This is a genomic window from Planctomycetota bacterium, assembly GCA_039182125.1.
Taxonomy (GTDB): Bacteria; Planctomycetota; Phycisphaerae; order Tepidisphaerales; family Tepidisphaeraceae; genus JBCDCH01.
On record JBCDCH010000011.1, the window covers coordinates 1 to 57,671 of the forward strand.

General features: G+C 64.0%; 46 protein-coding genes (1 of these 46 running past the window's edge). 19 read left to right on the forward strand and 27 right to left on the reverse strand.

Annotated elements, in window-relative coordinates; all coding sequences use genetic code 11:
- Window positions 1-22: 22 nt before the first annotated feature.
- The 5 genes from AAGD32_04425 to AAGD32_04445 all read right to left on the reverse strand — a co-directional run bounded on the left by AAGD32_04425 (window position 23) and on the right by AAGD32_04445 (window position 6,094).
- Window positions 23-1,528, reverse strand: a complete 1,506-nt coding sequence (locus tag AAGD32_04425) for a hypothetical protein (GenBank protein MEM8873486.1) — start codon at window positions 1,526-1,528, stop codon at window positions 23-25.
- A 24-nt stretch (window positions 1,529-1,552) separates the two neighbouring features.
- Window positions 1,553-2,140 (reverse strand): DUF2238 domain-containing protein, encoded by a 588-nt coding sequence (locus AAGD32_04430; GenBank protein MEM8873487.1) that lies wholly within the window; start codon window positions 2,138-2,140, stop codon window positions 1,553-1,555.
- A 67-nt stretch (window positions 2,141-2,207) separates the two neighbouring features.
- Window positions 2,208-3,593, reverse strand: a complete 1,386-nt coding sequence (locus AAGD32_04435) for a glycerol kinase (protein MEM8873488.1) — start codon at window positions 3,591-3,593, stop codon at window positions 2,208-2,210.
- 54 nt (window positions 3,594-3,647) lie between these two features.
- Window positions 3,648-5,165: an NAD(P)(+) transhydrogenase (Si-specific) gene (locus AAGD32_04440; GenBank protein MEM8873489.1), complete on the reverse strand. Its 1,518-nt coding sequence runs from the start codon at window positions 5,163-5,165 to the stop codon at window positions 3,648-3,650.
- Window positions 5,166-5,200: 35 nt separating this feature from the next.
- Window positions 5,201-6,094 (reverse strand): nucleoside hydrolase, encoded by an 894-nt coding sequence (locus AAGD32_04445; protein ID MEM8873490.1) that lies wholly within the window; start codon window positions 6,092-6,094, stop codon window positions 5,201-5,203.
- Between the two features lie 80 nt (window positions 6,095-6,174).
- On the opposite strand from AAGD32_04445, the gene AAGD32_04450 reads away from it, so the two are divergent.
- Entirely contained in the window at window positions 6,175-9,189 is a 3,015-nt protein-coding gene (locus AAGD32_04450) for a glycoside hydrolase family 38 C-terminal domain-containing protein (GenBank protein ID MEM8873491.1), read from the forward strand.
- 1 nt (window position 9,190) lies between these two features.
- Here the strand turns inward: AAGD32_04450 and AAGD32_04455 are convergent, their stop codons facing one another.
- Genes AAGD32_04455 through AAGD32_04470 form a run of 4 tightly spaced genes read right to left on the reverse strand, consistent with a single transcriptional unit; the run spans window position 9,191 to window position 12,596 of the window.
- Window positions 9,191-10,441 (reverse strand): MlaD family protein, encoded by a 1,251-nt coding sequence (locus AAGD32_04455; GenBank protein MEM8873492.1) that lies wholly within the window; start codon window positions 10,439-10,441, stop codon window positions 9,191-9,193.
- A gap of 51 nt (window positions 10,442-10,492) precedes the next feature.
- Window positions 10,493-11,341 (reverse strand): ABC transporter ATP-binding protein, encoded by an 849-nt coding sequence (locus tag AAGD32_04460; protein ID MEM8873493.1) that lies wholly within the window; start codon window positions 11,339-11,341, stop codon window positions 10,493-10,495.
- The gene (locus AAGD32_04465; protein MEM8873494.1) at window positions 11,341-12,153 is read right to left on the reverse strand and encodes an ABC transporter permease; all 813 of its coding nucleotides are present in this window, start codon (window positions 12,151-12,153) and stop codon (window positions 11,341-11,343) included. Before AAGD32_04465 ends, AAGD32_04460 begins: the two co-directional genes overlap by 1 nt.
- Window positions 12,154-12,167: 14 nt before the next feature.
- On the reverse strand, window positions 12,168-12,596 hold the full coding sequence (locus AAGD32_04470; GenBank protein ID MEM8873495.1) for a thioesterase family protein: 429 nt from the start codon (window positions 12,594-12,596) through the stop codon (window positions 12,168-12,170).
- 117 nt (window positions 12,597-12,713) lie between these two features.
- On the opposite strand from AAGD32_04470, the gene rpsU reads away from it, so the two are divergent.
- The 4 genes from rpsU to AAGD32_04490 are packed head-to-tail and all read left to right on the forward strand — an operon-like array spanning window position 12,714 to window position 15,692.
- A complete protein-coding gene (gene rpsU / locus AAGD32_04475; GenBank protein ID MEM8873496.1) occupies window positions 12,714-12,875 on the forward strand; it encodes a 30S ribosomal protein S21 in 162 nt (53 codons plus the stop codon).
- A 26-nt stretch (window positions 12,876-12,901) separates the two neighbouring features.
- On the forward strand, window positions 12,902-13,828 hold the full coding sequence (locus AAGD32_04480; protein ID MEM8873497.1) for an ABC transporter ATP-binding protein: 927 nt from the start codon (window positions 12,902-12,904) through the stop codon (window positions 13,826-13,828).
- A gap of 5 nt (window positions 13,829-13,833) precedes the next feature.
- Window positions 13,834-14,469, forward strand: coding sequence for an isoprenylcysteine carboxylmethyltransferase family protein (locus AAGD32_04485; protein MEM8873498.1), 636 nt, complete (start codon window positions 13,834-13,836; stop codon window positions 14,467-14,469).
- An 11-nt stretch (window positions 14,470-14,480) separates the two neighbouring features.
- Entirely contained in the window at window positions 14,481-15,692 is a 1,212-nt protein-coding gene (locus AAGD32_04490; protein MEM8873499.1) for a hypothetical protein, read from the forward strand.
- A 1-nt stretch (window position 15,693) separates the two neighbouring features.
- On the opposite strand, the gene AAGD32_04495 is transcribed toward AAGD32_04490, so the two are convergent.
- Window positions 15,694-17,070: a sulfatase-like hydrolase/transferase gene (locus AAGD32_04495; GenBank protein ID MEM8873500.1), complete on the reverse strand. Its 1,377-nt coding sequence runs from the start codon at window positions 17,068-17,070 to the stop codon at window positions 15,694-15,696.
- A 9-nt stretch (window positions 17,071-17,079) separates the two neighbouring features.
- Window positions 17,080-20,034 carry a hypothetical protein gene (locus tag AAGD32_04500; GenBank protein MEM8873501.1) on the reverse strand — a complete coding sequence of 985 codons (2,955 nt, stop codon included), beginning with the start codon at window positions 20,032-20,034 and terminating at the stop codon, window positions 17,080-17,082.
- Between the two features lie 166 nt (window positions 20,035-20,200).
- On the opposite strand from AAGD32_04500, the gene sppA reads away from it, so the two are divergent.
- Window positions 20,201-22,066: a signal peptide peptidase SppA gene (gene sppA / locus AAGD32_04505; GenBank protein ID MEM8873502.1), complete on the forward strand. Its 1,866-nt coding sequence runs from the start codon at window positions 20,201-20,203 to the stop codon at window positions 22,064-22,066.
- Window positions 22,067-22,220: 154 nt separating this feature from the next.
- On the opposite strand, the gene uvrB is transcribed toward sppA, so the two are convergent.
- Genes uvrB through AAGD32_04520 form a run of 3 tightly spaced genes read right to left on the reverse strand, consistent with a single transcriptional unit; the run spans window position 22,221 to window position 26,064 of the window.
- Entirely contained in the window at window positions 22,221-24,296 is a 2,076-nt protein-coding gene (gene uvrB, locus AAGD32_04510; protein ID MEM8873503.1) for an excinuclease ABC subunit UvrB, read from the reverse strand.
- A 3-nt stretch (window positions 24,297-24,299) separates the two neighbouring features.
- On the reverse strand, window positions 24,300-24,641 hold the full coding sequence (locus tag AAGD32_04515; protein MEM8873504.1) for a helix-hairpin-helix domain-containing protein: 342 nt from the start codon (window positions 24,639-24,641) through the stop codon (window positions 24,300-24,302).
- Between the two features lie 4 nt (window positions 24,642-24,645).
- The gene (locus AAGD32_04520; protein MEM8873505.1) at window positions 24,646-26,064 is read right to left on the reverse strand and encodes an endo-1,4-beta-xylanase; all 1,419 of its coding nucleotides are present in this window, start codon (window positions 26,062-26,064) and stop codon (window positions 24,646-24,648) included.
- Window positions 26,065-26,234: 170 nt separating this feature from the next.
- On the opposite strand from AAGD32_04520, the gene AAGD32_04525 reads away from it, so the two are divergent.
- Window positions 26,235-27,035 (forward strand): hypothetical protein, encoded by an 801-nt coding sequence (locus tag AAGD32_04525; protein MEM8873506.1) that lies wholly within the window; start codon window positions 26,235-26,237, stop codon window positions 27,033-27,035.
- Window positions 27,036-27,117: 82 nt separating this feature from the next.
- On the forward strand, window positions 27,118-27,654 hold the full coding sequence (locus tag AAGD32_04530) for a hypothetical protein (protein ID MEM8873507.1): 537 nt from the start codon (window positions 27,118-27,120) through the stop codon (window positions 27,652-27,654).
- A gap of 25 nt (window positions 27,655-27,679) precedes the next feature.
- On the opposite strand, the gene AAGD32_04535 is transcribed toward AAGD32_04530, so the two are convergent.
- Window positions 27,680-28,663: an AEC family transporter gene (locus tag AAGD32_04535; protein ID MEM8873508.1), complete on the reverse strand. Its 984-nt coding sequence runs from the start codon at window positions 28,661-28,663 to the stop codon at window positions 27,680-27,682.
- A 6-nt stretch (window positions 28,664-28,669) separates the two neighbouring features.
- On the reverse strand, window positions 28,670-29,878 hold the full coding sequence (locus AAGD32_04540) for a PQQ-binding-like beta-propeller repeat protein (protein ID MEM8873509.1): 1,209 nt from the start codon (window positions 29,876-29,878) through the stop codon (window positions 28,670-28,672).
- A 242-nt stretch (window positions 29,879-30,120) separates the two neighbouring features.
- Here AAGD32_04540 and AAGD32_04545 point away from each other — a divergent pair, with 242 nt between their 5' ends.
- Together AAGD32_04545 and AAGD32_04550 are read left to right on the forward strand one after the other, a co-directional pair.
- Window positions 30,121-32,292, forward strand: coding sequence for a DUF5996 family protein (locus AAGD32_04545; GenBank protein ID MEM8873510.1), 2,172 nt, complete (start codon window positions 30,121-30,123; stop codon window positions 32,290-32,292).
- A 120-nt stretch (window positions 32,293-32,412) separates the two neighbouring features.
- A complete protein-coding gene (locus AAGD32_04550; GenBank protein ID MEM8873511.1) occupies window positions 32,413-32,838 on the forward strand; it encodes an NADH-quinone oxidoreductase subunit A in 426 nt (141 codons plus the stop codon).
- A gap of 178 nt (window positions 32,839-33,016) precedes the next feature.
- Here the strand turns inward: AAGD32_04550 and AAGD32_04555 are convergent, their stop codons facing one another.
- Window positions 33,017-33,613 (reverse strand): hypothetical protein, encoded by a 597-nt coding sequence (locus AAGD32_04555; protein MEM8873512.1) that lies wholly within the window; start codon window positions 33,611-33,613, stop codon window positions 33,017-33,019.
- Between the two features lie 391 nt (window positions 33,614-34,004).
- Between AAGD32_04555 and AAGD32_04560 the strand changes: the two genes are divergently transcribed.
- Window positions 34,005-37,250, forward strand: a complete 3,246-nt coding sequence (locus AAGD32_04560) for a calcium-binding protein (GenBank protein ID MEM8873513.1) — start codon at window positions 34,005-34,007, stop codon at window positions 37,248-37,250.
- A gap of 6 nt (window positions 37,251-37,256) precedes the next feature.
- On the opposite strand, the gene AAGD32_04565 is transcribed toward AAGD32_04560, so the two are convergent.
- Window positions 37,257-37,871, reverse strand: a complete 615-nt coding sequence (locus AAGD32_04565; GenBank protein MEM8873514.1) for a BglII/BstYI family type II restriction endonuclease — start codon at window positions 37,869-37,871, stop codon at window positions 37,257-37,259.
- Window positions 37,872-37,985: 114 nt separating this feature from the next.
- Here AAGD32_04565 and AAGD32_04570 point away from each other — a divergent pair, with 114 nt between their 5' ends.
- Window positions 37,986-38,867 (forward strand): MT-A70 family methyltransferase, encoded by an 882-nt coding sequence (locus AAGD32_04570; protein ID MEM8873515.1) that lies wholly within the window; start codon window positions 37,986-37,988, stop codon window positions 38,865-38,867.
- 1 nt (window position 38,868) lies between these two features.
- Here the strand turns inward: AAGD32_04570 and AAGD32_04575 are convergent, their stop codons facing one another.
- Complete coding sequence (locus AAGD32_04575; GenBank protein MEM8873516.1) at window positions 38,869-39,717, reverse strand: alpha/beta hydrolase; 849 nt, start codon at window positions 39,715-39,717, stop codon at window positions 38,869-38,871.
- Window positions 39,718-39,799: 82 nt separating this feature from the next.
- Here AAGD32_04575 and AAGD32_04580 point away from each other — a divergent pair, with 82 nt between their 5' ends.
- On the forward strand, window positions 39,800-41,881 hold the full coding sequence (locus AAGD32_04580; GenBank protein ID MEM8873517.1) for a glycosyltransferase family 39 protein: 2,082 nt from the start codon (window positions 39,800-39,802) through the stop codon (window positions 41,879-41,881).
- Here AAGD32_04580 and AAGD32_04585 read toward each other — a convergent pair.
- From AAGD32_04585 to AAGD32_04595, 3 genes are all read right to left on the reverse strand, one after another.
- Window positions 41,870-43,720, reverse strand: coding sequence for a hypothetical protein (locus tag AAGD32_04585; protein ID MEM8873518.1), 1,851 nt, complete (start codon window positions 43,718-43,720; stop codon window positions 41,870-41,872). The genes AAGD32_04580 and AAGD32_04585 overlap by 12 nt on opposite strands.
- Window positions 43,721-43,747: 27 nt before the next feature.
- Window positions 43,748-45,406, reverse strand: a complete 1,659-nt coding sequence (locus tag AAGD32_04590; protein ID MEM8873519.1) for a hypothetical protein — start codon at window positions 45,404-45,406, stop codon at window positions 43,748-43,750.
- A 192-nt stretch (window positions 45,407-45,598) separates the two neighbouring features.
- Entirely contained in the window at window positions 45,599-47,449 is a 1,851-nt protein-coding gene (locus AAGD32_04595) for a calcium-binding protein (protein MEM8873520.1), read from the reverse strand.
- Window positions 47,450-47,753: 304 nt separating this feature from the next.
- On the opposite strand from AAGD32_04595, the gene AAGD32_04600 reads away from it, so the two are divergent.
- Both AAGD32_04600 and AAGD32_04605 read left to right on the forward strand, forming a co-directional pair.
- On the forward strand, window positions 47,754-48,320 hold the full coding sequence (locus AAGD32_04600; protein MEM8873521.1) for an NADH-quinone oxidoreductase subunit B family protein: 567 nt from the start codon (window positions 47,754-47,756) through the stop codon (window positions 48,318-48,320).
- Window positions 48,321-48,342: 22 nt separating this feature from the next.
- A complete protein-coding gene (locus AAGD32_04605; protein MEM8873522.1) occupies window positions 48,343-48,966 on the forward strand; it encodes a Uma2 family endonuclease in 624 nt (207 codons plus the stop codon).
- On the opposite strand, the gene AAGD32_04610 is transcribed toward AAGD32_04605, so the two are convergent.
- Window positions 48,967-49,638 (reverse strand): hypothetical protein, encoded by a 672-nt coding sequence (locus AAGD32_04610; protein MEM8873523.1) that lies wholly within the window; start codon window positions 49,636-49,638, stop codon window positions 48,967-48,969.
- Between the two features lie 134 nt (window positions 49,639-49,772).
- Here AAGD32_04610 and AAGD32_04615 point away from each other — a divergent pair, with 134 nt between their 5' ends.
- Genes AAGD32_04615 through AAGD32_04625 form a run of 3 tightly spaced genes read left to right on the forward strand, consistent with a single transcriptional unit; the run spans window position 49,773 to window position 52,806 of the window.
- Entirely contained in the window at window positions 49,773-51,500 is a 1,728-nt protein-coding gene (locus AAGD32_04615; GenBank protein ID MEM8873524.1) for a M3 family oligoendopeptidase, read from the forward strand.
- Complete coding sequence (locus AAGD32_04620; protein ID MEM8873525.1) at window positions 51,497-52,150, forward strand: phosphoribosylanthranilate isomerase; 654 nt, start codon at window positions 51,497-51,499, stop codon at window positions 52,148-52,150. The genes AAGD32_04615 and AAGD32_04620 overlap by 4 nt, the downstream gene beginning before the upstream one ends.
- A 2-nt stretch (window positions 52,151-52,152) precedes the next feature.
- Complete coding sequence (locus AAGD32_04625) at window positions 52,153-52,806, forward strand: cytochrome c oxidase subunit 3 (protein MEM8873526.1); 654 nt, start codon at window positions 52,153-52,155, stop codon at window positions 52,804-52,806.
- 81 nt (window positions 52,807-52,887) lie between these two features.
- Here the strand turns inward: AAGD32_04625 and AAGD32_04630 are convergent, their stop codons facing one another.
- Entirely contained in the window at window positions 52,888-53,403 is a 516-nt protein-coding gene (locus tag AAGD32_04630; protein ID MEM8873527.1) for a hypothetical protein, read from the reverse strand.
- A 116-nt stretch (window positions 53,404-53,519) separates the two neighbouring features.
- Window positions 53,520-54,635 carry an Ldh family oxidoreductase gene (locus tag AAGD32_04635; GenBank protein ID MEM8873528.1) on the reverse strand — a complete coding sequence of 372 codons (1,116 nt, stop codon included), beginning with the start codon at window positions 54,633-54,635 and terminating at the stop codon, window positions 53,520-53,522.
- A 131-nt stretch (window positions 54,636-54,766) separates the two neighbouring features.
- Here AAGD32_04635 and AAGD32_04640 point away from each other — a divergent pair, with 131 nt between their 5' ends.
- Window positions 54,767-55,483, forward strand: a complete 717-nt coding sequence (locus AAGD32_04640) for a DUF1223 domain-containing protein (protein ID MEM8873529.1) — start codon at window positions 54,767-54,769, stop codon at window positions 55,481-55,483.
- Here the strand turns inward: AAGD32_04640 and pdeM are convergent.
- Together pdeM and AAGD32_04650 are read right to left on the reverse strand one after the other, a co-directional pair.
- Window positions 55,452-56,111: a ligase-associated DNA damage response endonuclease PdeM gene (gene pdeM / locus AAGD32_04645; protein ID MEM8873530.1), complete on the reverse strand. Its 660-nt coding sequence runs from the start codon at window positions 56,109-56,111 to the stop codon at window positions 55,452-55,454. The genes AAGD32_04640 and pdeM overlap by 32 nt on opposite strands.
- A 14-nt stretch (window positions 56,112-56,125) precedes the next feature.
- Window positions 56,126-57,671, reverse strand: the 3' portion of a protein-coding gene (locus AAGD32_04650; GenBank protein ID MEM8873531.1) for a ligase-associated DNA damage response DEXH box helicase. Its footprint extends 905 nt past the window's final position; the window shows 1,546 of its 2,451 coding nt (coding positions 906-2,451); its start codon lies beyond the right edge, outside the window — the gene reads right to left on this strand; its stop codon occupies window positions 56,126-56,128.

The window sequence follows — 57,671 nt, forward strand, 5'->3', positions numbered from 1 at the left end:
AGCCACCTGCATCAGTGGTCTGTCAGCCAGCATCTACCGCAGGCGGCACCTCATCGCCGCTAGATGCGGCTCCGCCGCCACCCTCCCTCACGGTCGGGCCTCGTGCGGCACGTCGCTTCAACCACGGCAACACCGCCGCGCTGATCGTCGTCTGCGACAATGCCGCGAGGATCGAGTCGAAGCTGCTGATCGCCGCCGCGAAGATGCCGGCGATGATGAGCCCCGTCAGCCCCACCGGTATCGCGTCAGAAAGGATGAACAGCGGGAAGATGCGGTCGTTCTTCTCCACATAGAGCTCCGCCGCCTCCGGCGGCAGCGGGCGGGTCCATGCATCGTTCGGCAGCGGGAATGGATCGATGACCACCTCGTCCGCCCCCAGTTCCCATGCCAAAACGGACTCGTGCAACCCGATGCGATTGCCGCTGCCGTCCGTGACAGAACGCAGACGTCCACCCATAAGCCCTGGCGCTTCGGGTGCATCTTCGAACGGCACTTGACTGGCGTTTAAGCGCCCATCCTCTGTCTGAACTACCAACGGCTGCTCCACCGCTACCGCCGGCTCGCCCTTGTAGTACACCCACAGCCCGATGCCGACGAGCAGCATCAGCAGCGTCACACCCTCCGCAACGTAGCTTGCGAGGATGGCTTTCTTCGCTTCGCGTTGGTTCTTGCAGGTGAGCAGGCGTTGGGCGAGGAGTTGGTCGGTGCCGTAGGCGCCGATGTTGCCGAAGAGCGTGCCGATGGCGGCGGTCCAGACGGTGTACTCCTTGACCGGATCGAGCTCGAGGCCGAGGTCGAAGAGCTTGAACTTCTCCCCCGCCGAGCCGACGCGGACGAACTCGCTGAACCCGCCGTCGAGGGAGGTGAGAATCGTCACCAACGCGATCAGCCCGCCGATGACGAAAACGGCAAAGAGAATCACGTCGGTCCAGATGACCGTCGCGATCCCGCCCATGATCGTCCAGAGCGTCGAGATGAAGCCGATGATGATCAGCGACGTCACCAGTGGCGGCAGCGTCGTGTAAGTCTCCACCCACGCGAGTTCGTCGGCGATGATGAGTTCGAGGATGATCGCCGTGAGGTAGACGCGTGACGCCTGGGCGAGGACGCCGCCGATGGAGAAGAGCGTGGTCATCACGCCGCGCACCCCGCCGCCGAGCTGGTTGCCCATGTAGTCGTACGGGCTGAAAATGCGTTCCTTGTAGTAAGCCGGGATCAGCACGACGGCGATGAAGATCCGCGCGAGCAACCCGGCGATGAGCCCGAGCTGCAGGTAGGTCATGTCCCCTCCGACGCCGAACGCCAGCGCCGGGACGCCGACGAACGTGACCGCCGAGATCGTCGTCGCGATCATCGACCCGGCAACGGCGTACCACGGCAGCTTGTTGCCGCCGAGGAAAAAGTCCTCCATGTCTTCCTGCTTGCCGCTGAGCAGATGGCCGATGAGCGTGGTGACGACGAAGTAGCCGACGACCACCGACCAGTCGATCCAGCCCATACCCACCGCGAGCGGAAGAGATAGTTCCATAAGACTCGCGAGATTGTGCCGGAACTAGGTCCGCCGATCAAAGCCGGCGATGGCCAGGCACGCGATCAGTGCCCCCGTTGCGTTGGCGACCAAGTCCCACATCGCGTTATTGAAGTCACCGACGTTGGTCTCCTCGACCAGCAACGTCGCCGTGAACTCGACGATCTCGTTGCAGGCACCGAAACCTTGAGCAGCGGTCCAAGTCAGCAGGAGCGTGCCGAACGTCGGACGCGTGATGCCGAGCGACTTGAGTCCACACCAGCAGGCCCACGCGGTCACGCCGAAGCCGTAGGCGTGGATGACGTTGTCGTACTTCAAGTAGCCGGGGATGAACCAGAAGTTGTACCAAACGCGCGGCTCCAGCGCCGGCAACCCCTCGGGCACATACAACAACCCGCCCGCCATATGCAGCGCCGCCCAGCCGACAAGCAGCCAGAGCAATGCCGACGGAAATCCGGTGCGTCGATGGGCGACATAGATCACGACCCCGAGCACGACCGTCACGGTGGCGTAGAACGCGAACTCTGCGTTTCGGTTCACCACCGCCACGACCAGCGAAGGGATCACGATGGTGGCGGTCACGAGCGCTTGCGGCAGCGGGAAGCGTTTCACGTTCGCTAACGTACAGACGCATCAGTCCCGCCGCCACGCGACGGGGTTGACGGGACGACACTTGCGTTCACGTTCGGCACTGAGCGATGGCGTGGCTCCATTCGCCACGACGCTCTTCGCGCTGCCCGCTGCCGATTTCCGGATCAAAGCGGCGGACGTCGCCGCCGTCGGTATCTTCCCAGCCGCCGACCGTCAAACCAGCGAGGCGGGCGGCACCGAGTGCGGTCGTTTCGAGGTACGCCGGGCGTTCGACGGGGACACCAAGCAGGTCGGCCTGGGTTTGCATGAGCAAGTCGTTCGCCGCCGCGCCGCCATCAACGCGCAACGTGGTGAGCCGTTGGCCGGTATCAGCGGCCATCGCTTCGAGAACGTCGGCGGTCTGGTGGGCGATCGCGTCGAGGGTGGCACGAGCGATGTGAGCGGCGGTCGAGCCGCGCGTGAGGCCGGCGATCGTGCCGCGAGCGTCGGCGTCCCAATGCGGCGCGCCCAGCCCGGCGAGCGCGGGAACGAAAGTCACCCCCCCGCTATCGGAAACACTTGCCGCAAGCGGCTCGACATCGGCGGCGTTCGCGATGATGCCGAGCCCGTCACGCAGCCATTGCACCGCGGCCCCGGTGGTGAACACGCTGCCCTCGAGGGCGAAACCGCCGTTGGCGGTGGCCGTGGCGAGAAGTTGATGCTCGCTACGCACCGGCGCGTCGCCGACGTGCTGGAGCAGGAAGCAGCCGGTGCCATAGGTGTTCTTCGCCATGCCCGATTCGGTGCAGTGTTGGCCGAAGAGCGCCGCCTGCTGATCGCCGATGACTGCGGCGACCGGCACGTCATAACCGAGCACGTTCGTCGTTCCGAACACGCCGCCGCTGGCCCGGACCTCCGGCAACATTCCGAGCGGCACACCGAGCATCTCGGCCATGTCTTCCGACCATCGCCCCGCCGCCAGATCCCACAGCAACGTCCGGCTCGCGTTGGTCACGTCGGTCGCATGCACGCCACACAAGTGCCAGAGCAGCCAGCTGTCGATCGTGCCGAACTTCGCGTCCGCCGGTGGCTTCACTTTGTCGAGCAGCCATCGCATCTTCGTCCCGCTGAAGTACGGGTCCGGCGGACAACCAGTGATGCGGCGAACCGTGTCGGCGTCGAGCGAGCGGCAGAAGTCGGCCGTGCGGCGGTCCTGCCAGACGATCGCGCGATGCAGCGGCTCGCCGGCTTTGTCCCAGAGCACCACCGTCTCACGCTGATTGGTGATACCGATCGCATCAATGCGGTGGCCGGCCGCGGCCTCACGCATGACGGCGATGCCGTGGTCGAGAATCTCGGTCGCGTCATGTTCGACGTGGCCGGGCTTGGGAAAGTGCTGGGGCAGTTCGCGTTGTGCTGCCGCGAGAGGCCGGCCGGTCGGGTCGAACACGATCGCGCGGGTGCTTGTCGTGCCTTGGTCGAGGGCAAGGAACATGCGTCAACCGTACCGCGCGATGCGTGCCCGCTGAAGTTGACACGCCCCGCGCGATCAAATCAATCGGAGTTTGTTCATACCGTTGAGGGCGGCGACTTTGTATGTCTCGGCGAGCGTCGGGTAGTTGAAGACGTTGTTGACGAAAAAGTCGACCTTGCCGCCCAAGGCCATTGCGGTCTGGCCGATGTGAATGAGCTCGGTCGCGCCGGTACCGATGGCGTGGACGCCGAGGATGCTCCGGTCGTCCTGATGGATGAGCAGTTTGAGCATGCCTTGTTCATCACCGAGGAGTTGACCGCGTGCGATCTCCTTGTAGTTGGCGATGCCGGCCTCGTAGGGGATGCCCGCCTCGGTGAGTTGTTCCTCGGTTTTGCCGACCATGGAGATCTCGGGGATCGCGTAGATGCCGAACGGGAAGAGCTCGGGGATCGAGTGGGCCTCGACATTGAACGCATGACACGCGGCGAGCCGACCCTGCTCCATGCTCGTCGAAGCCAACGCGGGGAAACCGATGACGTCGCCCATCGCGTAGATGTGCGGCACATCGGTCTGGAAGTGTTCGTTGACCTTGAGTCGCTCGCGGTCGGACGCTTCGAGGCCGGCCTTCTTCACGTTCATCGCCGTGACAGTGCCCTGGCGACCAATGGCGTAGAGCAGGCTTTGGGCGCGGAGTTTCTTACCGCTTTCGAGTTTCGCTTCGACGAGCGGCATGTCGGGGATGCCGTCGCCGTTGGTGTCGCCGGGCACGACGGGCTGACCGATGTCGTTGGCGTGGGCTTTGAACTCTTCGTTGGCCACTTTGGCCGACTTCTTGGCAGCGTCGGACTTCATCTTGTCCGGGTCGATCATGCTGATTTCCTTGACCTTTTCGCCAAGGCGCATGGTGATGCCGTTCTGCCGCATGTGATACTGCATGGCCTCGGTGATCTCCTCGTCGACGAAGCCGAGCACTTGTCGGCGACCCTCGACGAGCGTCACCTTCACGCCGAGCGTCGCCATCATGCACGCGTACTCGGTACCGATGACCCCGCCGCCGACGACAATCATCGACTTGGGCAGGCGATCGAGATGCAGCAGGCCATCGCTGGTGAAAACGCGATTGGCTTCGAACGGCACCGACTCGGGCATGGCGGGCTTGGTGCCGGTGGCGATGAAGAAGAAGTCGGCCTTGATCCGTTCGGTCTGCTCGGTGTTCTCGACCGTCACCTGATGTGAGTCGTCGAAGCGGGCGAAGCCTTCGATGAGTTCGACGCCGTTGCGGAGAAGATGGCTGCGGGCGACCTCGCGCTCGTGCATCATCACCTGCTGGCTCACGCCGATGAGATCGGAGAGCGTCACCTTCTTCTGCACGCCGAACGTCTGGCCGAAGAGCCCGCGCTTGCTCGCGCCGGTCAGGTGAAGCACGGCCTCGCGCAGGGCCTTGCTGGGAATGGTGCCGGTGTTGATCGCGGCACCGCCGACGACGCGCTCTTTCTCGATCGCGGCCACGCGCTTTCCAAGTTTCGCGGCCTGGATGGCAGCGCGTTGGCCCGCGGGCCCGGTTCCGATCACAACTGCATCAAACTGTCGCATGACCCGAGCGTAACGAAAACCGGGCCATTTCGCGTTCAGTTGCTTTGAAGTTCTTTTCGGCCGATCACGTCGAACACCGCGCGAAACACCGCGTCGCGATTGAAGGTCAATGCCTCGAGACACGGCGTCCCGCGCGCATCATCGCGCATCATGGGCGGCTTGACATCATTCCAAATCGGGCGATCGGTGGACCGATAGGTGCCGCCATTTTCGACGCCACCGAGCCAAACCAGCGGGGCCAGGTCCCACAAGACTTTGCTCTGCCAGTTGGCGTCGCCGACGTGATCATGGAAGCGATCAATGAGGAAGTCACAGAGCGGGTTGTTTCCGCCGACCTCGGACTTGAGTTCCATCGTCGTGGTCAACAAGTGGGACGACGCCCCGCCACACGGGAACCATGCGAGTTCGACCCCGCTCTCGAAGACAACCTTGCTTGCTTTGATGTCCTGCTGGTGGTTGAACTCCCAGTGTGTCTCATGGATCGACGAGTGGGCTCCCAGCCAGGCGACGGAGAGACGGTCCTTGAGCGTCGGATCAGCGAGCAGGGCCGACGCGACGTTGGTGATCGCACCGATGGCAACGACCCAGAGATGTCCGGATTTCGAGCGTTCGATGATCTGATCGACCGCGTCGGACTTGACCGGTGTTTGCATATCAGCGAGATACTGCGTCGACCCGCGGTATGCCGGGATGTCGGTCCGCTTGCACAGTTCCAACACGCGTCCGATCTCCTCGTAGGAAAGCTCCATCCCCCGCCCCGGCGTGTCGGCGAGTTCGTTGCTGAACGGTGCCGCCGTGACCGCCTCGAGGGTAAACCGATCGGTGTCGAGCGCGGCCCAGGACAAGGCGAATTGATCGTCGACCTCGTTGAACGTGTCAGTGTCGAGGATCATGCGGACAGGCGTCGTCGGTTGGTTGGGCGCGGACATATGGATGTTTATACCGGCAAGGCACAACGAAGCCAGCCGTCCGTTGTGAGGCGGATCGCGCCCGGTATGCTCGTACGTCCATGCTCCCACGCACGCCCTTCGACCAGTTCACCGCCCCGCGGCTTTCGGGCCTGCGCGACCGGATGCAGACACTCATTTGGCATCACGCCGGTGATGTCGATGCGATTGCACGAACCACGCCCACCGCCAAACACTGCAACCCTGATGACGCCATCGCACTCGACTACGAACCGGTCGGCGAACTTCCGATGACGTGGGACCGCAAGTTCGACCAGATGTGGTGGAAGGTTGGCATCCCCGGGCGCGCCCGTGACGGCCGGCACTGGATGAAATGGGACGACGACGCCGAATCGACGGTGTACATCGCCGGCGGCAATGGGCTCGTCGCACACGGCGCGTTCGACCCCGGCCACATCCGTTGCCCGATTCCCGAAGGCTGTGATGCGTTCTACATCGAGGGTTGCTGCTTGCGGACGGGCATCTGGGTGCCGGGCAACAACCACGGCCTCACCGGCAAGGGCAGCGTGTTCAGGGGTGCCTCGGTCTGGACACGCGACGACGATCACTTCCACGCGTTTCACGACCTGGCCGTGCTGATCGACACGGCCGCGATGTTGCACGAGCCGCCCGGCAAGACCGTGCGCGGCGGCAACTACCGGCCGGACATCCTCGACCCCGGCGGCTATCGCGCACCGGTCGAGCAAATCTCGCCGCTGTTCCGCCAGCTCATGCGCCGGCTCGACGGCGCCGCCGACGTGTACGAACGCGAAGGCGCTGCCGCGTTTCGTAAGGTCATGGCGGAGATCTACGCCGACTTCAAGGCCGAGTCATGGCAGATCGACGCCACCCTCACCGGGCACGCCCACATCGACCTCGTCTGGCTCTGGCCGGAGAACGTCGGCGAGTTCAAGGCCGTCCACACCTTCGCGAACATGCTCCGCATGATCGACACCTACCCGGAGTTCGTCTTCGGCTACACCCAGCCCGCGAGCTACCAGGCCGTCGAGCGCAAAGCGCCGGAGATCATCGAGCGGGTCAAGCAAGCCACCGCCGCCGGACGCTGGGAGCCGACCGGCGCGATGTGGGTCGAGAGTGACACGCAGCTGCCCTGCGGCGAGGCACTCGTCCGCGCCGTCGAGCTCGGGCAAAAGGGCCTGGCCAAGTACCGCGGCGGGTCGGAGTCACGCGTGCTCTGGATTCCTGACGTCTTCGGCTACTCGCCGTGCATGCCGCAGATCCTCGCCGGCTTCGGCGTGCCGTACTTCTACACGACCAAACTGCACTGGTCGTCGGGCACGCAGTTCCCGCACTCGTCGTTCAAGTGGGTCGGCCACGACGGCTCGGAAGTGCTCACGCACATCTCGTTCAACCCGTACAACAACCGCAGCACGCCCGAGGAGATGAAGTTCTTCGGCGAGACCCACCGCAACAGCGGCGTCCACCCGGACACGCTCGTCGCCACCGGCTTCGGCGACGGCGGCGGCGGCACCACCGAAGACATGTGCGAACGCGCCCGCCGGCTTGGCGATCTGGTCACGATCCCGAAAACCAAATGGGGCACGATCGAGGGCTTCTTCGATCGCATGGCCGAGGTGGCGGACGATCTGCCGAGTTGGTACGGCGAGATTTACCTCGAGTACCACCGCGGCGTGCAGACGACCCACGGAGACCTCAAGCACGCCTACCGCCGGGCCGAGCGAGGGCTGCAGGTTCACGAAGCGGTGCGCTGCGCGACAGGCGGCGGCGCGATCGACGACACGCCATGGGAGCGGGTGTGTTTCGCACAGTTCCACGATGCGTTGCCGGGAAGCAGCATCCATGAGGTGTACGCGGAGATGGTGCCGGAGCTGAAGAGCATCGCCGACGGCCACGAACAAGCCGGGGCGGACGAACTCGCGGGCGACGGTGAGGCATGCATCTTCAACCCACTACCGACGGAAGCACTCGCGAAGGTCGGCGACGACATCGTGAAACTGCCGCCGCTGACCGGCGTGACGATCGCATCAGCCGAGCGCGTCGGCGACGAGGTCACGGTTAATGGCATGACGATCCGCAATGGCCGAGTGTCGGCAACGCTGACCGAAGACGGTCGTGTGTCGGCGTTGTCGGTCGACGGCAAACCCGTCGCGATCGCCGAGCCGCTCGGACAGTTGCACTACTTCCGTGACCTCCCCGCCCGCTACCCCGCGTGGGACATCGACCGTGGCACGCTCAGCAACGCCATCAATGTCGAGAGCGCCGTCGAGATGAAGCCGACCGACAACGGTCTGGCGTTCACCCGCAAGGTCGGCGACGCGTCGAATGTCACCCTCACCTACGCACTCAGCCCCGGCGGCAGCGTCCTCGAAGTCACCGCCGACATCGACTGGCAGGACACCGACGCCCTGCTCAAGATCGCGTTCCCCACCGACTACCGCGGCCAGGACTCGCGTTACGGCGCGCCGTTCGGATCCGCCCCACGTGCCCAACAGCCCGGCGGCATCAAGGAGGACGCCCTCTTCGAAGTCCCCGGATCGCGCTGGGCCGTCGTCGCCGACGACGGCGAGCGCGACGGACTCATGCTCATCACCGAAAGCAAGTACGGGTTCGGCTGCCACCGCAGAACGCTGCACCTCTCGCTGCTCCGCTCGGCCTTCGTGACCAACGCCGACCACGACCGCTCCATCCGCGACCTGCCCGACGGCAAGGCGGGCACGCACAGCGACATCGGCCGACATTCCATTCGGTTCGCGATCGGGCACTACGATGCGAACGCCGATCGCGCCGATCAGCCGGCCGTGCTTTGCGATACGCTCTTTGCACGAGTGATCGAGTACACCGGCACGCCGGTGAACGCCGGACTGCTCGGCATCAAAGGCGGCCCGTCACTCGTCGCGACGTGGGCGCGTCCGACTGACGACGGGTTCATCCTGCGTCTCAACGAAACCCTCGGCCGACGCGGCAACGCGAAGCTCCGTCTCGCCGATGGCCTCGACACCGAGTACGTCGATCTCAAAGGCAAGACACTCGGACCGTGCGACGGAACGATCACGTTCAAGCCGTACGAACTGATCAGCGTCCGCCTGAGACGGTGAGTTACTCGGCGATCTTTTCGTACAGGTCGCGCTCGACTTGCCGGAAGTCGGCGAACTTGCTCTCGATCTCGGTGAGCAGCGCCTCGACACGCTCGGGATTGGCGTTCGGATCGGCGGCGGTGACACGTAGCTCCTCGGCGGCCGCGTTGAGATCGTTGGCACCCTCGGCGAACCGGCGGGCCGTATCGTAGAGATCAAGCTGCTCGGACTGTGTCTTGTCCGGACGGTAAAGCAACCGCCACGGGCTGCGACGAATTTCGCTGGTGGCCAGATCAAGTGTCGCCGTGGCATCACGGACATTGCTGACGATGTTGTTGATCCGGCCACGATTCTCGGCAAGCAGATCCTGCGCCGAGCCGGCTGCCCCTCTGGCATTGGCCGCGAAACCCTGCACCTCTTCGAGTAGCCTTTCCGCCTGTTTGACACGCAGCGTGGTGTCGTCGATGAGCACTTCGATCTTGTCGAAGGCAACGGGCAAACGCTCTCTCGCGGTTCCGGTGACCTCCGCAACGTTGCTCAGCGTCGACTTGAGATCGCGCGTTCCGCCGTCGCCCAGAACGTCGGCGGTTTCTTCCAGAACGTCGCCGCCCGCATCGGCAAAACGATCGACCTTGTCCAGCGTGGTTGGCAAACGCTCGTTGAGCGAATCGGCCAACTTCTCGGCACTGCCCGCGGCGTTGGCGACCGGCTCCGCGATCTCGCGGTCAATCCGCTGGGCAAGTGCGGTGAAGGTGTCGACCGAGTCGTTGATCTTGGGCACCGTGACTTGGCGGACATCGCGGACCGTGCCGGTCATCTCCGGGGCGAGTTCGTTGAGCGAGTTCAACAACTGCGTCAACGTGTTGGGCGTGCCATCGAGAAAGTCGTTCGGCCCGATCAGCTGCGTGGAATCACCCAGGCCGGCGACGTTGAGCCAGCTCACGCCGGTAACGGTGGCCTGGATGCCGACGTCCGCCCCCTCGCCCATCGGCACGTCCGCCGGCAGCGTGAACCGGGCCAGCACGACCGGCTTGTCGACCTCGTCGGTGGTGAATGTGATCGACCTCACCGTCCCGAGCCGAAGCCCGCCGACCCGCACATCGCTGCCCGGTTTGAGCCCGCCGACATCGTCGCTGATGTCGAAGACGACGGCGTACTCCTTGCTGTCGGTCATCAACCCCTGCGCCCCACGAACACCGACGACCACGCCGAACACGAGCAGCACGCTCACCAGGATAAACCCGCCGGCGATGAGGGAGTTTTTGTCGGACATGGCCTGGACGTTACCGGATTCGTTGGTCAATGGGGAAATGTCGGACGGGAATCAAACGCCTGCTCCTTCGAGCAGATCGCGTTCGTATTCGCCGCCGCGGCGGCGTTCGGTGAGCGGGCCCTCGGCGAGACCGTGTACGAACTGACGAACCAGCGGATCGGTGCTGTCGCGGAACTCGATCGGCCTGCCGGAGGTGATGAACTTGCCCTGATCCAGCAGCACCATGCGGTGGGCGATACGAAAAGCCGAGTCCATCTCGTGGGTGACGATGACGCTGGTCACGCCGAGGCGTTGGTTGAGGTCGATGATGAGTTCGTCGATCTCGGTGGATGTGACGGGGTCGAGCCCGGCCGAGGGTTCGTCGTAGAACAGGATGCGCGGATCAAGTGCGAGTGCCCGGGCGAGTCCGGCGCGCTTTTTCATCCCGCCTGAGATCTCGCTCGGCAGCAGGTGCCCCGCATGACGCATGTTCACCAACTCCAACTTGATCTTCACGATGATGTCGATGTTCTCTTCCGGCAGGTCGGTGTGCTCACGCAGCGGCAGTGCGACATTGTCGGCCACGCTCATCGAGTTGAACAACGCCCCTGACTGGAAGAGAACGCCGATGGTCTTCCGATAGTCGTCGCGGTCCGCCGACGACATCGAGCAGACGTCGTCGCCATGGACTTTGACCATGCCGTCGGTGGCGGCAATCGCGCCGGTCATGAGGCGCAGCAGCGTCGATTTGCCGCTACCGGAGCCGCCAAGAATCACCAGCGTTTCACCTTCATAAACGTCGAGATTCACGTCCTCGAGCACGACCTTGTCGCCGAACTTCTTACGGACGTGCTCGGCCCGGACGGCGATCCGATCCGTCGGGGGAAAGTCATCACGCAATGGCACTTCGGGCAGCGGCATCAGACTCCGAGGAAGAAGAAGGTGGCCGTGAACAACAGGTCCACGAAGATCAAAGCGACGATGGTGTAAACGACCGTAAGCGTGGTGTTGCGGCCCACCCCCATCGCCCCGCCGCGAACACTCAGTCCCATATAGCACGCAAGTCCGCTGATGATCGCGCCGAAGACCGCCGCCTTGACCAAACCCGTGCCGAAATCCAACAGCGTGATTGCCAGCAGTGTGTCGCCGATGTAGCGCTGGATCGAAAGCCCGAGAACGTACCGCCCGACCAACATGCCGCCGACGATGCCCATGACGTCCGCAACGACCGCGAGACATGTCGTCATCACCGTCGTCGCCACCACGCGCGGCAACACGAGGAATCGCACCGGGTCGATGGCGTGCGTCCGCATCGCCTCGATCTCCTCCGACACTTCCATCGTCCCAAGTTCGGCAGCAATTGCCGCCCCGGCATAGCCCGTCAAAACAATCGCCCCGACGAGCGGGCCGAGTTCGCGGGTCATTGCGATGCCGATGATGCGGGCGACTTCCTCGACGACGCCGAAGTCTTCGAGGATCGGCGCGATCTGTAGCGTGAGGATGGCCCCGATGCAGAACACGACCAGCGACACGATTCCGATGGCCTTGACGCCGACGCGGACCATCTGGGCCCAAAGATTGGACCAGCCGAGTTTGCGACCGCGCCCGGTGACGAGGCCGCGCTTGGCCGACTTGCCGGCCCCTGTGATCAGTAGCCCAACGCCCCCGATGGTGCTCAGGGTGCCGAGCGCCACCTCACCCACCCATCGGACCGGCTGCAGCAGCACACGCATGTCCACAAGGATGGTCATTCGCCGCCGCGCGACAAGTCACCTCGTGACAAGTCGTCAGGGATTTGCCGAACCGCCCCGTCCCGACCGACGCAGGCAATCGTGGTCGCGCCGGTGGCCAGCAACAGCCCGCCGCGCTTGATCTCGTATTCATGGTCGTAGCGGACGTGGGTTTGCTTGACGAGCCGGGTGATGACGGTGACCTCGTCGTCGTACCGGGCCGGCTGCCGATAGCGGAGCTCGGCTTTGGTCACGACGAAAAACACCCCCGCCCGCTCCAGATCGGCGTAGCTCTGGCCCAAATCCCGCAGCAACTCCACTCGGCCCATCTCGAAGTACTGCAGGTATCGGCTGTGATGCAGATAGCCCATCGCATCGACCTCGGGGTAACGAACGCGGAGGGTCAGGACGTTTTCGGCGAGGGGCTTGGGATCGGTGTCGGCCACGCATGGTTGTTAGCCGACCCGGTTGGCCTGTTCAAGGGGCGTGGCTATCATGTCGGCCCGCCGCGGGCCGCGCTGCCCGCGGCTTTCTCTGTTTTGCACCCGAGCCTGAAAACGCCCATGTTGAAGATCAAGAGCCGCGGCAGCGAGTCCGCCGAACAACTTCTCAAACGCTTCAAGAAGCTTTGCGAAAAGGAAGGTCTGACCAAGGACCTTAAGAAGCGTGCGTATTACGAGAAGCCCAGCGAGATCAACCGCCGCAAGGTTCGCAAGCGTCGCTGATTCCCGGACGCCGCGAAAGGTGCCGCATGACCGTCGCCGAAGACCCCGCCGATCCTGCCCCGACCTCGCCCCCAGCCGGCGAGGCCGTCGTGGATATTCGGGGGCTGTCGAAGGTCTACAAGGACTTCTGGGGGCGTGACAAAGTCCGCGCCCTGTCCGACCTCACCCTCGATATCAAGCCCGGCGAAGTCTTCGGCCTGCTCGGACCCAACGGCTCGGGCAAGTCGACCACGATCAAGCTCCTGCTCGGGCTGATCTTCCCGACCGCCGGCACCGCGACGATCTTCGGCAAGCCGATCGGTGACCCGGCGATCAACGAACGCGTCGGCTTCCTGCCGGAAGAGTCGTACCTCTACCGCTTCCTCAATGGCGAAGAGACGCTGCGGTTCTACGGCCGATTGTTCAAGCTCGATCGCAAGACGCTCAACAAGCGCATCCCGCAGTTGCTCGACGCGGTCGGCCTCGATGCCAAGGCCCGTAAGCGCAAGCTCCGCGAGTACTCCAAAGGAATGGCCCGCCGCATCGGTCTGGCCCAAGCGTTGATCAACGACCCGGAGTTGGTCGTGCTCGACGAGCCGACCACCGGCCTCGACCCGGTCGGCACGCGGGAGATGAAAGACCTCATCGCATCCCTCCGCGATCAGGGCAAGACCGTGATCCTCTGCAGCCACCTGCTCGCCGACGTGCAGGACGTGTGTGACCGGATCACGATTCTCTTCCGCGGCGAGATGCAGACGCTCGGTCAAGTCCGTGACCTGCTCCAGGTGAAAGACACCACGCTCCTCGAAACACACGGCCTCACCGCCGACCAGCAAGCCGAGCTCCGCCAGTTCGCCGACCGCCTCGGGGCCAACGCCTCGCTGACGCACCCGACCACGACACTCGAAGAACTGTTCGTGCGGATCGTCCGCGACAACACCAACGAGGGTGAATCCTCGGTCGGCAGCGGATAATCGCCATGACCTCCCTCGGACCGCTCGACATCCCGGCCGCCGTCACGTTCCTGATCGTCGGGTTCTACTGGTACCGCGTGGTCCGCATGGTTCGCAAACAGAAGAAGCAAACCGGTCGGGCCGGCAACTTCGTCCCGCGCGAGACGATCGGCCGCATCCTGCGTGTCATCTGGTATCCCACCGTCATCATCTGGATCGTCGCACCGGGCATGGCCATGTGGACGCGCTCCCTGCCGGGCCTGCAGCTGTTTTACGACCTGCCGATTCTGCGGTACCTCGCGGTGGTTGTGGCGGGTGTGGCGCTTTGGCTCACCATGATCTGCTGGCGGGAGATGGGCAAGAGTTGGCGGATGGGCATCGATCCTGACGAAAAGACCGAACTCGTCGTGCAAGGGGCGTTCGGCTACGTCCGACATCCCATCTACGCACTGCAAATGCTTCTCGCGATCGTCAGCTTCCTCGGGGTGCCGACCGTCGCCATGGCCGTGGTCGCGACCCTGCTGCTGGTATTCCTCTCATGGGAAGCGATCCGTGAAGAGCGTTACCTCGTCCGAACCCACGGCGACGCTTACGGAACGTACTACGCCAACGTCGGGCGGTTTGTGCCGCGCTCGGTCCGTCCGTACAAGCAGGGCTCGTAAACTCCGGCCGCTTGTTCGACCATCGCCCAAACCTCTTCGCCCGCGTCTTCAAATCCTGGAGCCGGGTACACCCCTACAACGCGGCCCAGGCCATGCGGCTCAGGCACGGTAACGCCGTCGAGCTCGCCGACCATTTCGAGCAAGCCATCGCTCCGCTCGGCAAGTGCCGACGCATCGAGGTGCTAAGCCCCGACACGAGCCTCGATCGGTATCTCACCGGCTGCATCAACCGTGGATTTGAAGACGACGATGTGTTGCCGATCCGTCCGTTCGTGCAGCCCGGGGGCGACAGGACGCACGCCTGGGCCGGGCTGACTTACGACCATTGGATGGCCGACAGCGTCGCGATCCGGCTCGTCATGCGGCGCTGGATCCAGGCCGCGACAGGCCGATCGCTCACCCCGATCCCGCGGTTCGAGCTGGTCCCTCCGCCGACAAAGCTCGGGTTCATGCGAAACCTGGCGCTGGTGACGCGGACGCTACGCTGCCGTCGATTGCCGAGGGAAGTACTCGGCAGCGACTCGTGCTATCTGCACTTCGATCTGGACAAGGGGCTGTGCGGCAAACTCCGCGCGGCGGCACGACGACATGGAGCGAAAGTCAACGACATCTTCCTCGCTGCCGCCGGGGTCGCTGCCGCTCGCCACATTCCGACCGAGCGGAGCGTCAAGCGCGTCGATGTGGGCGTCGGCTCGATTGTCGACACCCGCCGCTTCCTGCCCAAGTCCCAGCGCGAAGCGTTCGGGCTCATGCTCGGGTTCATTCGTGTGGTGCTCCGACCCCACCACCTCGGCCACCCCGCAGACGCGCTGGCCGCTGCCGCTTATCAATCTCGACTGGCGATGGAGAACCATGACCCGATCAGCGGGTCGGTCACGCTCCGGCTCGGCCTGCTCGCATCAAGGTACCTCGACGCCGAGGGGCTTCGTCGGTTTTACCGCAAACGCATGCCGCTACTCGCCGGGGTCAGCAACGTCCGGCTCGACGGCACGGCGCTCGGCGAGGAGCACCCCGACGTCCTGGAAAAGTACGTCCGCGTAAGCCCGCTCGGCCCGGCCACGCCGATCGTGTTCACGCCGACAACCCTTGGCGGCGAACTGTCGCTCGGAGTGACCTACCGCGTTGCCGCCATGGGTGCCAAGGGCGCGGAGCGGTGCATCGAGACGTTCGTGCAGACACTGGAAAAGCTCACCAAACTACCGCCGTCCGACGCAAAGCGTTGAGTCAGGCGTTCATCCACGGCGTATCGCGATCGAACCTCTCAACGATGTCACGCAACTCGAGCGCGACATCACCCTCGTCGGCCAGTTGATTCATCTGCAGCGGATCGGCGTCGAGATCGTGGAAACGGCTGACGGTGTCGCCGAGCTTCGGTTCGCTGTCCCAGCCGATGCCGTACAAGTGAGACATCGTCCGCACGCCGACGCCATCGGGCGTCGACTCGATCATGGCGTGTTGTGGGCCGACCGCCGCATCGCGGAGGGTGGACAGCAGCGACGTGCCGTGCATGTGACTTGGTGCCTCGACGCCGGCGGCTTCGAGAAAAGTCGGCCCAATGTCGACCAGCGATCCGATCGTGTCGGTGCAGTGCCGCGCTTGCACGCCCGGTCCGCGGATCGCCATCGGGATGCGGTAGCTTTCTTCGATCAGTTGGGCCTTGCCCCAAAGCCCGTGGCTCCCGAAGTTGTCACCGTGGTCGGCGGTAAACACCACGACCGTGTCGTCGGCCATCCCGCTTTCGTCGAGACTCGCCAGCACACGGCCGAGCACGTCATCCACCCACGTCGTCGCCCCGTAGTACAACGCAAGCAGGTGCTCGATCGTGAAGCCGTCTTCGAGCGTCTTGGCATGCGGAAGGTGAGCGAAGTAGTCGCGGTAGTCCCAAAGGTAAGTCGTAAATTTGTCATGGGCCGCAGCGTTGTCGAACGGCGTCGGCACGTTGCCCCGCATCACCGTGTCGGCCGCTTCGTACATCGTCAGGTACTTCTCGGGCATCTCCGCGAGCGGCATGTGCGGCGGGCTGATGTTGTAGTACATCATCCACGGCTGCGACTCTCCGGCGCGACGCTGGAAGAACTCGCCGACCCTCTCCGCCTCGAAGTCGACGCTGAACCCCGGCGCTGCGAACTCGGGACCGCCGTTGTGCGTGAAGAGCTGCGCGTCGTGGGCGTGGTGAGCGCGGGGAATGAGCCAGTCGTCGAAGCCGAGGTGGTGTGGCCAGGCGTCGACGTGCCACTTACCGATCGCGGCGGTGTGATAGCCGGTCGCTTTGAGTAGTTCCGGGTACGCCGGGTCGGGGAAGGCTTCCTTGTTTCGTGGAGCATACGGGTAGAAGCACCAACCCTCGTTACCGCGATGGTCGGTGAAGCTACAACCCCCGTTGCTGGTTTGGCCGTGGCAACGGCGGGCGTACTGACCGCTAAGAACGATGCTCCGCGCCGGAACGCAAACGGCGCAGTTGCTGACCGCCCTCTCGAACCGCGTACCCTGGGCGGCGAACCGATCGAAGTTCGGCGTTTTCACCACCGGATGTCCGTAAGCACCAACTTCCGACCAGCGGAGTTCGTCGCACATGATGTACAGCAGATTCGGTCGGCTCATACCGATGGTTTACCGGCGACCGGTGGCGTTCTGCAAATCGAGCGTGTCGATGCCGTAGCCGATGCCTTTCGGGAACAACGTAAACCGGAACCCGCCCTCGTCGTCGACCTCGTCGAAGAAAGCGCGAAAGCCGATGACCAAGCGGTCGAGGTTGCGATTGATCCCGATGTCGATCGTCCGGGACTCGCCCTCGGAAAAGTCGATGGTGATGCCGCCGTCGAGGGTGTACTTGTCGCCGAGCGCGTAGGTGCCGTAGATCGTGGAGATCGCGGTGTTGATCTCGCCGATGTAACGCACGCCGACGAAGTAGGAAAGGCGTTGCCCGCGCTGCGCGGCAAAACCGATCGCGCCGGTCGCAAGTGCCCCTTCCTCGATGTTGTGCGACGCGTCTGCGAGGATCACGGTCGTGTCGCTCACCCGCCAGAGCAGGTCGGCGTTGAACGTGTCGCGTGGGATCGAATTCTCCGGACGGGTCTCGAAGAACGCTCCGCGGAAACCGTCGGTCGTGAGGTTGGTGAGAACGCTGTCGACCTCGCGGTAGTCTTCTTCCTCGTCGAAGAAATCGACGCTCGTATTGAGCACGAGGAAGTCGACGTTCCGCTCGCGTCCCGGAGCGCCGCGTTTGGTCTGCCAACGCTGACGCACGCCGACGCTCAGGGCGTTGAGCGCCTGATAGTCGTCGGTCTCGGTGTCGTAGATCGGTGCGTCTTCGCGGTCCTCGCTCGCCAATGAGCCGAAGACATGCAGGTGCGGCTCGACGATGTGGCGGATGCGATTGATATCGAGAAACTCGCTGCGGGCGGTGTTGTCGGTTTTGACCAGCGACATCGACAACCGCACGCCCGCCGCACCCAGGAAGCGGAAGAGGTTGTCGTCGTTCGGGCTGTCGGAGTACGCGGTCAGTCGGCCGACGATGTACGGCACGAACTTCACCGGCCCCGCCGCGAGGGGCAGATCGAACTGCTGGCGGAAGTCGAGGCGGCCGGCGTAGTTGTCGTCGACGCCGGTGAAACCTTGCCCCGGCACGCCCGGGAAGCGCGGATCGATATCGGCATCCGGATCGCTTCGGCTAAAGCCCAGATCGGTCACGAGGTCAGCCTCGCTCGGCTCGAACTGCACGCCCCCGATCCGGTTCTCGCTGAAGAACGTCGCGCGGTCACCGATCGCATCCGCCGTGCGGAAATAGCCGACTTCCGGCGCGCGAATCACGTCGAAGTTCTCCTGAATCTGGCCGCTCGTTGTAACGAAGTCGGTCGTCGGCGTCTCGGCGAGCACGGTCAGGGCTTCGGTGCCACGCTGGCGCTTGGCGTAGAACGAAGCGTTGGTCGGCAGCCCGTCGCGCCAGGTCCGCTCGTACCACTCCTCGATGAACGTCTCGTCGCTGGAGACGCCGATCCGCAACTGCCCCTGCCAATCGGAGGCGAAGTAGTGCTGGTGCTCGAGCAGCGCGAGGCCACGGAAGCCGTCCTGTTCGATCTTGCCCCGGCTGCTACCGAGATCGTCGACGCCCTCGTCGAACACGCCGTAGGCGGTGATATCGCCCTCGAAGCTTGTCGGATCACCGGCGGTGTTGATGGAGCCGCCCTGGTAGGAGAAATCGAACCCGACCGCCGGCCCGCGCTCGGTGAAGTAGTCGAGCCTGTACGAGGCATCGACACCCGGCGGCGGATCACCTCCGAAGGTCTCGAACACGCCCCAACGTGTGAGAATGCCGAAGCCGAAGTTGTCGCTGCCTTCGAGCGCGATTTGCTCGAGTGGGCTGTTCCGCTCATCGACTGACCCGCCCGCGCGCGGCAGGTAGATGAACGGCTTGCCGAACGCCCGGACCGTGAGGTTGTCCGCACGGAAGCGGGTGCGGTCGCCGAGTTCCGGGTTGCCGGTGCTTTCGGTGCGGACGTAAATCTTGCTCGCGTTGATGCTGTAATCCGGCACGGCAAAGCGGCTGGTCGAAAGCTCGGCCCGCTCGGCCTCGAACTCGCCGTTGCTCAGTTGCCGCAACGTCTCGGCCCGCACCGTCACCGGCAAATTCAGCCGCGGCTCGATCGTTCGCAGGACCGCCTCGGTCAGCACCGCCTTGTCGGATTTGAAGTCGTAGAAAACGCGCTCGGCTTCGAGCGACTGCTCGGCCAACGTGCGATCAACGCGGCGATTGACGCGTGGCTGGACCGCCGCCGGGGTGAAGCGCACGCGAACATCGCCTTCGAGGTAGGCCGACTCGATCGCGTTGGCTGCTTCCTCGCCCTGAAGGTCGGCCATCTCCGTCAGGTCGGCCAGCGTCGTGTAGAGCACGGCCCGCTCGCCCTGGAGTTCGGTGATGTCCCCGTTGGGCGCGGTGCGGAGCATGAACACGCCATCGCTCAGGATCAGCGCGGTGCCGCCGTCCTCGGTCGGGCGGGTTTCGATCGACTCGGCGTTGAACGAGAAGCTTTCTCGCGCGACCGGGCGCGGCCTGGCCGGCCTACGGGGACCTTCCGCGACCGGCGGCGTCTCACCGGTCACCGCTTGACGCAGGTTCGCCGCGGCGGTGTAGATGACGCTCTGGTCGGCGTTGATCATCAGCCGATCTTCGGCGACGAGCCGCACGCCCTGCCGGACGTTCAAGCGGACCAACAATTGCCCGCCGCGGCGTGTGGCCTGCGGGGTCTTCGCGGCGGCATTGCCAAGCAAAGCGACCTGTGCGGTGACCGCCCCGTCCACCGTGTCGAGCCAAATCGTCGCCGCATCGGACGTGAGGACGGCGTCGCCCGCCGTGATGGTGACCGGGCCCTCCAGCAAAAGCACATCGCCGGAACCCTCGGGCCAGGTGTAGGCGGTGGTGCCTTCGACGCGCAGGTTGTCGGCGGTCGTCTGGACGACGGCGTCTGTTTCCTGGGCGGCGGTGAATGCAGGGGTGGCGGCCAGGACGGCGGCTGCGGCGAGCGACAACGGGAGCCGACGGAGCGATTTCAGGGGTGAGACTGCCACGAGTTGTTGATGATGCTTACGCGGCGGGTCGGCGTCAATTTCGCTGGCCCTCGGTCTTTCGCAACTTCACCGGAAAAAGCGCATACGCCCGGCAACGAGATTTCTTATCATCTGCCGATAACGCACCGCCCGCCGTTCGGGCCCATTCCACCTTGTAGGAGAATCGATGAAGTCCAGCCTCGCCGTTGCCGCCGTTGCCGCTCTGTCCTTTGCCACGTTGACCTTCGCCGAAGGGACCAAAGCCGACGCGGGCGACTTCCCGACGCCGGCCGAACTTGTCGCCAAGATGAAGGCTCAGAAGGAAGAGACCGCCAGCAAGCTGCAGGTCGCCTACTTCGACTTCACCGGGCCGATCGCCGAGGCGCCGTCCGGTCCGTCGCTCTTCGGCGGCGGTGCGACGACGATGCGCGATCTGACCGACCGTCTGCGTGCGGCCCGGTATGACGACGAGGTTGGCGCGGTTTTGATGACGTTCAAACCCGGTGCCGGGTTTGGTTTTTCGCAAGCCGAGGAGATCGTTGCCCAGATCAACGGCCTCAAGGAAGCCGGCAAGCGCGTTTTCGTCTACGCCGACAGCTACGACCCGAGCACGTACCTCGTCGCCAGTGCCGCGACGGACGTGTGCCTCATGGAAGGCGGCGAGGTGTTCCTGCCCGGCATCTCGGCCGAGTTGATGTTCTACCGGGGCATGTTCGACAAGTTCGGCATCAAGCCCAGCTACGTCCAGGTAGGTGAGTACAAGGGTGCCGACGAGTCGTACATGAACACCGAGCCCTCGCCGGAGATGACCGAGGAGATGAACAAGCTCGTCGACGCGATCTACGACCGCATGGTGACCAAGATCGCCGGCAACCGCTCGCTAAGCAAAGAGGACGTCCGCAAGACGATCGACAACGTCGTGCTCCTCGCGTCCAACGCCAAGGAAAAGGGCTACGTCGACCACCTCGTCGACGCCGACGGTATCCGTGACATCATCGCCGAGACGATGGAACGTGAGGGCCGCGACGACATCAATCTGATCGGCAACTACGCCCAGGAAGCGAAGGAAGAAGTCGACTTCTCCAACATCTTCGCGGTGCTTGCACAGATGAACAAGCAGGAGCCGGAAACCGACGCCGAGAAGGTCGCGCTGGTGTACGCCACCGGGACGATCGTTGATGGCGAGTCGAGCAACGGCGGCGGCTTGCCGATCCCGTTCATCGGCGGCGGCGGGCAAACCGTCGGCTCCGAAACCATCCGTCGGGCCATGCGCGAGATCGAACGCGACGACCTGATCAAGTCCGTCGTCATTCGCATCGACTCCCCCGGCGGCAGCGCGTTGGCGTCCGAAGCCATGTGGCAGTCGGTCCGCCGCGTCGCCGCGGAAAAGCCGGTCATCATCTCCGTCGGCGGCATGGCGGCTTCGGGCGGTTACTACCTGCTCGCAGCCGGTGACCACGTTTACGCCGACCCATCGGCCATCGTCGGCTCCATCGGCGTCGTCGGCGGCAAGCTCACCTGGGGCGGCATCTACGAGCAGCTTGGCCTCACCACCGCCAGCTTCAACCGCGGTGCCCACGCCGACCTGTTCAGCTCGACCGAACCGTGGGACGAGCGCGAGGAGGCGATGGTCCGCTCTTGGATGCAGCAGACTTACGACCAGTTCGAAAGCCGCGTGATGGCAGGGCGCGGCGATAAAATCGAAGACTTCGACGCGATCGCCAAGGGCCGTATCTTCCTCGCTGGCGACGCGATCGATCTCGGCATGGTCGATGAACTGGGCGGCCTCGAAGATGCCATCGCCCACGCCGCCGGTGCTGCCGGCTTCACCACGACCGACTACGAGATCAAGGTCGTCCCCCAGCCGAAGTTCAACCCCAACAGTCTCTTCGGCGGCCTCGTCCAGACCCCTGTCTCCGCCGAGACGCAAGTCATCTGGTCGATGCTCCCCGACAACGCGAAAGTGCTGATCACCCGCCAGTTGAAAATGACCATGCTCATGCAGGACCGCCCTGTCGTGCTGCTGAGCCCCTGGATCGTGAACATCGACTAAGCGATGATCTCGACGGCTGACTGCAGCAGCGGCGCACCCGCCGGCCCACTCGGATGTGGCGGCGGGTGCGTCGTTTTGCTGATCACGCTTTTGTGCATCGCGGCGTTCGGTGCGGTAGTGATTTCGCTGATGCGAGACATCGGTAGTTGATGACCTACTTCGCCCTGCCTCTTCCGCCACGTTTCTTTTTGGACTTCGGTTCCCAGATGCCGGGGGCGTGGTCGCTGGGTTTGCTGGCTTCGAGGCCGTCTTTGGTTTCGATGTCGGGCATGCCTTTGAGTTCGTTGACCTTGTCGCGCAACTGGGCGGCGCGTTCGAACTCCAGGTTCTGGGCGGCTTCGAGCATCTCTTTTTCCAGCAACGCGATCAGCTCGGTCTTGTCGTAGTTCTCGCTGTCCTGTTTGACGGCGTCGCGGACGGTGCGGCGGGCTTTGATCTCGCTTTCGATGCCGCGGCGGATTTCCTTTTTGATCGTCTTGGGCGTGATGCCGTGGGCTTCGTTGTAGGCGATCTGCTTTTCCCGGCGGCGTTCGGTTTCCTCGATGGCGTCCTTCATCGCCGGCGTGGTTTCGTCGGCGTAGAGGATGACCTTCGACCCGGCGTTGCGGGCGGCTCGGCCGATGGTTTGGATCAGGGACGTCTCGCTGCGGAGGAAGCCGGTCTTGTCCGCGTCGAGAATCGCGACCAGCGTCACCTCGGGCAGGTCCAACCCTTCGCGTAGCAAGTTGATCCCGACGAGCACGTCGAAGTCGCCCTTTCGCAGGTCGTTGAGAATCTCGACGCGTTCGATGGTGTCGATCTCGCTGTGGAGGTAACGGGTGTTGAGTTCGTTTTCCTGCAGGTATGCCGAGAGGTCTTCGGCAAGGCGTTTGGTCAGACAGGTCACGAGCACCCGACCACCGTCGGCGATGCGTTGTTTGACCTGCTCGAGCAGGTGCGGGACCTGGCCGGTGGCGGGGTGGATTTCGATGACCGGGTCGAGCAGGCCGGTCGGGCGGATGACCTGCTCAACGACCTCGCCGCCGGTGTATTCGAGCTCGGCCTTGCCGGGGGTGGCGGAGACGAACAGGGCCTGGTTGAGCAGTGACTCGAACTCGGGGAACTTGAGCGGCCGGTTGTCGAGCGCGCTGGGCAAGCGGAAGCCGTGTTCGACGAGCGTTTCCTTGCGCATCCGATCGCCGTTGTACATGGCGTGGATCTGCGGCAGCGTGACGTGCGACTCGTCGATCATGAGCAGCCAGTCGTCGGGGAAGTAGTCGATCAGGCACGCCGGCCGATCGCCGGGCTTTCGGCCGTCGAGGTGCAGCGAGTAGTTCTCGACACCGCTGCAGTAGCCGACCTCGACCATCATCTCCAGGTCGTACTTCGTCCGCGCAAGCAACCGCTGCGCTTCGAGCAGCTTGCCCTCGGAGCGGAGGGTCATGACGCGAGCGTCGAGCTCTTCCTTGATGTCGGCGACGGCCCGGGTCATCTGGTCCTCGGGCATGACGTAGTGGACGGCCGGGTAGATGAAAATCTGCTCCTCTTCCTTGATCAGTTCGCCGGTGAGCGGGTTCACCGCGTTGATCTCGGTGACCTCGTCGCCGAAGAACTCGATGCGGTACGCGAACTCCTCATAGCTGGGCCATAGCTCGACGACATCGCCGCGGACGCGGAAGGTGCCGCGCTTGAAGTCGATATCGCTGCGGGCGTATTGCAAGTCGAGCAGCTTGCGGAGCATCTCGTCACGGTCCGATTCGACATCGGTACGGATGGAGAGGACGGCCTTGCGGTAGGTGTCGGGCGAGCCGATGCCGAAGATGCAGGAGACCGACGCGACGATGACGACGTCCTGCCGCGTGGACAGGTTGGACGTGGCCGAAAGACGCAGGCGGTCCAAGTCGTCGTTTCGGCTCGAATCCTTCTCGATGTAGATGTCCCGCTGGGGGATGTACGCCTCGGGCTGGTAGTAGTCGTAGTAGCTGACGAAGTACCCCACCGCGTTGTTGGGAAAGAGCTGCTTCATCTCCTCGTAAAGCTGGGCGGCGAGGGTCTTGTTGTGGGAGATGAGCAGCGTCGGCTTGCCGAGGTTCTGGATGACGTGAGCCATCGTGAACGTCTTGCCAGTCCCCGTGGCGCCCATGAGCGTCTGGAACTTCTCGCCGCCACGCAAGGCGTTGGTGATTTTCTCGATCGCGGCGGGCTGATCGCCGGCCGGCTGGAACTCGCTGACGACCTGGAAGTTCGGCATCCGTTATTGTATGCCAAACTCCATGTACGGCTCGGTTTGTTCCACCAACGCCGGGCCCCACCCCGGAACGGCGAGCAGGTCGGCCGAGGTGCGAAACGGTTTTCGGTCGCCGCGATACTCGACGAGTGCCGCCGCTTTGCTCGGGCCGATGCCGGGCAATGCCGCTAGCTCACCGGCCGTCGCCGTGTTCGGATCGATCGGCGGCCCAAGCTCGCCAGCCCGCACACCCGCCGGCGGCAGCTCACCTGGTACATGCACCCCATCGCGCACCAACAGCACGGCGAAAACCGCGCAGAGAATCAGCCCAACGACGGCGAGGTACTTCTGATGGCGCGACGAGAGCAACCGCTCACCCCCCACGCAGGATCACCGTGCTCGGTTGCTCGGCTTCGCGATGTGAGCGTAGATTCTGCCGAAGATTCTGCAGCCGTTTGAACGCCGGCTTGGGCGTAAGCATGTCGTCCAGCAAACCGCCGCCGGCGACCTGCGCCCCGTCATCGCCGAGGTCACTCCAGGTGACGCTGTCAACGAACGGCTTGCTGAGCGCGATGTGGTAGAACGACTCGAGCCACTCGGCCTGCACGTCGCGATCGAAGCCGTGCCGCCAAGAGCCGTTGCTCACTTGCTTCCCAGGACAGCCGACGGCCGTGAGGTACAACGGCTTGCCCAACGCACCGTAACGGTCGAGCATCTGACTGAGCTGAAACAGATCGCGCACTTCGCCCTTCGCGCTGCCGAGGTCGATGTTCAAACCGAAGGCGTCGCACGCCACGCCGCTCTGGGACACCATTTCCGCATACAACAACGGCGGCGTCCCTTCACCGCTGGCTAGGTACAACCCGAAAGGCTCGGTCACCGTCACGAGCGTCCGCGCCGACGGCAAGAGTGTCTTGACCTGACCGACCAAAAGCCGCGTGAGTTCGACCAACTGCTCGAACCCGCCGTCGAAGGTGCCGGGCAGGTGCAGGCCGCCGACGACGTTCCAGGCGGAGATCTTGCCGCGATACCTGCCGACGATCTTGCTGACGTAGCGGAACGCCAGGTCACGCACGGTGTCGAAGTCGTCCTCGTAAAGCGCGAGCCAGTTCGGCAGGCACTTGTCCGAGATGTCGATCAACGGCCCGCCGATGATCGGCAGACGACGCTTGTGCAACTGCTCGACCAACTCGTCGGCATCCTCGGTCGCGAACTCGTCTTCGTCGGGCTGCAACTGGTTCCATGGCAACGGGAGCGAAACGAAGTCGAACTTGCCGGCGAGCGTCTCGCGGTACTTGGCGTTGCGCACCGAATGATCGCCGCGGACGCCAAGCAGGTTCTTCGGCATCGTCGCGAGTTGCACCCGCCGGCCCAGCAGCAGTTCGGCGTGTAGCGAGGCGATCGCCTCGGAGATGTCAACCGCGTCGGCCAGCGCCTGGTCGGCGACCTTGGCCGCCTCGCCCGGTTCGTCGAGCAGGCCCAGCGCGATCGCGAAGTCGGCCTTGAGCTTGTCGAGCCGCTCCTGCAGATTGCCCTCGGCGCGGGACAGGTCGAACATGGCCCAGTCTTCCTGCTTCTGCAGGATCCGCATGAGTCGATGGCGGACGACCTCGACGTTGAGCAGGTACGGCTCGGGACGCGGCTGGAGTCGGCAGGTTTCCAAGTGCAACGTCCCCATCACACCGGCGTCCCAGCGGACCGCGACGCCGGCCGCCTGGTCATCGACATCGACGCGCAACATCCCACCGGTGAAGCGCACCTCGCCGGGCATGGGCACGCTCTCGGGCCCCATGGCCACGGCGCCGCCAACGTCAAACGACTCGACCCGCTCCCCGTCCCGATAAATTTCAAATAGAACCGGCATCGCGCGAGCGCCAGCATAGCCGGGAGGCCTCGCCGTAGCGAGAACCGCCGGCTGACACCGACGCTGAAACCGGATCGGGACTCGGCTACGCTCGGCGTGTGGCCGATGAAACCGACATGTCGACCGATGCCCCGTCCGACACCGACGCCGACACCCGCGCCGCCGACGCCCCGCCACGTCGGCTGACGAGCAAGGCCAAACGCCGGGCGTGGGCCGAGAGCTCGGTCCGCCTTTGGCTGGTCCTTGCGGCGGTCCTGGTCATCATCGCCGGCATCTTCGTGGCCACCAGCGTCGGCGACTACCTCGACGAACGCGACCTGATCCTCAACGGCGAGAAGAAAATCGCCACCGTCGTCACCATCCAGGGCGATCGCGGCCGATACGACATGCCGCGTGAACTGGTTCTGCCCGCCGAGGTGCAATTCGAACGCGACGACGGCTCGCTCTACACCGAGCGGATCAATCTCATCAGCCGGCCCGGCGAAATCGTGAGCGTCGGAGACGCGATCGAAATCCGCATCCGCCTGCGGGCCACGCGCTACGAAACCACCGACCGGCTTGAACCCCCGCCGTTGTTGGAAAAGTTCCTGCCGCTGCCGATCCTGCTCGGCATGGCGGGCGTTTCGTTTGCCTTGGCGTCGGTCCGCCGGGGCGCGATCGTCGGCCTCGCGACCCATGGCGAACGCCGCACCGCGCGGGTCGTCGAGCAGAAGACCTCGCCCCTGGCCCCCGCGAGCAAGTTGCTGCGTTTTCATTACGCCGACGACGATGCACGGCGGGTTCATGGACTGCTCCACCCCAACCCTGCACCGGCCAAGGGCGAGAGCTTCGACGTGTATGCCCGCCCGGGTAAGCCCGGCAAGGCGGTCGCGGCCGATCTGTACCCGACCGAGATGTGACCCGAACATTTTCCGTTTATTCACCTTGACAGTATCGGACGCATGCCCGAACATCAACCGCACTCGAACGGAGATCGCGGCCATGATGACGGCGAAGCAGATTGAACGGTGGTGGCGAGCCCAGCGGTACGGAAAACTCCTGGCCGGTATCACGGCCGGGCGAACCGGGCCGGCGTACGACCGACTGACACGCAACCCCACGCCAACCGCCGCAGCCGCACTGGGGCTTGTCCGACTTTGCGAACTAGGACAACAGTTCGCACCGATCACAGGGCTGTTGGTGCGCGAGCTTGTCGAAAGCCAACGGGCCGACGGCGGCTGGGGCGATGATGTCGCAGTGACAGCGGCGGCCGTGCGCGGCCTGATGCTCACCGGCGGCGGAATCTCGGCCGAGCGAGGTGTGGAACACCTCCGTCGTGTGCAACGCGAGGACGGCCCTTTCCCCGACCCGGCAGTGCGGCGCATGCCGGCCCACGGAGAGGCGACCGCCGCGGTCGTGGGGCTGCTCGTGGATCTGCCGGTGGACATCGACCTCGACGCCGCCTTGGACTGGCTCGGTCGCGACGGGAAATCGGTGGACGCGTGGCGGGTTCGCCGGGCGATGCTGGCGTTGAACTAACGGCGTCCGTCCGCAGGTGGCGGGTTCACAACATGAACACGAGCCAAAGCGGTGTCGTCACGATCGAAAGGAGCACCGTCCCCAAAACCGCACGCACCGCCGTTGCCGTGTCAGCCCCGTACAGCCGACAAAGCACGATCGGAAACAACGCACAGGGCATCGACGCCTGGATCACGATCGCATCACGCACGGCGTCACGCTGACCCTCGGTGACATCCGTCAGGAGATACGCAGCCCCCACCATCATCACCGGCAACACGCCAAGCCGAATCGCCGAAGCCCCGACGATCGTCGGCAAGCCACGCCGGAAGTCCGCCTCGTCCCAGGCCTCCGCCACCGAGCCGCCGATGAGGAACAGAACGACCGGAATCGCCGCCCCGCCGATGAACGTGCCGGTGCTCAGAATCCAGTCGTTGATGCGTGGCGCGGTTTCGGCCAAACCATCGGCTGCGCCGGTGAGGTTCATGATCAGCACGAGCGCGACCGTGATGAGCGGTGCGTTGAGCAGCTTCTTCCACGAATCCCGCTGGAAGTGCCCGCTGGCGAGCATCACGCCGATGGACCAGAACGCGATCTCGACGCCGATGTTGTGAACGAAGATGGCCGGCACCGTGTCCGGATGCACGAGCCCGGCCGACCCGAGCGCGGTGGCGAGCGGGATGGGCAGGAAGCCGAAGTTGAACACGCCGACCACCAGCGCGAACGCCCGGCGTGATCGCGGCTGCGTCAGCCCGAGCCAAGGTGATGCGAGGTATGCCACGGCAAAACCCACCACGAGCGAGCCGAACCCGATGGCCGGCGCGACCGCAGCCGCGTCGGGCATGTTGCCGAGTAGTTTGGAGATGATGAACGCCGGGAACAGGACGTTGATCACCAGCCGCATCATCGGCACGTCGACGCTCGACGAGAAGAACCCGTAGCGTCGCAGCAGAAAGCCGCCGGCCATCGTGCCGTACACGGTGACCACCGCCGGCAACAGCGTAAGCAGTGTCGGCAGCTTCTCGCCCATGGAAGATTACAACTTCTGTCCGGTGCCGCCGGGTCTGAGGTTGGCTCGGGCCCGAACCACCTCGCCATCGCGGGTAACGGCATAAATCGTCGCGTCGTCAGTGTTCACTACCGCATCGACAAAGTCATTGCGGTCACTGGCAAACTTGACCGCCCCAGTGTTCTTGTCGAGCCCGAGCAAACGGCCATCGTTGCCAAGGGCGTAGACGTGTTTGTCGTCCTCGGAGATGAACAGCTTCGCCGCCGAAGCGGACCAGACCGGCTCACGCACGATCTGACCGGACGCCTTGTCAAGCGCGGCAAGCCCGAGACCGTTGACCGGCTGGTACACCATGTCGTCCGTGACGGCCGGCGGATGTTCCAGCGGCGAGCCGGCGTAGAACCGCCAACGCAACGAGCCGGAGTTTCGGTCGAGAACGTACAACTGCGTGTCGTCGCTGGCGACGTAGAGCCCGAAATCATCGGCGACCAAGTCGACGGTGTTACCGGCGAAGGTCTCGAAGTAGCTCTCGTTGAGCGCGGTGTTCCAGACCGCCGTCTGCTTGTCGACCGAGATGGCGTAGACACGGCCTCGGTCGCTGCCCTGTACCACGCTGGTCGGCACGAACACCACGCCATCGAACACGACCGGGCTGGCGAGCACTTGTCCGAACACGACGCGTCGCCAGTCGATGTTGCTGTACGGACGCAGCGGGTCGATCGCGCCGACCTGTCCGGCGACCCCGCTGGCGGCCACGCCGGCGTAGAGCATGCCGTTGGCTTCGGCAGCGGGCCCCGTCACGGCGAAGTTCAATGTCGCCGCCGAGAGCGACTGACCACCGGTCGTGATCAGATAGATGTTGGCCGCCGACGGGAATGCGATGAGATCGTCAGCGGGCGCCGTGGTGGCACTGCCGGTCCGCTCAATCAACACCGGCGGCTGCAGGGTTTCGCCCTCGTCCACGATCGGCCGGGCAAAGGTGAGCGTCCCGCCGCCAGCCGTGAGCGAGTAAGCCCGGTTGACCGAGTCGGTAAGCAGGACATGATCGCCGAGCAACTCGAGATGGACCGGTTGGGCACCATCGAGCCGCAGCGGCGCGGACCACTCCGCAACGAACGATCCGGCCGGCAAGACCTCGACCACGTCGGCCGACAGGTCGTCGTCGGACGAAGGGGCCACGCATCCGCCGAGGCTGATCCCGGCGACGACAACCCCCGCAGCGAGCAGGGATTTCAAGCCAGCGGCCCTTAGTTTGAACTGTGAATCGGCATGCGAGCGATCAGACAACGTCACCGGTGGACTCCTTCGTTATCCCAGTGGGGTGCGGGCACGGGCATCCGGACGCGGGTCCGATCCTCGATCATGCCCGCAGTCGGCGGGACGATCAGCGTAACCGGGCTGGCCGCAAGCGGCAAATGAGCAGCCTCCCCACCGCCAACCGCAACAAACACCCCCGACGACGATACCGTGCGTGACGCATGGCAGGCCACTGGTCCCCATCCTTCTCGCCTTCGATCTCCGCCGCCCTGCGTCGGCTGGCGATCCGGCGCACGTGGCCGATCCTTGCGTCGGCCGGCGGGCTCACGGGCCTGGGCATCCTCTCGATCGCCGCGGTCGATCCCGCCGCCGCCGGTAAGCAGGTCCAATTCCTCGTCCTCGCCGTCGCGGCACTCGGCGTTTTCCAACTCATCCACTACCGCTCACTGCTGCAATTGGCCTGGCCGATCTACGTTCTCGGGCTGCTGTTGGTCGCTTACACGGTGCTCGACAAGAAGGTGGACCTGCCCTGGGTCAACCCGGTCAAGGGTGCACGGAACTGGATTCAGGTTCCGATCATCGGCTCGCTCCAGCCGGCCGAGATCCTCAAGGTCGGCTTCATTATGGTGCTCGCGGGCTACCTGCGGTTTCGTGATGATCAGCGGACGCTCAAGGGGTTGCTCGTGCCGGGGTTGATCGGCCTGTTCCCGGTCGCGCTGATCCTGCAACAGCCGGACCTCGGGACGGCGTTGGTGTTCATCCCGACACTCGGCGCGATGCTGTACGTCGCCGGGGCAAAGGTGCAGCATTTCCTGCTGGTCGCGGCGGTGATGGGGGCGGTCCTGCCGGCGGCGTGGTTCAGCGGGATGGACCTGCCGGTTTTCCGCAACATGCCAGCCTTTGTGAAGGACTACCAACGTGACCGCGTGCTGGCGATGTTCAAGAGCGACGAGGAAACGCTCATGAACACCGGCTTTCAGCAGCAGTGGGCGCTGGCCGCCATCGGCACCGGCGGCGTCTTGGGCAAGGGCGTTCACGACGTGCCGGCCGGGCGGAAGGTGCCCGAAGCGCACAACGACATGATCTTCGCGCTCGTCGGCGAACAGTTCGGCCTGTGGGGCGCCGGGTTGGTGATCGGGTGCTATTTCGTGTTGGTCACGACGGGCTTTCTCGTCGCGATCGACAGCCAAGAGCCGTTCGGTCGCCTAGTCGCCGTCGGCATCGTCACGCAACTCGCGGCCCAGGCGGTGCTCAACATGATGGTCGCGCTCAAGATCATGCCGGTGACCGGGATCACGCTTCCGTTCGTCAGCGCCGGCGGCACGAGCCTGATCGCCAGCTACATGGCCGCGGGGATTTTGCTGAACGTCGGGCAGTACCGGCCGCGAAGTCTGGCGCGGGAGTCGTGTGAGTTCTGTCCCAAAGCCCACGCCGTCAGCCGTGGGCGTTCGGTCGCGGTCGATTACAGTCACGCCATGTCCTTACCTGCCCTCCCGTACACCGACTGGAAAGACACGAAACAAACGCTGCACCTTTACACGCAAATCGTCGGCAAGGTGCGGATGGCTTTGTGTCATCCGCAGAATCACTGGTGGCATGTGCCGTTGTATGTGACGCCGCGTGGACTGACGACGGGGCCGATGCCGTACGAGGGGCGGACGATCACAACGATGTTCGACTTCCGCGACGACGAACTCGTCACCGAGTGCAACATGAACGGTTCGCGAGTGATCGACTTGGGAATGCGAGGCGATGTCGCCGAACTGTACAAGTTCTACATGGAGTCGCTCTCCGAACTGGGCGTCGACGTGGACATCGTCGCCAAGCCGTACGAAGCGCCATGGGCCCCTGACCACTTCACCGAGTGCAGCGACTTCGCCAGCAACGATGGGCTCCACATCTCCCGCTGGCATCGCATCCTCTGCTGGGTCGAGCAGGAGTTCTGGAAGTTTCGCAGTGCCGACGGCATCGGTTTCCTCGGCAAAGTAACGCCGCCGCACTTGTTCTGGCACTCGTTCGACCTCGCCCTCACCCTCTTCTCTGGCCGGCCCAGCGGGAAGAAGCCGAGCGACTTCCGCAATCCGCAGGACGCCGAGGCGTACAGCCATGAGGTGATCTCCTACGGCTGGTGGCCCGGCGACGATGACGTGCCCGACCCGCACTTCTACGCCTACCTCGCCCCCATGCCCGACGGCTTCGCCGACACGAAACTCCCGCTCGGGGAGATCGGTGACAACGGCACCGCCCTGCTCCCCTACGAAACCGTCCGCACCGCCGACGACCCGTCCGCGACGCTGCAAAAGTTCCTCGCCGATTTCTACGACGCCGCCACGAAAGCCGCCAACTGGCCGGCGTTGAAACGCACCGGCCCGTTCCCGCCGGATCCGAAATGACGAAGCCCGAGCTCCCGAATAGCGGATGAAACCCGAAGGCCGAAGTTTATTCATTCGGATTTCGGGAACTCGTCATTCGGATTTCACCACAACGTGTTTCCCCGCTATCCTTCCGCCCGCATGCTCAACCCCACCGAAATGCCCACCGGTGCCGGCAACTGGTTGCCGATCGCGTTGCTGCTCGTCGTCGCGATCGGCTTCGCGGTATCCAACATCGCAGCCTCGCTCATCGTCGGCCCCAGCCGCGAGGGTGACGGTAAGTCCACCACCTACGAGTCCGGCATGCTCCCGGTTGGCAACACCCGGCAACGGTTCAACGTTCGCTTCTACCTCGTCGCGATCTTGTTCGTCGCGTTCGACGTCGAAGTCGTGGTCATGTACCCATGGGCGACGGCGTTTGCCCAGGCATTGCAGGCCGACAACGCCGGCGTCGCCGCCGCGAGCGGTCTGGGCTTGACCATGCTCATCGGCATCGCGATCTTCACCCTGCTACTACTCGTCGGCTACGCCTACGACATCGGCAAGGGCGTGTTCGAGTTCGAGTAAATGACATCGCGAGACATCGAAGCGAGGCCTTGACGTGATCGCCAAGCAACGTGACCCGCTCCCGGAAGCATCCGAGGCCGACAAGCGTCGTCAAGCCGGCGCGCGTGCCGAGGATCAGGCCGCGTTCTACATGCACCGGGCTTTCGCCGATGAGCCGAACATTCATGTTGTTCACGACCTACGGCTGGTCGATCCTGAGCAGCCCAACCCCGACGGGTCTCCCGGTGTTGCACAGATCGATCATCTCATCGTTCACCGACGTGCCGTTTTCATCATCGAGAGCAAAAGCGCCGTTGGCACGATGACCGTCACACATGACGGCAGTGGCGGTGATCTCTGGGATCGGTCCTACAAACGTCGCCGCCAAGGCCTTCAGTCGCCCATCCAACAGGCCCGGCAACAGGGCGAGTTTTTGCGTAACCTGCTGCAACGCAACCGGGAAATGCTGCTCGGCAAGATACCGATCGGCACCCGGACGCTTTCCAAGGTGCTTGCCGGAACCGACAATCGAGGCTTCAGCCACCTGCCAATCCATGTCATCGTGGCCGTTTCCGACCGTGGTGCGGTTCAGTTCAAGAACAACTGGAAACCGAAAGCCAAGCCATTCAACCCGCATGTGACCAAGGCCGATCAAGTGCCGCAAAAAGTGCTTGACGAACTCAAGCGACATGATGGCGGCCTGCTTCACAAGCGCGAACCGGAAGACCCGTATGGGCGTTGGTCGATGAAGCGGGAAGAAGCGGTCGATGTTGTGCGGTTTCTTTTGCGAATGCACACGCCTGCCGCCCGGCCACCGGAACCACCCCCACTCCCGGCACCTGAGCAGCAGCCGATCCCAACACCCGAACCAGCCCGACCATCCGCACCTGCTTCAAGCAGCCCCACCTGCCGCAAGTGCGGCGGGACCGAACTTCAGCCGAAACCTGGCAAACGCGGCCTTTCCCCTTACTGGAAGTGCGCCTGCGGCGGCAACACACCCATGTCGCACACCTGCGCCGCCTGCGGCCACGAGGGCAGCCACAAAGCGGGCGATGTCCCCATCCATCATGTTGACGGCGAGTTCGTGCGGAAGTGCAGCAAGTGCGGGCTCTCGGAAGTCGTCGCCGCACGGCAATCGTGAGATTTCGTGACCGCTGCCATGACCGGCCGACGCGACTGTGGGTGTCATGTGCATCCACACCCGCCCCGTCGTTGAATCCCTCGAGAATCGCCGATTGCTGTCCGTGAGTGCGTCCGGCGGCATCGTTTCCGTCACCGGCACCGGCAACGCCGACGCCATCTCGACCGAGACGTACACCCGCACGTCAGATGGACGGGACATCCTGCGGGTCTTCCTCAATGGCGACTTCTTCGACTATGTGCTGAGCGACGTCGATGGCGTGAGCGTCAACGCCGGCGGCGGCGATGACATCATCGACGCGACCGCTGACATCCCCCACACCCTCAGTGGCTCGGCCGGCCGGGACAACATCTTCGGCTCACCCAATAGGGACGTCATCGCCGGCGGCTCCGACGGCGACGCCCTCTACGGCCGTGGCGGCAACGACAACATCTCCGGCAACAGCGGCAACGACACGCTCTACCCGGGCCTCGGCGACGACGACGTCTTCGGCAACGGCGGCGCGGATTTCGTCGCCTACTCCGACCTGCCCGACCACCGCATCGTCACCGACCTCGCCGACGGTGACACCGAAATCTACGACAGCAACGGCAACACCCAACGCGCCACCGACACCCACGCCGAGGTCAGCGGCGTCATCGGCACGCCCAACAACGACGACATCTTCGGCGACGACTTCCGCAACACCCTCGCCGGCGGCGCGGGCAACGACGAACTGCGCGGCCGCGGCGGCGACGACCTGCTCCGCGGCGAGGCCGGCTCCGACGACGTCTTCGGCGACGACGGCGAAGACTACTTCGAGATCGGCAACAACGACGAAGGCTACGGCGGCGACGGCAACGACCGACTCCTCGCCATCCCCGGCACCGACCAGCGCATCAGCATGTTCGGCGGCAACGGTGACGACACCCTCACCGGTGGCGAGGGCAACGACAGCCTCAACGGCGGCGAAGGCGACGACCTCATCCGCGGTCTCACCGGACCCGACTCCATCCTCGGCCAGGGCGGCAACGACACCCTCCGCGGCGAAGGCGGACGCGACACCATCGACGGCGGATCCGGCGACGACCTGCTCGACGGCGGCGGCGACTACGACATCATCTCCGGCGGATCCGGGGAGGCCGACACCGCGTTCTACGGCGACTTCACCAGCCGTGTACGCGTCGAGATCGGCGGCGGCGGACAGGGCTTCGAGGACGGACTCAACAACGCCATCGAAGCCATCGTCGGCGGCAGCGGTAACGACTCGCTCTCCACCGGCGGCAACGCCGGCGTCACGCTGGTCGGCGGCGCGGGTGATGACTTCCTCGATGCCGACAGCGTCGTCGCCACCCTCATCGGCGACGACGGCGACGACCGGTTCAACGACGTTCAGGGCGGCACCGTCATCGGCGGCGCCGGCAGCGACGACTTCTCCGCCTCGCCCACGCTCACCACCATCGATGCCAACGACTTTCCCGATGTCGAGCGCTTCTTCGGCGGACGCCGCATCTCGCGCTTCATCGGCACCGACGGCCCCGACTTCTACTCCGGCTGGCTCGACTCGTCCGACTCCGGCGTCGCCCAATCCAACATCGACGGCTTCGGCGGCAACGACACGCTCTCCGGCTCCAGTGCCGCCGACACCATCAACGGCCACGAGGGCGACGACGACCTCTACGGCAACAACGGCGGCGACCTCATCCAAGGCATGGCCGGCAACGACACCCTCGACGGCGGCTCCGCCCACGTCGGTACTTCCGACACACCGCTGGGCACCGGTGATTTCGTCAACGGCGGCTCCGGCGACGATGAACTTCGCTGGAGCATCGGTGGAAATGACACCCTTGAGGGAAGCGACGGCGATGACTTCTTCGATCTCGTCAAGAACAACACCCGCGGCGGCGACTTCCAGGCCTACGGCGGCGCCGGCAACGACCGCTTCCTCTCCGAAGGCGGCGACCAGAACACCATGAACGGCGAAGCGGGCGACGACACGTTCGAGTGGACGGAAGGCGCGATACGACTCCGTGCATCGGGTGGTGACGACGATGACGTGTTCATCGCGCCAAACCGCTCGGCAGAGCTCGCGACCCAGCCGTTCGTTAGCTTCACCGATTCGCTCAGTGGCGGTGGCGGTCGCGATACGCTCGACTACTCGGCCGAAACCACCAGCCTCGCGGTCGGCACCGCGCTCACCACCGGCCAGATCGGCATCCAGCTGCCCACCAACCCGGGTGAAGTGCTCATCCTCGGCTCCGGCAAAGACCGCTTCTTCAACATCCGCGGCTTCAGCGACGTCTTCGGCGGGCCCGGCAACGACAACCTCAGCGCCGACACCGACCCCGTTCGCTTCTTCGGCATGGGCGGTGACGACTACCTCTTCTCCAACGGCGAGGACGACCTGCTCGAAGGCGGCTCCGGCAACGACACCATGCAGGGCAACGGCGGCGACACCACCATGGTCGGCGGGCGCGGTGACGACGAGATGCGCGCCTTCGACGGCGACGAACTCATCGGCGGCGGGGCCGGTTACGACATCGTCACCTACGAAAACTGGGTCAGCGGCATCGAGGCCAACCTCGACAACGAACGCAACGACGGGCCCTCCGGCTTCACCCTCATCGACTCCACCAACGAAGAACTCCGCGGCACCAACTTCAACGACACCCTCACCGGCAGCCAACGCCCCGACGTCCTACGCGGCCTCGGCGGCAACGACCAGCTTTTCGGCGTCGGCGGTGATGACAACCTCTACGGTGACGAGATCGGTGCGAACACCAACGGTTTCGACCTCGTCGACGGCGGCAGCGGCAACGACTTCCTGAGCGGCGGCCCGCGCGAAGACACCCTTCGCGGCCAGTCCGGCGACGACACCCTCCAGGGCGGCCAAGCCAGCGACCAACTCAACGGCGGCTCCGGCAGGGACACCGGCGACTGGTCCGACCGAAATGACGCCTTCTACGTCATCAATCTCTTCGATGGCGAAGCCTCTGCGGGAGGGGCCGACTCCGGCGACCGCGACACGATTCAGTTCGTCGAGAACGTCATCGGCACCGAAGAACCCGACACGATCACCGGCACCAGCGGCGACAACCACCTCATCGGCCTCGGCGGCAACGACCGCATCTTCGGTGCCGGCGGCAACGACGTCCTCGAAGGCGGAGCCGGCAACGACTACCTCCAGGGCGATCGCGGCAACGACACCTTCACCGGCGGCACCGGCATCGACGAAATCTTCGGCGGCAGCGACACCGACACCGCCGCCCGCGACGACGAAGATACGTTCAACGATGTCGAACGGTTTGTGTGAGCGAAATCAAACACATCGGCTGGTGATTGCCACTGCCAAAAGCGGACAACCTCCGCCATCGCCCCGTGTCATCCGAGGGATGAGCTTGGTCAAGTTTGTTGTCGTCGTAGTACCAAACTTCGTCGTCTTTGGGTTCTTGGATCGGGCCAGTTCACGCAAGTCATCCTGCGTCCTCGTCAGAATCACACCCACGTCGATAATGCCTGCATGATAAAGCGCCCGATATGCCCCAATGTCACGATCGAGATTCCCATCCTTGGCATTCCATTCGACATCGAGAGCGACGCGCCCTTTCACATTGTCGACCTTGTAACCTTCGTTAATGACTTCGGAAGCTGTCACGCGCACGTCCCGTTCTCCCGCTGGCCGATAGGGCATCAGTCGCAAAGCTGACTCGATACGGGTGTCGTGGCGACCTTCACGCCAACCCAACTCACGGAATCGTTCGTCAATCCGAGCAGCTAGATCGCTCTTATTACCACCAGCGCCGGTGATGTCCGCATTACTAAGTCGAAACCACTCAAGGACGGAAATGAGGTCTTGCAGTTCCGTTGCGTTCGTTGCGGCAATAATCGCGGAAGCATTTCGCGTTTCCCGGAATTCATAACGGTCTTTCACCACGGCCGGAAAATACACTCGAAGCTCTGGGTTAGGTCCATTGCCAGAGCATAAGGAGGGGTGTCACCTGCTAGCCAATTGATCGACGTAACACAAAAGTTACACTACGCTCTGCGCATGGACGTACTCGAAGCACTGGACCGCGAACGCGACCGGCAAGGGCTGACAAAGCAAGAACTAGCAGTCCGTGCGGGATTGCAAGCTCCAGCAGTTCGACGAGTTCTAACCGGACGTGCCAATCCGACGCTCTCGACGCTCTCGATATTGGCCGACGCGCTAGGTCTTGAGATATCTCTCCAACCCGGTTCATCGACGACTTGGCAGATCACCTCGAAACATGAAGTTCTGTCACCGGTGTGCAGTGACTTGCTTGGCCTCGGGCTGCCAGATATCAGCACGGTACTCGCCGACCCGCCGTGGCAGTTCCAAAATCGCACGGGTAAGGTCGCGCCGGAGCATAAACGCCTTTCGCGTTACGACACGATGTCGCTCGACGAGATTTGCGCGTTGCCGGTTTCGCAACTCGTCACGCCAAAAGCACACCTGTATCTCTGGGTTCCGAATGCCCTGATTAATGAGGGACTGCGTGTAATGGCATCATGGGGCTTTCAGTACAAGGCCAACCTCGTCTGGGCGAAACGGCGCAAGGACGGTGGCCCAGACGGTCGCGGCGTGGGATTTTATTTTCGCAACGTGACGGAGTTGGTGTTGTTTGGCGTCCGCGGTTCGCTACGGACACGGTCCGCCGGCCGACGGCAGGTCAACATGATTGAGACAAGAAAACGCGAGCACTCTCGTAAACCTGATGAACTGTACGACATCGTCGAGGCTTGCTCGCCAGGGCCTTATCTTGAACTTTTCTCGAGACACCCACGCCAAGGCTGGCATGTGTGGGGGCACGAATCGGATCACAACGTCAAGCCAAGAGGCAAACAGCACGCCGGCTATCGCGGCGGTGAGATCAATGCCCCGCTCTTTGCGGGGTCTGGCCGGCGATAGTCTATCGCACTTCACGTATTGCCCGTTCACTGACAAGCGCAATGATGATCGCCAGTTCCGGGTCCTCCGGGTCGGCCAGCGTTCGCATGACTTGGCCGTGGTCCTCGCTGGTGGTTTCGACGGTGCGTTTCTCGACGTTCGCTGGCAGTGCTTCGAAGAGCAGGCGGGTTTGGTCGGCGGAGCGTTGGCGGCCGTCAGCGAGGATGCTTAGCCAGTGGCCGGTGACGTTTTCGGCGACGTTGTGAGCGGGCGAGGCGTCACGCCAAACAGTTTCGTCTTCGCCGAAGGCGCGACGGAAGAGGCGTTGGCCTCGTCGGCCGACGGTGGCCAGGGTGTCGATCAGGTCGTAGCCGGCCCCGTCGAGCAGGACGATGCCAGCGAGGTCAGCCGGCGAGCGGTCATGGGCCGCAAGCCAGCGTTCGTCCGCACCAAGGCATGCGATCAGATGCGCCCCGGCGGAATGGCCCATGAGCGTAATGCGGTTCGGATCGATGCCGAGTGACTCGGCGTTGTCGAAGATCCAATCGACCGCCGCGGCGACGTCCTCGACGTTGACCGGCCATTTCACGTCGGGCACGAGCCGATAGCCGACGCTGATCACGTCGACGCCGGCGTCGGTGAAGTTGTCGGCAAAAATCCTCGCGACTTCCCGCCGCCCGAACTGCCAGCCGCCGCCATGGACAAATACGACCACCGGGCGCGGGTCATCGGACTCCGCGGTGTAGTGATCGAGATGCTGACGCGGCTCAGCGTCGTCGACGTAAGCATGGGTCACCGGCTCTTTCGCCCATGAGCTGGCCGCGAAGAGCAGGACGAACACGATCGCGAGCATCGGGATGGCGATTCTCATACCGGTGCAACGGACGAACCGGGTGAATTGTTGCGGGGGCCGGTTAGTTGCAACCTGACGCGTCGGCTCCCATGATTTGAACGTGCCGACTGCCCGATCCGCCTCCGCCATGCCGATCCCGCGACGCGAGTGGCTTGCATTGTTCGGGATCACGTTGCTGGCCGCAGGGCTGCGATTTTTCATGATCGACCAGCCGGCGATCTGGGGTGATGAGGCGGCGACCTGGTCACGCGTCTGCGGCACTTGGGACGAGCTGCTCGAACAGCTCGGCGAGGACGGCTTTGTCCCGATCCACTACGAAATCTACTGGCTCTTACACCAGTGGCTCGGCGAGCTCACGCCCTTCACGATGCGACTGGTCCCGGCGATCGCGGGGACGCTCACCGTGCCGGCGATCTGGTGGGTCGGTCGGCAGCTGCTCGGGCCACGCACCGGACTGCTGGCCGCCCTTCTGCTGGCGTGCTCGGCGTACATGCTCGTGTACAGCCGCGACGCGAAGATGTACGCACTGCTTTGGTTCTTCGTCACCGTGCACGTCGGTTGTCTGTTGGCGTGGGTGCGGACGCGGGATCGGCTTTGGTGGTGGGCGTGGGTGCTAGCCGGGTGTGCGATGCTCGGCACACATGCGCCGTCGATGTTCATCCTGCCGGTGGACGCGGTGATCATCGCCGCATCGTCTTGGCGGCGCGGCGACCGGTGGCCGAACCTCGCGCTCTTCGCCGGCGGCGTCGTTATCGGCGCGCTCATCATGTCGCTCGGCCCGATCAAGCACTATGGCATCGGCGACGAAAACGACTGGTACGAAGTGGAGGGTTTCAGCAAGTTCTTCGCCCAGCGCGAGGCGACCGAGAACCTCATCGGCATCTTCTGGGTCCGCGAATACAACCGCTTCCGCACCGGCGAGGACATGGTCCTGCTCAGCGCTTCGGCGTACATGACCGGCTGGGAGTGGCCAGCGCCGGAGCCGACTGACGAGGAGCTTGCGAGCTTCCGGCGACAAAACTGGGATCAAGGACAGCTGGCGATCCAATCGCACCGACGTCTGGCCGAGTGGCCCAACGATGCGCTGCGGTTTGCGACGACCGCTTTGCTCGTCGGGGCGGTTCTCGGTGCGTTGCCGTGGCCGCGAAGATGGACGGGCTTACGTAAACATCACCGCGGCGATTTCGGTCGGGGGCGTGTGGTGTTCTGGCTCGGGACGTGGATCGGCGTCCCTATCTTCGCCGCGTACTGCCTGAGCTTCGCCCGACGAGAGCCCGGCGGCACCGCGCGACTCGATCACATGATCGAGGTTGCACGCGACAACCTCGGCTCAACGCCCGGCCTGATCGCGCTCGTTGCCCTCGCGCTGTGCATCGTCGGCTGGGTCTGGCACAGCGGCAGCCGGCCCGCGACACGTGGGCTCCGCGCCGTCGGCTGGGTCGCCGGTGCGCTGGCGTTATGCGGCATGCTGATACTGACCAACTACATTATCGCCGAGCCCGAAGAGCATTCGGTCTGGATGGCACGCTACTTCGGCGTGGTCGCGCCGGGGTTTCTGCTGCTGCTAGCGTGGCTCTGGTTGCGGCTGCCTTCCAAGCCGCTGCGGGTCGGTGTGCTGGTCCTGTTCATCGCGACCAACCTCGGTCAGTTCACCGGGAGATTGCTCACCAGCGAGCCACCGACCGACCGACTCGCCACCGACGTCATCAAGTCCAAGGCCGACCCACGAACCCACGTCTTCCACGACCACGACGGCCGCATCGGCAATGGCGGCCCGGCCGGCGGTTGGGAAGGAAGCTGGTGGACGACCTTCCCGGTGTCCTACTACCTGCTGACCTTCGACCCCGACCCGCCGGAGCACGGCCCGCCCGACATCCGCGGCGGCCGCAGCGGCAACCTCATCGCCCGCGAGTACCGAGAAGCCTACACCCGCCGCAACGCCGCCCGTGAGCTGACCCAACGCGCTGACGAACTCGACCGCGTGATCTTCTGGACCAGCCGGCTAAAGCTCGTCGACGAACTGCCCGATGCCGGCACCGATGTGCGACGGATCCTCGCAAGGCGTGGATTCATGCGTGTCGAATCCGAGACGTTCGACATCATGGACCATTGGCGTTGGAGCTATTGGGCCATCGCCGAGCGCGAGGTGTGGGAGCGCCCGGACACCACGTCAGGCGAGTAGCTCTTCGACGCTGCTGTAGGTGTCGAGCACGTCGTCCTCGGCGCGGTCAAAGCCAGCGCCGCCGCGATTGTCGTCGGACTCGCCAAGACCGCCGAAGAGCGTGTCGTTGCCGCCGGCACCGTTGAGCGTGTCGTTGCCGGCTTGACCGAAGAGACGGTCGCCCTGGGCGTTGCCATTGAGGCTGTCGTTACCGTCGCCACCGAGGAGCTCGTCGTCGTCGTCGCCACCGAAGAGAAAATCGTTGCCATCGCCGCCGCGGAGTTGGTCCTCACCCCCGTTGCCGTACAGAAAATCGTCTCCGACGTCACCCTCCAGCACGTCGCGCACGTCACCACCGCGCAGGGTGTCGTTGCCGGCATCACCGTTGGCCGTTACCTGGCCGACACCCGCCGCGAGCAGCAGCTCGTCGTCGCCTGCACCTAGCTCCACACGAAAGATCGCGGTCGGTGGCGGGAAGGACTGAATCTCACCGTTGGCTCGGACGACATAGCGACCATCGCTCGCGCGAATGGAGACGCGCACGGCGTCAGCGTCTGCACTGCCGGTAACGACAGCGATGCTGCTGCTGCGATCGACCGTAACGCCGCCGCTGGGGCCGGTGCGACCGATGCCGGTCTGTATCAGCCCGATCAACGCATCGCCCCCGTCGGCCGGTGTCTCGTCGACGTGGACGACGCCGCTATCGCTCATGACGATCGGGCGTCCCTCGAACTCCGTGAAGCCGTTGAAGCCGTATGTGAGGTCGACCTCGCCGTTGGCGAGGTAGCGGGTCGATGCGAACGGCACCGGCTCGCCGTCACGCAGGCCGACCAGTGTCGTCTCGCCCGAGAAGTTCAACTCCCCGCCGATCGCGTAGACGAAGTCGGTCATGTCTTGTAGGAACTGCCCGGTCGGCAGCATGAAATCTTCGAACACCTCCGCAACCAGCACCGCCTCGAACGACGTGCCCGGGGACGTGACGTCGCTGTCGATCGCCTCGTCGGACACGATACCGATAAGCGCGCGGACGCCGTCGATAGTCTGTGCGAGGTCCAGCACACGCGAGCCGGTGACCGACAGGTCGACGAAGCTGTCGAAACTGCCGGCGACGGTGGGAATGCGGTCGGGAGCGAGGCGGTAGACGAAGGCATGTTCGATGCCGCCATCGAAAGTCGTGCCGCCGATGAACGCGGTGTCGTCAGTCTGGAACTCAAGGTAGTCGAGACGTCCGTCGGCGGTGATGATGGTCGTGGTGAGCGTGGCCGAACCTGCCTGCGTGACCTCGCCGAGGACGACGGTGTCGGAGGCGTCGATACCGCTGTAGCCGATGACGCCGTTGTCGGCGAAGTCGAGGTTGAACGCGGTCACGCCGGCGGGAATCGCGAATCGACCGTCGGTATCGAAGTCGCCGATGAGGTTGCCGTCGATGTCGAACAAGCGGATGAACTGGCTGCCGCTCTCGACGGTGAGCGTGGCGATGCGGCCGGTGGCTCCGTCGAACGTCGCGTCCTGCAGTTCGACGTCCAGCCCCAACGCGACGTCGAGGTCGAGCCCGCCGCCATTGCCGAAGTCGGTCACGAGCCGGCCGCCGATGTCCATGCGGACGAGCTTGTCGTCGTTGAACCGCAACAACGTATTGCCGAGACCCGTGTCAGGATCGGTAAACTCGCTGAAGTCGGCGGCGGTGTCGGCGATGATGTCGCCCGGACCGAATCCCGGGATCGCGCTCTCGCCACCAACGCCGAAGATGGTTTCGGCTTGGCCGGCGAACAGAAGTCGGCGAACCTCGAGAGGCTCGATCATCGAATCGGAAGTACGTCTCATCACCATGTCCTGAACCACGCGAACAACGAAGGGCATGCCACCCGATATCGGCCAAACCCTGGGTCAAAGCAGCACTTCGACCGAGAGATAAAGGTCGTCAAGATCGTCTTCGACAGCGCTATCGGTGCCGCCGGCACCGTTGAGGGTGTCGAAGCCACCATTGCCCAGAAGGGTGTCGTTCTGTGCGTTGCCGTTGAGGCTGTCGTTACCGGCCCCGCCTTCGAGATAATCACGGTCGTTGCCGCCGAAGAGGAAATCGTTACCCGCCCCTCCGAAAAGATTGTCGCGGCCAAGGATGCCGTAGACGAAGTCGTCGCCCGCGCCGCCCAGCAACACATCGTCCGCAATACCGCCACGAATCGTGTCATTCCCGTCGGCACCATCGGCGAAAAGCCCGAAGTCGTTGCTCGCGCCGAGCTCGATCAGATCATCGCCGCCCTTGCTGAGAACGTCGATGCTGCGTCCGCCGGAGGTGGGGAAGGAGCGGATTTCGCCGTTGGCACGGACGACGAACCGAGAGCCGTCCGGCTTGAGCGTGACGCGGATGGCATCGCCGTCGTCGGTGCCGTCGACGCGTAGCTTGCCGTCGGCGAAGCCCATCCAAACCGGCCCAGGGAGCGCCCGTGACGACCCGCCGGTAATGCGTTGCAGTGCGACATCGTTGTCGTCAGGCGCGAAGGTGAGCACGCCGCCTTCGTTTGCCGCGAGCGGTTGGCCGGCAAGTTCGACGTATCCGCCGTTGGCATAGCCGAGGTCGATCGCGCCGGTGTCGTCGAACCGAGCCGCCCCGAAGCCGAGCGCCTCGCCGACGCGTTCGCCGAAGAGCGTAACCCGCCCCCCGCTGTCGACGCTCGCACCGGGGTAGCCGGCGACCGGCCGCGTGACGAAGTCCGTCGCGTTCGCCAGTTCGACCGTGTCGTTGTCGAACGGGTCCGCGAAAAAGTACGACTCGCCGTTGGTGTAGACCACACGCGGGTCACCGTTGGCAAGTACCCCGCCGCCGGCGTAGGTCAGTTCGATGCCTTGGGCTTTGTTGATCGTCGCGAAGTTGGCGGCGGTGTTCGAACCGGTCGGGGAAACGACCACGACCGAGTAGACGAACGACGCGCCGATGTCGGCCTTGGTGACGATGAACAGGTTGCCGCCGTCACCGCCGAAAGCGTCGAGGACTTCGATGCCGTCGACGAAGGTGGTGACATTGAGCGTGCCGAACGCCCCGGCGATGTTGCCGTTGGCGTCGTACCGGGTGACCGTGACGGCGTCGAAGCCGGTGTCGGTGCGGATGCCGACGAGATATACGTTAGCCGAAACGTCGCCGACGATCCGCTCGGGCTCGACGCCGGCCGGGAAGCTCGCCAGCCCGTCGCCACCGCCGTACGCGGCGATCACGTCGCCCGATCCGTCGATCTGTCGCAGCCCGAAATCGGTGAACAGCGCAGCCCGATCAACGCCGACCAAGACGTCGACATCGTTGACGTTTTCCAAGGTCCGAAAGAACCCGTCACCCGAAAAGCCGGTGTCCGGCCGGCCGGCGATGTCGAGCCGGGTTAAGCCGTCGTCGGTCCGGATGAGCGTGCCCGCCGCACCGAGGTCGAGCACTTCACGTAGCTCCGTCGCATCGGAATCCGGCGTGGAGATCACCGTCTCGCCCCCGACGCCGAAAATCAGGTCCGGCTGACCGGCCGCAAGCAACCGACGCTGTTCCAAAGCTTCGCACGACATACCTGTAGAACGTCGCAGGCTGGGCGTAGGTTTCAACCCAATAAATTCACGGCCAACCGCGACGAATCGCCGAGGCGGAAAACGCGACATCAAGGAGTTGCCGAAGGCCCAACGCACCACGGGATCGGACGGAGATGATCCGCCCGATCCCGTGGGGTTACGTCGTCGAGTCAGGGGGTGACCAACCCGACGCTAGATCAGCACCTCGATCGAGCTGTAGATATCATCGTCGTCATCCTCGGCCCGGTCGGTGCCGCCACCGCCGCGGTTGTCGTCGGCGCCGGAGCCGCCAAAGAGGTCGTCGTTGCCGCCGGCCCCGTTGAGCGTGTCATTGCCGGCGTTGCCCTGGAGCTGGTCGCCTTGGGCGTTGCCGTTGAGCGAATCGTTACCGGAGCCGCCTTCGAGGAAGTCGCCGCCGTCGTTACCGAAGAGGAAGTCATCGCCGGCAGCACCGAAGACCGAGTCGACATCGCCGCCGCCAAAGACGAAGTCGTTGCCGGCCCCGCCGTTGAGGTTGTCGGCAGCGTCGCCACCCCGGAGCGTGTCGTTACCGTCACCACCATCGGCGATGATCTGGCCGACGCCCTCGCGGGTGATCAGTTCGTCGTCACCGTCGCCGAGGTTGACCACGAGATCAGCGTCGAAGGGAATGGACTGGGTGACGCCGTTGCCGCGAACAACCAATCGGCCGTCGGAGGCGCGAAGTGAGACGCGGACCGAGTCGTTGCCGCCCGAGCCGTTGATGGTGGTCTGGTCGCCGGAGCGTTCGAAGGTCACCGCGCCGCCCACGACCTGCCCGGCCCCGCCTTGAAGCAGGCCCAGGATCGTGTCGTCGCCGCCATCGGCAGGCGTGGCGTCGGCGTTGATAATCCGGTCATCCGGCAGGAAGTGCGGAGCGCCGAAGAACTCGGTGAAGCCGGCCGAACCGTATGAAAGGTCGTAGGTACCCGCCGAGGTATACCGGGCCGAGGCGAACGGCAGCGGCTCACCGGGACGCAAGCCAACGATGATGACCTCGCCGGCGTCATTGATCGACGCGCCCGTCACGAACACGAACTCGGTCGGATCCTGAAGCTCGATGGTGTTGGTCTGGAAGGCGTCCTCGATGAACAGGCGGTTGCCGGTGAAGTCGAAGTTGGCCGCTTCGGGACTGCTGAAGGAAAGCCCCTCGTCAAGGCCGCGAACGACGCGGACTTGGCCGGCGACGCTGTCGATCGCGAGGACGCGATCGTGGGCCCCGGCGGTTTCATAGCTGTCAAAGTCGGTCGCGGGGTTGAACGCACCGAACTGGGTGGTCTGGAACAAACGAGCGACCTCGAAGCCATCGCCGCCGACGTCGGTGAGACCGACGAACAGCACGGCCCGCTCGTCGGAGTAGGTCGCGGTCACACCAGTGCCAACGACGCCGGCGAAGCTGCGGCTGGAGGTGAACTGGGCGGTTTCGCGGCCGTCCTCGGTGAGGACACCGATGTTCAGCGTGCCCTGAACCTCGCCGCCGGACAGCGTGGTGGTGTTGGTAAAGCCAATGATGGCCATCGAGCCGTCGGGCAGCGGATCGTTGCGGTAGACGATTCGCTCGACGACCTCGAAGTCGGTCGAGAGGACGAAGAGACCGTTGCCCTCGTTGAAGGTCGTGTCGAGATTGCCGCCGGTGTCGATGGCGCGGACGACGAAGCGGTCTGTGCCGCTGATGTTCTCCGTGCCAACGAGCGCGATTTGTTCGTTCTCGGAGTTGTACGCGGCGTCGATGAGCGTGAAGCCCGGAATGGTGGCCGAGAGGTCGAGGATGCCGCCGGTGCCGAAGCCATCAACGAGTCGGCCGCCGATGTCGAAGCGAGCGAGCTGGCTGTCCTCAAGCCGGAGAATGATGTTCTGGAACCCGGTGCTGGGGTCGATGAAGCTGGGGCCGCCGGCAACGACTTCCACGACTTCCTCGGCCGCCCCTGCGGTCGGGATCGACGTCTCGCCGCCGACGCCAAATACGGTTTCAAACTGACCGGCAAAAAGCAGGCGACGAGCTTCGAGGGTTTCGATGGTTTTCATGGTTGGTTTAGGGGGATTGGGCCTGGGACAGGCCGGAGATACGGTGCCACACTTACGAATCATGCAACGTGAATGGCGTTCGGCCAATCGGGAACGGACAATTCCCTCGTCCGAGCCGCAAGTACGACGTCGCCCGGGTCGCATTTGTTCCACGAACGCAACAAACGACCAATCCGGGTGAACCGGTGGATCACTTTGGGCCAATACTGCGGGGGCTGTTACTCCCGGGGAACCGTTTCAAACTCCCACGCATTTACCGATCCGTCCTGCACAATCAGCCCGGCTTGGCGTATGATCTGACGAGATGCTCGACACCCAGAAACTTCCCGACAACGTCCTAACCACGCAGCTCAAGAAGGTCGTCAATTGGGCACGGCGTAGTTCGCTGTGGCCGATGCCGTTCGCGACGGCCTGCTGCGGGATCGAACTGATGGCGACCGCGTCATCGCGGTACGATGTGTCGCGGTTTGGGTGTGAAGCGATGCGGTTCTCGCCACGGCAGTCGGACCTGATGATCGTGGCCGGCCGGGTGACGATCAAGATGATGCCGGTGCTTCAGCACATCTACCAGCAGATGACCGAGCCTAAATGGGTCATCAGCATGGGTGCCTGCGCTTCGACCGGCGGCGTGTTCGACGCCTACGCCACCGTGCAGGGCATCGATCAGTTCATGCCCGTCGACGTCTACGTCCCCGGCTGCCCGCCGCGGCCCGAGACGCTTATCGAAGGCATCATGGCCATCCAGCGCAAGATCGACGAGGACGGTCTTCCGCCCGCCGGCCCGCGTCGGGCTCTGAACCTCGCCGTCCAACCCAGCTACGTCCCCGCCCCGCAGCCGGTCCCGCTGTCCATCGGCGGCTCGACGGTGTAGGCGTTTCCGGTAGGATCCTCACATGCCCGCAGTGCTCGAAAATACGGACGCAGTCGTCTGGAGAGATGCGTCGTGGGCGTTCTATGTGCAAACCCGTGACGAGGTGCCGGACGCCATTCAGGTGACGTTCGATCGGGGGAGGATGGAAGTGATGTCGCCGGTTTCGTACCGCCACGATGACGACCTACGTCTGCTGACCATGCTATTGGACTTGTTCCTCTTCGAGCATCGAGTGAAGTTTCGCAGTGTTGGCGGACTAACGCTGGCTTCGCCGTTGGCCGAACGTGCAGCCGAACCTGACAATGCGTACTACATCGCCAACACACCACCGCCGGGCGGGACGCGGAACATCGATCTTGCCGTCCACGATGCACCGGACCTGATCATCGAAGTCGATCTGAGCAGCCATACGGTGAGCAAGGAGCCGATCTACGCGGCATTCGGCGTGACCGAGCTTTGGCGCTGGGAAGACGACCTCCTCACGATCCGACAACTCAACGAACAGCGAACCGGCTACGCCGATTCAGCCGAGAGTATTCTTTTGCCGAAGCTGCCAATCACCCGACTCGGCGAGCACATTCTCGCCGGCCGAGATCAGGCAGACAACAACCTGATCCTCGCGTCCTGGCAGCAGGTCATCAGCTAGTTACTTTGACTTGGCCAAGGCTTTGCGAGCTTTGTCGCGAACTTTGCGTTTCTTCTTCTGTTCCTTGTACTGCGTTTTCGGCGTGACGTGGAACGTGATCTCGGCCTTGCCGACCCGTTTGTCGCGCTGGTCGCTCTTGAACCCCTGCTGGCGGACGTCGATGTCGAGCGTGATGTTGAACTCGGTGCCCTCGGCGACGAGTTGCTTGAGATTCTCACGCGGCGTCATGCGGTAGATCGCGGGGCCGAAACACGGGCGCATGAACTGGTAGTCGAGGTGCTTGCAGACGACGGTGTAGTCGCCGCCGGCCTCGCCGAAGACGTACATGCCGCCGGCGATCTCGGTGTTGGCCAGCAAGCTCGCCCCGGCCATCGCGTTGTACCAGTTCTTATTGAACTTCTTGAACGGCAGCACCGCACTGAACTCGTTCTCGCCCTCCTGTTTCATCCGCACCCCCGACCAGAACGCCAGCGGCAGGAACAGGAAGCTGAAGATGCGATGCCAGAAATGGTCGCGGCTGGAGAGCCGACTCAAGAACGCCTCGGCACGGTCCACCCACGACGTCTCGACAGGCTTTTGCACCGGGACCGGTCGTAGCAGCCGTGAGTCGGTCACCGAAAAATCTTCGGCCACGTCTTCGGTCGGCAGTGAATCGGCAACTTGGGTTGACATCGCTCAATCGATCATACGCGAACGGCAAGCTCGGGGTGCGAAACCCCTTCACATAACGACCGGCAGGCGAACATCGACCAGTGCCAACCATTCCAGGCGTGTGAAATGGGAACTCCAAGCCCTACCCTATCGACATGGAAGCTATCCCCTCCGCCGTCGCCGCACGTCGCCGTCAACGCACCTTCGTTCCCGCCGATTTCGATGCGTCGGATTGGGGACAGATCGAACCTCTCGGTCAGCAACTGCTCGACGCCAAACTCGGCACCGCCGATGAAGCGGAGGCGTGGGTCAACCGGCTCAGCGAGCTATATGCGGCCATCGACGAATACGGCAGTCGCAAGTACATCGAGAAGTCCTGCAACACCGAAGATGAGGCGATCAAGAAAGCCTTCCTGCACTTCGTCGAGAACATCGAGCCCAAACTCAAGCCGATGATGTTCGAAATGAAGAAGAAGTACCTCGCCGCCGACGCTCGGCCGACCGGCGAGCGCTACACGATCCTCGAACGCCAGTGGGCTGCTGACGTCGAACTGTTCCGCGAGGAAAACGTCGCGCTGCAAACCGAGGAAACCAAACTCGTCACGCAATATGACGAGATCTGCGGTCGGATGGCCGTCGAGTTCCGCGGCAAGACGTACACGATGCAGCAGATGGCCAAGTTCCAGGAGGAAACCGACCGTGACACGCGGGAGGAAGCCTGGGAAGCAACCGTCAATCGCCGCATGGAGGACCGCGAGGCGATCGAGGACATCTTCGACAAGCTGCTGCCGCTGCGTCAACAGATCGCCGAGAACGCCGGCTTCGATAACTACCGCGACTACACGTTCAAAGCGTTGCACCGCTTCGATTACACCCCCGACGACTGCCACCGTTACGCCAAGGCGATCGAGCAGAGCGTGGTGCCGGTGATCCATCAGCTCGACAAGGAGCGTGTGGAGAAGCTGGGCATCGATTCGCTGCGGCCGTGGGACGCGTCGGTTGATGTACTCGGGCGTGGGCCTTTGCGGCCGTTCAACGAGGACGACATCGACGGCTTTGTCGCGACCACCAAGGGCGTCTTCGAAAAGCTTGACCCGACGCTCGCCGAGGGCTTCGATCTACTACGCCAAGCGGGCAACCTCGACCTCGACAGCCGGCACGGCAAGCAGCCTGGCGGTTACCAGGCCAACCTCGAAGAGACCGGCATCCCGTTCATCTTCATGAACGCCGCCGGCACGCAACGGGATGTCGAGACGCTCCTCCACGAGGGCGGCCATGCGTTCCACACACTGCTGTCGCATGAAGAGCCGCTCGCGTTTCTGCGCCACGCACCGATGGAGTTCTGCGAGGTCGCGAGCATGAGCATGGAGCTGCTGGCCCTGCCGTACATGGACGACTTTTTTGAAGACAGCTCGGACGCCAACCGCGCCCGGCGACACCAACTCGAAGGCGTCGCCGTCCTTGCGTGGATCGCGACGATCGACCAGTTCCAGCATTGGCTCTACACCAACCCCGGCCACACACGTGAACAGCGCGCCGAAAAGTGGGTCGAGATCTTCGACAAGTTCGGTCATGGCACGGATTGGTCCGGCTACGAAGACGTCAAGCGCTCGCTCTGGCAGCGTCAGCTTCACCTGTTCCACGTGCCGTTCTACTACATCGAATACGGCATCGCGCAACTGGGCGCGCTTCAACTCTGGCTTCAATCCAAGCGTGACCCGAAAGCCGCACTGGCCAACTACAAGCGGGCACTCACGCTGGGCGGCACCAAGCCGCTACCGGACTTGTTCGCGGCGGCGGAGTTGAAGTTCGACTTCTCCGAAACCACCGTGGCCCCGCTCATGAAGGCGGTCAGCGACGATCTCGCCACGCTGCCGGCATGAAGCGGACACGCATCAAGTTCTGTGGCATGACCCGCCCGGACGACGTGAAGTTCGCCGCCGATCTTGGCGTCGACGCGATCGGCGTGATTCTCCACGCTCCCGGCAGCACGCGTGAGATCGAGTTGTCCCGCGCGGATGAGCTCTTCCGTTCGCTGCCGCCGTTCGTCGCGCGGGTCGGCGTGTTCGTCGATGCACCCGCCGACACGATCCTCGACGCGGCCGACCGGTTGTTCCTCGACTACGCCCAAGTCCATGGTGAGCCGAGTGCCGAACTCATCCATGACATCTGCGCGGTCAAGCTGCTGTTGTCGGTCCCCGTTGACGAGAACATCACGACCGCGCTGGAGAACTGCAAGATCTTTCCCGACAAATCCCAAATCGCCGTCGCGCTCGACAGCGGCAAGGTCGGCGGCACCGGAAAGGAAGCCGACTGGAACCGAATCGCGGATCTCGATCTGGATCAATGGGCGAGCGTGATGTTCGCAGGCGGGCTCGATCCGGACAACGTTGCCGACATCGTCACACGTTTCCGCCCCAACGCGGTCGACGTTTCCAGCGGGATCGAATCCGGAGTTCGAGGCTTCAAGGACATTGAAAAGATGCTTGCATTCGTGAAAGCCGTGCGCGCCGCCGACAGCGCTAACCTGTGAACATGTCCGCCGACAGTCCAACCACGCCGCTTGGATACGACCCATTCACACGCCCTGACCACCACGTCAGCCAAAAGACACAGAAGCTCGGAATGATCCTGTTCCTGGTGTCGCTGGGCGTGCTGTTCGCGTCGACGATGCTGGTCTACGTTCTCGTCCGGCTTGTTTTCGGTGCCGAGAAGCCCGAGATCGGCTACATGCGTGACGAACTCGCGAACTGGAAGCTGTTCCTATCGACGATCGTGGTCTTGGCGGCGAGCGCGACGATCCATTTCAGCGTCAAGGCGATCCAACGCGAGCGGCGTGAACCCTTCATGCGTTGGCTGCTCGTCACCGACCTGCTCGCCGTGGCGTTCGTTGCGATTCAGATCCCGGCGATGATCGCCATCCTGCAATACCACGGCGGCAGCACCAACACCGACGGCGAACTGATCGCATCACCAGATCGCTTCTTCGGCGTCACCATGTTCCTGATCCTGCTCCACGCACTGCACGTGGTCGGCGGGATCATTTATCTCCTGATCGTCACCGCCAAGGCAGCGAGCGGGAAGTACGACCACGAAAACTATCGCGGCGTCGCCCATGCGGCGCTTTACTGGCACTTCCTCGACGTAGTCTGGATCATCATGTTCGGCACACTCCTCATCCTCGGCTAGCAGGCCTGACGAATGCAACGTAAAACGACCCGGACGTTCGCACGTCCGGGTCGTTGGATTGCTGGAAGATTCGCTTGCAGCTTACTTGCCGCCGCCGAGCGCACCGCCGATGTCGCCGAGCTTGCCTGCGGCGTCGGCCGCTCCTTGGGCTTTGTCGAGCATGCTGGTCAGGCTCTCGAGCCTCGCGGCCATGGGTTCGGGCAGCTTGTCCTTGAGGGCGATGAGCTTGTCGAGGATTTCCTTCGCTCCGGCGAAGTTCTTCTCGGTGATCATCGTCTCGGCCTGGCCGAGCATCTCTTCGGCCTTGGCCGCGAGTTCCGGACCGGCCAGGCTTTCGAGGGCTTCACCGGCCTTCTCCTTCATGGCGTCGACCGCACCATCGGTGATCTCCTCACCACGAGCAGCGGCCTCGTCCTTGATGCTGTCCAACATGCTGCTGCCCTCGGCCGCGGCTTCATCGGCGGCTTCGTCGACCGCGTCGGTCACGTCGTCCGTCGTGGACGACTCTTCACAACCGACGCCGACAAAAGCCACACCGCTCACGGCGGCGGCCAACATCAACGACTTCAACACGTTTTGCAGTTCTTCACGATTCATGGTTGGTTCTCCAAATGGTTCGGTTTCATCAGTCAGGCTTCACGCCTAAGGATATCTGATGCTAACGGGACACCTGATGCATGTCACGGTTGGAACTTGTTGCGATCGAGCCAAGCTCAATCGAACGCAATCCCTGTCTGCTTGCTGATATCCCGCAGTTCTTCGACAACGGGCAGGATCAGCGGCACGCCGTTCATCTTGCGATCGGCCTCAGCGGCTCGCTCGGGATCACCGGGCAGCAGGACCGCATCTTGTCCCGGCGTGGGCGGGGTGGCGGTCATCGTGGCGCGGTAGTCGTCGAGTTGTTTCTTGAACTCGTCGGGGTCGATGAAGCCGTCGAGCCGCATGGCACCGAAGAAGTGACCGATGCCCTTGCCGACGGACTTGCTCGGGATCTCCTGCCGCAACGCGAACGGCGGTGCCCACGGCCCCCAGTTCGCACCGCTGAGCACGCAAGTAAAAACGTCCACCGCAACCGCGAGCGCCCAGCCCTTGTGCCCGCCGTGCTCTCTGCGGCTACCCAACGGGAGCAGTGCCCCGCCGTCGACCATGTCGTTCGGGTTCGGCGACTCGGCACCCTCCTTGTTCTGGAGCCAGCCCATCGGCACCTCTTCGCCACGCCGCCGGGCCATCTCGATCTTGCCGTATGCCGCCGCGCATGTCGCAAGGTCAACGACGACGTCCGTCGAGCCGTTCGCGCCGCCGCCGGGGAAGCCGATCGCGATCGGATTGGTGCCGGTCATGCGGTCCTTGCCCCAGAGCGGCGCGACAAGCTTGGTGGTGTTGGTCATCGACCAACCGATGAGGTCACGCTTGAGCGCTTCGAGAACATAGTACCCCGCGATGCCGTAGTGGTTGGTGTTGCAGACGCTCACCCAGCCGCTACCGACGTCATCCGCCTTGTCCATGGCGATGCGGTTGGCCTTGGGTCCCACGACCAAGCCGAGGCCGTTGTCGCCATCGACCGTCGCGCACGTCTTGTTCTCACGGACGATCGTCAGCTTCGGCGTCGGGTTGATCCGGCCGAGTTGGAGCATGTCGAAGTAGGTGTGCAGCCGCGCGACACCGTGTGTTTCGATACCGCGCAAGTCCGAAGCGGCCAGCACATCCGCCGCGAGGTGGGCATCTTCGTCGGAGATGCCGAAGTGCTTGAAAGTTTGCACGGAGAAGTCGTGGAGCTTCTCGATCGGAAACGTGATCGTCTCGCTGCTGGGGGCGGTGTCGATGTTCATGGGCACGAGAGTGTAACGAATGGGGCCGACATTCGATGGCCCGCACGGCATATGCCGGAAACGCCCGAAGATTTGTAGAAAGAAGCTTCGCGCCGGTCCGACTTCTTCACACACTCTCACGAGGTACCCCCATGAAACTCACCATCCTGATCGTGCTCGTCGGTTCACTCGCCCTGCTGGCTTTCGGGGCAACCGGCGAGAAATCCGACACGCGGCGCCCCGTCATCGTCGAACTGTTCACGTCCGAGGGTTGCAGCAGTTGCCCGCCGGCCGAGGCCGTGCTCAACGATCTGCACCAAGGCCAACCTATCGACGGCGTGGACGTCATCGCGATCGCTTGGCATGTCACCTATTGGGATGATCTCGGCTGGGTCGACCCGCTCGGCGACAGACGTTTCACCAAGCGCCAGCGTGAGTACGCTCGGACGTTCGGACGGGGCAACGTGTACACGCCGCAGATGATCGTCGGCGGGACCGAGGAGTTCGTCGGCAGCAACCGGTCTCGCGCCGCATCGTCGATCGCGTCGGCGGCCGAGGTCGATCCGATCCACGTCACCATCACGTCGAACGACCACGACGTCCTCTGCGGCACGGTCGAAGGTGTCGAAGGACCGATCACGCTCGTCGTCGTCGAGGACGGCCTGACATCCAAGGTCCAGCGTGGCGAAAACCGTGGCAAAACGCTGACCCATGACGGCGTTGCGCGGACGTTCGATCGCGTTGAAGCCGGAGCGTTCGAGATCGCCGTGCCATCGGACGTGAATCTCGCCAACGCCCGACTCGTCGCGTTTGCCCAGTCCGACTCGCTCGGCCCGATCACCGCCGTTGGCGTTGCAGGCCTGGAGTAGTCGGCACCTCACACACACGCCCGGCGGCAACGGCAAACAGCCGACGACCCGGGCGGGGTTCCATCACGCAACCGCCGGTGAAACTGCCGAACGCCGGCAGAACGAGCACGTCCTCATCCACGCACACACACGGTACCCGGACATGGCTGCCGTCGTAATCGGGCAAGCGCACGGCCGGATGCAGATGACCGCAAAGTGTCGGCGTATCGGGCGCTTCGGGCGGATGGTGGGCGAAGTTCAGCCCGGCTTCGGCGAATTCGCCACGCACATCGAAGCCCAGCGAGTCCGGTGGCCGACCCGCATGGCGGTCGTGGTTGCCGAGGACGAGCGACACGTCGAGGTCCGTGTGTCGGTCACGCCACGCCGTCAATGCCACATGCACCGCTTCGCTCTGACTCGCCTTGGCGTGAAAGAAATCGCCGAGAATGATCAGGCGTTTGGCATCGCCGAGCGCCTCGTCGAGTCGTTGCAAGTCCGCGGCGGTGTTGCCATCGGGGATCGGCATGCCGGCCGCGCGAAACACGTCCGCCTTCCCGAAGTGGGGGTCGGCGATCAACGTCGCATCCCCCCACCGCAACGCTCGCTGTGGCAAGGCGGTGAACTCGTGTTGGGCGAACGTGAATCGCATCCGTGCGACCGATCCTAGCCGGCCGCGCGTTCGAGTTGGCGCATCATCCGCTCGATCCGGTCGGCGGCTGCTTCGACGCGGATCGTTTGGCTGCTGATCCGCTGGGCCCAGATCGGAAACGCCATCGGCGTCAGTCGCCCCGGCTCGGTCAGGATCAACTTCTGGTTCCGCAAGTCGGCCAACGCCGCGGCGAGCCGGTCGATCTCGAGCTGGCGTTCGAGCACCTCACGTCGCGCCTGCTCGAGCAACAGGTTTTGCGGATCGAACTCGATGAAAACGTCGAAGAACAACTGCGCGGAGGCTTGCAACTGCCGCGTGGACTTCGGCGCGCCCGGCGAGGTGGCCAGCACCAACCCCGCCACGCGTGAGATGTCACGGAACTGCCGCTTGGTCAGCTCGCCGGCATTGAGACACGCCAGCAGATCGTCGAGCAACCCGTCGGCCGAGAGCAGCGATCGCCACGTCGGTTCATCAAGCTTCAACGGCCCGGACGCGAGCAGTTCAATACCGTAATCGGTGAACGATGCGGTGATGCTCACGTCGAAGCGTCGACCGATGCGATGAGCGATCACACTGCCGAGGCCTTCGTGAACGAGCCGACCAAGCAGCGGATAAAGAAAGTGATGATCGCCTTCGCGGGTGTGGATCGATTCGATGAGCAGTTCACCGTTGCCCGGCAGATGGCTCCACGCGTGCTGCACGTTCAGCAGCGGCGCGATTGTTCGCATCTCCAGGTCCGCATGATCGCCTTCGCGGGCCGACTCGAGTCGATCACGCACGGCGTCGGCCAGCAACGTACTCAGCGGGAAACGCCCGCCCGCCCAGCTCGGCACGCTGCCGCGCTTGCTCTTGGCCGGCCGAACCGTCGCGGCCATGTCACGCATGCTCACGAACTCCAACGGGCGCCCGGCGAACGTGAACGTGTCACCCGGCTTGAGCTTGCCGATGAACGCTTCCTCGATCGTGCCCAGCCGCTTGCCGTTGCGCAACTGCAGTGCGACGACACCGTCGGACGTGATGGTGCCAATCCCGAGGCGGTGCAAGCGGGCAAGCTTGTCGTCGCCGATGACATAGCGGCCATCTGGCCGGCGGACGACCTTGCGGAACTGCGGGTAAGCGTCGAGCGTCGGACCGCCGCGTTCGACGAAGTCGAGTACCCACTGCCATTCCTCGTCGGTCAATTCGGCGAATGCCGCGGCGGTGCGCACTTCGGACAGCAGTTCATCCGCGTCGAACCCACCTCCCGCCGCCACGGTCACGACATGCTGGGCCAGTACGTCCAACGGCTTGCGCAGCGGCAACCGTGGCTCGACCGACTTCCGCTCCACGCCCTCCCGCGCGGCGGAAAACTCGACCAACTCGAACGCATGCGTTGGCACACAGATCACCGTGCTGGTGAGCCCCGGCGTATGGCCACTGCGCCCGGCACGCTGGATCAACCTGGCGATGCCTTTCGGGCTGCCGATCTGGACGACGCGATCGACCGCCGGGTAGTCGACGCCGAGATCGAGGCTGCTGGTGCAGACGACCGCGCGCAGTCGCCCCTCGCGCAAGAGACCT

What these genes read in the sequence shown, in the direction of transcription:
- AAGD32_04610 (MEM8873523.1), bottom strand. Translation starts at nt 49,638, where the DNA reads ATGTCAACCCAAGTTGCCGATTCACTGCCGACCGAAGACGTGGCCGAA.
- AAGD32_04465 (MEM8873494.1), bottom strand. Translation starts at nt 12,153, where the DNA reads ATGCGTGTGCTGCTGCAGCCGGTCCGATGGGTGGGTGAGGTGGCGCTC.
- AAGD32_04445 (MEM8873490.1), bottom strand. Translation starts at nt 6,094, where the DNA reads ATGTCCGCGCCCAACCAACCGACGACGCCTGTCCGCATGATCCTCGAC.
- AAGD32_04600 (MEM8873521.1), top strand. Translation starts at nt 47,754, where the DNA reads ATGCTCGACACCCAGAAACTTCCCGACAACGTCCTAACCACGCAGCTC.
- AAGD32_04495 (MEM8873500.1), bottom strand. Translation starts at nt 17,070, where the DNA reads ATGAGCCGACCGAATCTGCTGTACATCATGTGCGACGAACTCCGCTGG.
- AAGD32_04450 (MEM8873491.1), top strand. Translation starts at nt 6,175, where the DNA reads ATGCTCCCACGCACGCCCTTCGACCAGTTCACCGCCCCGCGGCTTTCG.
- AAGD32_04550 (MEM8873511.1), top strand. Translation starts at nt 32,413, where the DNA reads ATGCTCAACCCCACCGAAATGCCCACCGGTGCCGGCAACTGGTTGCCG.
- AAGD32_04590 (MEM8873519.1), bottom strand. Translation starts at nt 45,406, where the DNA reads ATGTCGTGCGAAGCTTTGGAACAGCGTCGGTTGCTTGCGGCCGGTCAG.
- AAGD32_04605 (MEM8873522.1), top strand. Translation starts at nt 48,343, where the DNA reads ATGCCCGCAGTGCTCGAAAATACGGACGCAGTCGTCTGGAGAGATGCG.
- AAGD32_04440 (MEM8873489.1), bottom strand. Translation starts at nt 5,165, where the DNA reads ATGCGACAGTTTGATGCAGTTGTGATCGGAACCGGGCCCGCGGGCCAA.
- AAGD32_04530 (MEM8873507.1), top strand. Translation starts at nt 27,118, where the DNA reads ATGATGACGGCGAAGCAGATTGAACGGTGGTGGCGAGCCCAGCGGTAC.
- AAGD32_04635 (MEM8873528.1), bottom strand. Translation starts at nt 54,635, where the DNA reads ATGAACATCGACACCGCCCCCAGCAGCGAGACGATCACGTTTCCGATC.
- AAGD32_04535 (MEM8873508.1), bottom strand. Translation starts at nt 28,663, where the DNA reads ATGGGCGAGAAGCTGCCGACACTGCTTACGCTGTTGCCGGCGGTGGTC.
- sppA (MEM8873502.1), top strand. Translation starts at nt 20,201, where the DNA reads ATGAAGTCCAGCCTCGCCGTTGCCGCCGTTGCCGCTCTGTCCTTTGCC.
- AAGD32_04460 (MEM8873493.1), bottom strand. Translation starts at nt 11,341, where the DNA reads ATGCCGCTGCCCGAAGTGCCATTGCGTGATGACTTTCCCCCGACGGAT.
- uvrB (MEM8873503.1), bottom strand. Translation starts at nt 24,296, where the DNA reads ATGCCGAACTTCCAGGTCGTCAGCGAGTTCCAGCCGGCCGGCGATCAG.
- AAGD32_04435 (MEM8873488.1), bottom strand. Translation starts at nt 3,593, where the DNA reads ATGTTCCTTGCCCTCGACCAAGGCACGACAAGCACCCGCGCGATCGTG.
- AAGD32_04425 (MEM8873486.1), bottom strand. Translation starts at nt 1,528, where the DNA reads ATGGAACTATCTCTTCCGCTCGCGGTGGGTATGGGCTGGATCGACTGG.
- AAGD32_04545 (MEM8873510.1), top strand. Translation starts at nt 30,121, where the DNA reads ATGGCAGGCCACTGGTCCCCATCCTTCTCGCCTTCGATCTCCGCCGCC.
- rpsU (MEM8873496.1), top strand. Translation starts at nt 12,714, where the DNA reads ATGTTGAAGATCAAGAGCCGCGGCAGCGAGTCCGCCGAACAACTTCTC.
- AAGD32_04640 (MEM8873529.1), top strand. Translation starts at nt 54,767, where the DNA reads ATGAAACTCACCATCCTGATCGTGCTCGTCGGTTCACTCGCCCTGCTG.
- AAGD32_04630 (MEM8873527.1), bottom strand. Translation starts at nt 53,403, where the DNA reads ATGAATCGTGAAGAACTGCAAAACGTGTTGAAGTCGTTGATGTTGGCC.
- AAGD32_04480 (MEM8873497.1), top strand. Translation starts at nt 12,902, where the DNA reads ATGACCGTCGCCGAAGACCCCGCCGATCCTGCCCCGACCTCGCCCCCA.
- AAGD32_04520 (MEM8873505.1), bottom strand. Translation starts at nt 26,064, where the DNA reads ATGGGGCCCGAGAGCGTGCCCATGCCCGGCGAGGTGCGCTTCACCGGT.
- AAGD32_04615 (MEM8873524.1), top strand. Translation starts at nt 49,773, where the DNA reads ATGGAAGCTATCCCCTCCGCCGTCGCCGCACGTCGCCGTCAACGCACC.
- pdeM (MEM8873530.1), bottom strand. Translation starts at nt 56,111, where the DNA reads ATGCGATTCACGTTCGCCCAACACGAGTTCACCGCCTTGCCACAGCGA.
- AAGD32_04620 (MEM8873525.1), top strand. Translation starts at nt 51,497, where the DNA reads ATGAAGCGGACACGCATCAAGTTCTGTGGCATGACCCGCCCGGACGAC.
- AAGD32_04455 (MEM8873492.1), bottom strand. Translation starts at nt 10,441, where the DNA reads ATGTCCGACAAAAACTCCCTCATCGCCGGCGGGTTTATCCTGGTGAGC.
- AAGD32_04595 (MEM8873520.1), bottom strand. Translation starts at nt 47,449, where the DNA reads ATGAAAACCATCGAAACCCTCGAAGCTCGTCGCCTGCTTTTTGCCGGT.
- AAGD32_04570 (MEM8873515.1), top strand. Translation starts at nt 37,986, where the DNA reads ATGGACGTACTCGAAGCACTGGACCGCGAACGCGACCGGCAAGGGCTG.
- AAGD32_04585 (MEM8873518.1), bottom strand. Translation starts at nt 43,720, where the DNA reads ATGCCCTTCGTTGTTCGCGTGGTTCAGGACATGGTGATGAGACGTACT.
- AAGD32_04485 (MEM8873498.1), top strand. Translation starts at nt 13,834, where the DNA reads ATGACCTCCCTCGGACCGCTCGACATCCCGGCCGCCGTCACGTTCCTG.
- AAGD32_04625 (MEM8873526.1), top strand. Translation starts at nt 52,153, where the DNA reads ATGTCCGCCGACAGTCCAACCACGCCGCTTGGATACGACCCATTCACA.
- AAGD32_04560 (MEM8873513.1), top strand. Translation starts at nt 34,005, where the DNA reads ATGTGCATCCACACCCGCCCCGTCGTTGAATCCCTCGAGAATCGCCGA.
- AAGD32_04575 (MEM8873516.1), bottom strand. Translation starts at nt 39,717, where the DNA reads ATGAGAATCGCCATCCCGATGCTCGCGATCGTGTTCGTCCTGCTCTTC.